Below are 57,265 nucleotides of genomic sequence, written 5' to 3'. Positions count from 1 at the left end.
CGCACCGCGTACTGGGTCGCCCAGTTCACACCCTCCGGCTGATCCTGACCTGACAAACGGGGCCCGCCCGCAACGGCGGGCCCCTGACCGGTCATGGTGCGAGCTGAACGACCGCCTGCGCGACGCCCGCCCGGCTGGTACCGGCCACCGCACCCGCGACTGCCCGGAAAGTCCACGGTCGGCGCCTCAACGTCCAAGAATGCCGCCCGTAGCCATACGAGCTGGATACCCTGCGCGGACGGCTTCATCTCACCTGCCCCTAGAGGCGCCGGATCCGGCGCCGCCGTTGGCCGCCCCGAGCTGATCCGCGACGCCGCCTATGCCGTGTTCGCCATGCGCCGCATCGGCTTCGGTGGAGAGGCCGATGTCTTCCTCGGCTGGTTCCTGGACGCCTTCGACCAGAGCCGGCCGCCGCGCGGTGGATGATCATGTTCTGGATCAGGCCGGGCCGTTGGTGGCTGAAACCGTTGTGATCCTGTCGCCAGGGTCGAGGTCAGCAGGATGTTCAGACTCGGCATCGGCGCCCGCCACGCCAGGTCGTGCGCCTCCTGCAACCACTTCGCATGCTGCACGACACCATGGCGAACGCCTCGTAGGTGGCGAACCAGCCGTGCCGGCCGGTCAACGTGTACCCCTCAAGCCAGCCGTGGCAGGCGTGCTCCGAGAGCACCTCCATCACCCGGCCATCCCGCGATATCGCGACATCTCCTCGGTCACGCGCTCGGCGAACGCCCGGCCGGACGCCTCGAACACCGCCCCGAGCCGGTTGCTGATGGTCTCGTCGGGATCGCCGGTAAGGGCTCGTCACCGCGCTCCACCTGGCTGCTCACGGACGGGCCGCAACCCGAGCGCACCCTGCTGGCCGAGACGACCCTTGACGGGATGCCATTGACCGTGGGGTCCTACCACGCCCCGCCGGGGGTTACCTATGGCCTGGTGAAACCGCGCCAGGCCGTCGCATTCGCCGCATGGCTGGCCACTCAGTCAGGGCCGTTGCTGTTCGGGGCGGACGCCAACACCCCTTTGGTGGATGCGCTTCAGTTCGCCGATACACGAACGCACTGGCATACCGGGGACTGGCACCTGCATGGGGAGCCGGGGGACGATCGCCTGTTCGGGCCGGGCAAGGTGCACCCCCTCGACGATGCGCTGCGGCGTTGGCTTCGCGGCTGCCCGGAGGATGTCTCCGCGCTCCAGATGGCCCGCCCACAGGGCCCGCTCGCGGTCACCCACCGCACTGGGCGCAGAAAGACATCCCCCGGAACCGCGCGCCGCTTCGACTCCGTCTGGATCAGCCACCACTGGACGGTACGCCGAATCCAGCACCTCTACGACGAGGGCATCGCCGCGGGCAGTGATCACGCCCCTGTTGTCGTCGATCTCGACTTGACGCCCGAACCACCGCCAGGCTGACAGACCGCCCATAGCGACATGACCATGCACGGACCAGTTGTCCATACTCCGCCCGAAGGGCGGCTACCGATCGCCCTGACGGATCCACATCCACGTGGGGCGCTATCAGACGATCACGTTGCCGACCGGCGGATGTGGCGCCGTTGCGGCGATCCTCCCGGAGAAGGCGCCTATTCCCCGGTGGACACCTGGGCCTTGACCTCGTCGTAGCCGACTTTGGTGGGTGCCTCGGTCGGCGAGTAGATCACGCGGATCACGCCCGTCGGAAACGTCTCCGTCGCCGTCACGCTCAGGTGGTACGGCGCGTCGCCGTCGTCGAACAGCCTGCGGCCCTTACGCGCCGCCACCGGGTGCACCAGCAGGCGCAACTCGTCGACCAGCCCCGCGGCGAGCAACTGCTGCACCACGGAGATCGAACCGGGGATGAGGATGCCCCTGATGCCGGCATCGGCCTTGAGCGAGGTGACGGCATCGAGGAGATCGCCCGTGATCAGTTCGCAGTTGCGCCAGGAGAACTCCAGCGGCTGGCGGGAGACGACCACCTTGCGCATGTCCCCGAGTTGCTTGGCGAACGGTGCGTCGTCCCCACCCGCCGCCTCGCGGTCGGGCCACGCTCCGGCGAAGCTGTCGAAGGTCTCGCGACCGATCAACAGCACGTCAGCGGTGTCATAGTCCTCGCCGACGGCGCGGCCCATGTTCTCGTCGAAGTACGGGAAGTGCCAATCGGGGTCGATCTCGGCCACACCGTCAGCAGAGATGAACAACGTAGAGATGACCTTCGCCATCGCGGTGATCCCCTTCCAGTCAGGTGGTATCGGCAGGCAGACCTGCGCAGCATCCCAAACTCATCGACCAGCCACAAATCCACCCCGACGCAGACTCGGTATTCCGAGCTCGTCGTGATGCATCGGCACGCCTCACCGCGACGGCCGGTCGCGGGACATCGCATCGGTCGTGGCGTCGAACATTTGCCCCGGCTCGATGGTGCCATCCAGATGTCGGGCATCAGCTCCTTGATGTAGGCCGAACCGGCGCGCCGTCACCCGGCCGCGTTCCTCACAGAAGCGGACGAAACTCATCACGTACCGGCCCTGGGTAGTGAGTTTGAACCCCAGCGCGCGGCGCATGGCCAGGTACTCCTCCGCCCTGACCCGCAGCGCATGCTGGTCGACCTTGGCATAGGCCGTCGTGGACAACCGCCCACGCCCTTGACCGCATGGTCCCGCTGCTCAACGAGCACACGGCCCTGGAGGAGCGGGAAATCCTTCCTCTCGTCGAGAAATGCGTCACCGCCGAGGAGTGGGGCCTTATGGTCAGGAGGGGGCAAAATCGGCTTCCCGAGCGCCGTGAAACGCCACCTGACGGGGCCCGCCAGAGGGCGCGTCATGGATGAGTCCGTCCAATGCGCTGCTCAGCTCTGACGACGCGTCTTCGTTCTGCAGGAACTCCGTGGTGTGGCCCGCCCTGCCGGGCGTCGGGTCGTGAAGCTGACCACAAGAGGCTGGTCCAAGGATGTTGAACTGCTGGTGCTCCGTCACGAGAACCAGATCCTCCGCCGTCAACTCGGTGGCCGGTCGCGGTGGGATCACCGCGACCGGCTCTGGCTCGCGGCGTTGTAGCGGCTGATCCACCGCCGTCGGTGGCCGGAGGTGTTCCCGGTCACCCCGGCGACGATCTTGCGCTGGCACAACAACCTCGTAGCACGTGAGTGGACCTTCACTGACAGGCGGCGCCCGGGACGGCCCGGCACCCGCCGGCCGGTCAAGGCACTGATCGTGCGGATGGCGCGGGAGAATCCGACCTGGGGCATCGGCGGATCCAAGGCGAGTCGGCCCGCCTGGGCTACAGGATCGCGGCCTTCACGGTGTGGGAGATTCGGCACCCCGGCGGGAACAGCCCCGGACGGGCTGACCCCCTCCGGGGCTGTTCCCGCGTACGATGTCTCGCCGGGCCCGATGGGGCACGGACATCGGCAGGGAGGCGCCTGCCGGCTCAGCCGGTGCGCCAGCCGTGCTTGATCAAGAGGTTGCGCGCGTCGTCGGCGATGGCCACGTCGGCCACGACAGCGTAGCGGGCGGCTACCAGCGACTGGTTGGTCACCAGGTCGCCTCGGCCGCGCGCGGTCCAGTACGCGGTCACGCCGAAGGCGGCGCCGAGCAGCGCGCCGAAGGCCATCCCCGCCAGCAGCGCCGCCCATGGGCCCGCGACCAGTAGGACCATCAGGCTGGAAGGCAGGCCAAACCAGGCGCCGAGCGCAGCGCCCATGCCCGCCGCACGGGGAGTGGTCATCCGGCCCAGGACGTCCTCCATCAGGCGCAGGTTCTCCCCGACGATGCCGACTCGGTGCGCCGGAATACCGTTGTCGGCCAGGAAGGCGACCGCCTCACGGGCCTGTTCGCGGGTGTCGTAGGAGCCGACCATCGGCCGGTCGCCGCCCGCGGCCGCAGATGCGATTGCCGGAGCGGTCTCGATCATGGTAAGTGCCTCCTTCCTTGGTGGGCCTTCAGGGCCGCACGCAGTTCGCGGACTTCCTGCTCCAGCTCGAGGATGCGGCGGATGGCGTTGAGCGTCATTCCCTGGCCGGTCATCGTGGTGACGTGCTGCAGCAGCCCGATGTCGTGGCGGGAGTAGCGGCGCTGCCCGCCGGGGGAGCGGTGCGGGCTGACCACGTCGTGCTGGTCGAGCCGGCGTAGGAAGGCCTGCTGCACCTGCAGCATCTCCGCGACCTGACCCAGGGAGTACAGCGGGGCGTGCTCATCGTCGAACGGCATGCCGACCATCCGGACCTCCTCTCGAATGGCAAGGGCGGGCCCGTCGGCACCCGCCCTTGCCATGGACGTGCGTATCAGGCCCGGATGGCTTTGACGTCGCCCTGCTGGATCTCGACCTTGCGGGGCTTGGCCCGCTCCAGCACAGGGATACGAACCTTCAGCACGCCGTTGGCGTACCCAGCGTCGATCTTGTCGCTGTCGAGGTACTCCGACAGGTAGACGCGGCGGGTGAAGGTGCCCATGGGGCGTTCGCGGACGAAGACCCGCTCGCCCTCGGGGATCTCCTCCTCACGGCGAGCGCTGACGCTCAGCACTCCGCGGTCGACGGTGACCTCGATGGACTCGGGGTCGATGCCGGGCAGGTCGAACGTCAGCAGCACGTCGTCGTCGCGGCGCAGGCCGTCCATCGGCATGAGGGCGCCCGTGCCGGTGCCGAAGGTCCGGCGCGTCTGCTGGCCGAACTGGCGCTCGAACTCCTGGATGAACGGGTCGAGGGACGTGAGCAGCATGTCCAGCTCCCTTCGCGAGCTCTCCGAGAAGAACCTCCAATTTGATTTGCATGTTATCTACATCTATTACTGGATGCAAGCTACCGAAGGACGTTGAGGTACCTCGGATGAACCGGGCACCCAGGAGCCGTGCCCGTCGTGGTCCTGGTCATGCTGGCCCATCGCCATCACCTCACCCCCGGCTCTGCCCGCTTTCGCATCGATCACGTGGCATGGCGGCGGGTCCTTGCCTCAAATGCGAAAGAAAATCTGCAGTCGCCACGGTAGACATTCGCGCTGTGGGCAGCTAGAGTTCCTGCTATCAAAAGGGACGGATCCACGAGGGCAGCGCAGCACGAGCACCACGATGGGGCTGCCCGGACGGACGTGGACAGCAGTACAGAACACAGCAGTACAGAACGAAGTAGAGGGCAGAAGGTCGGACTGCCGCGGCCAGTGTGGTTGAGCAAGAGGGCCGGGGCGGTGGACGCGCTGCCGCTTGCAGGAAGTCGGCGCCAGCAATCGGGGCGCCGAGGTACGGATAACTGGAAGGGAGTGTTGAACGCCATCAGGATCGCCCGTCGCCGGCCGCATGTCGCCGCACGGGTACCGCAGCTCCACGAAGAGGACGGTGGTCTACGGTCACGCTTACGCGATCCCCGCACCCCCGCATCGGGCGGCTGGTGCGGCATAAGTGAACCGCCCCTGCAGCACGCAGGCAGGGCCGGTCGATGGTGTTAAACCTCTGGGCCCCGGCGCATCATGACGCCGGGGCCCCTGTCCGCGTTCAGGAAGGTTGAATGGATCAAACACCTCAGGCAACGGTCGCCGCCTCCAGGCAGGACCAGCCCCGCCCCACCGGCGCTCACCCAGCCGATCACCCGGTCCAGGCGGTCGAAGCGGCCGGCAGTCTCGGGCAGCGGCTCGATGACGAGGACTATCCCGCCTACAGCATGGGCCGGGCTGCCGAGATCCTCGGCGTCACCCCGGCGTTCCTGCGCAGCCTCGGCGCCGCCAAGCTGATCGAGCCGCTACGCAGCGAGGGCGGGCACCGTCGCTTCTCCCGCTACCAGCTGCGCCTGGCCGCGCGCGCCCGCGAACTCGTAGACGCCGGCACCCAGCTGGAAGCGGCCTGCCGCATCATCATCTTGGAAGACCAGCTCGCCGAGGCGCTGCGCATCAACGAAGAACTCCGCCAGCGCCACTGACCGCTTCCGGCCCCCGGCCACACCCGGGGGCATCAGGACCGGCCGCGCCCGAAACGCCGGACACCCCCACGACAGCGAGGCCCGCGCGGCGTCGGCCGTTGAAGCTGACCACCCTTCTCCGAGAAGGACGTCCCGTGACCGAGGACCACGGCTCCCCCGAGCGCTTCACCGTCTCCATCGCCGTGCACGAGGACTACATCGTGGCGCGCGCGGCCGGCGAACTCGACTACCAATTCGCCGACCTGCTGCACCATCAGGTCAAAGATTCCTGGCAGCGCGTCTGCCGATAATTCCATCCGCCCAGGTCTTGGCCCGGTTGTAGTGTTCTGCGCAATATCCGGGATCTTCAGCCGCCGCAGGGAAGCCATGCGGCATGATGATCGGCCTGCGAGGAGTCCACCGCCGCCTGGGAGAGGTCGAGCGCGTCCGCCGCGCGCAGACGATCGAGCAGGACCTCGTGCAAACGCTGCCAGACGCCGGAGGCGTTCCACTCGGCCAGCCGCCGCCAGCACGTCATGCCCGAGCCGTAGCCCAGCTCTTGGGGCAGGTACTCCCCCGCGCTCCCGGTGTGCAACACGAACATGATGCCCTGCAACGCCAGCCGGTCATCCAGCCGCTTACGTCCCGGATGTCGGAACCTCCGCTGACGCTGAGGTAGAAGCGGCTCGATCATCGCCCAAAGCTCGTCGCTGACCTCCCACGGCTTCGGCTTGGCCACCCGTGCTCCAGCCAGTGGTGCGCCGTACCACATGCTGAAGAGCATCCAACGAGCAACGACAGGGTGGGCGCCGTCCCTTGACCGTTCTCATTTTGCCGTTCCTTCATCTCCGCGGGAGCTGGTATCTGGATCCACGGCCGAAGACGGGACGTGAGGCTCGACGACGAACCCAGGCTCGCCCCCCACCGTCGTCACACGAAGCCCCACGGGCACCGCGACGCCGACAGCAAACGTCCATCCGGATCTCCTTCTCGGTCTGAGCTGCGGTCAGGCATCGTCCTTGGTGTTGGGAAGCACATACTCCACGGCCTTCTTCGCTAGGTGAAGAGGGAAGGGAAGGGCCAGGGGCGCGTCGATGTCGGGTGCGTGGCGCAACTGGTGGACGCAGGCGGCCCACTCGCCGGGCTCTTCTCCGCGTTGGCAGGCGAGGACCGCGATCTCCAGCAGATTGGGGTTGAAGGCGTTCTTGTCGGTGTCCCGGACTTCCTTGCCCGTCCGGTCAATCCGCACACCCTCCTTCCGTGCCTTGATGGACGCCTTCTTCGCGGTGCTGGGTCTATCCGTGGAGCTGTAGAAGACCCGTTCGCCATGCGCCTCGGTGAGGGGCCAGAGGCCGGCCGGGATGCCGTGGTTGCCGTCCGTGGCGTACCACTGAGGGGTCTCGTCGCGGCTGCTGTCCCTCACCCGCAGGAGGCGCAGCCGGTTGCCCCAAAGGGCGACGGGCACGGGGTCACCGTCGTCGACCCAGATGTGGTCCCGCATGACCATGCCGTTGTTCAGCCACGGCCAGCCCCCACGGAGATTCTGCGCATGCACCATGAAGAGCGTCGGCCGATCGCGTAGCTGCGCCAGCAGCGGCCGGAGAAAGGCCGCCGTTCTCCTCTGCAAGTTCTTCTGCTCTTTGTCCCACTGGGAGAAGGAGCTCTGGGTGCCGTCCTCAGCAGCTTCGTCGTCCGCCGCGATCTCGTCTGCGGAGGCGTGGGAGTCGACGCCTTTGGCCAGCCACAGCAGATACTCGGGGTAGGGCGCCCAGCGGCGTTCGTCCTCGATCCAGCCCGACACTCCACGTACGCCGTCGGCCGGACGCACTCTGATGGCGAGCAGTTGCCGGATGGCCTGGCGGGTGGGGCCGTCCTTCCTGCGTTTCGCCATCCATACCGCGACGTACTGCAGGTCCCCTGGGAATGTGTCCACGAAGGTGTGCCGCGGGACGCGTGAGGCTCCGAGCTGTCGGAACGCGTCGATCCACGCCATCTTCGCGCGGTGGGGACGGTTCTTTATCAGAGCCTTGTCTACGGCGGTTTGGAGGAACTGCGTGATCACTCCGGCATCGGCGTAGCCCAGCCGGGCGGCGAACTTCGAGTCGGAACGCTTGATCTTGAAATCTTTCTCGATCTCTACCAGCGCGACCAGCGGCCTGGGTCCGGCTTCGTCGTTCATGGCGTCCGCGATCTCGCTCCGCCGCTTGGCGATGGCCTCGCCCAACTGTTCGCTGCTGGGTGTCTTGGTAGCGCTGACCTCCAGCGCGGCGCCGATGTCCCCGGTGGGCCGTACTTGCAGGATCACGTCGAGCTCTGGCGTTCGCCATGTGAGGGTTTCTTTCGCGCTGTCCGGCGCGGGCAGGCCGAGCAATCCGCTCAGGGACGAGACCAGGGCGTCGCGGGTCCCTTCCTCCTGCCAATGGACGCGGGCGACCAGCGGTGCGCCATCGAGTGCCTCCCGGAGCAGTCGGCGTCGTTCGACGGCCTCCTTGGCCGCCTGCTCTACCTTCTTGTGCTCCAGGATCCGCACGCGATCGGCCTCGTTTACCTTTCTGGGTGCCAGGAGCTTCGTCGGCGCGTTGGACGGCTTGGCGGGCCAAAGAGCGCGATGGCAAACGGGGGTACGGGTGAACTCGGGGGAGATTGCCTCGTCGATCCACGCCATGAGCGGTACTCTGTCCGCGGACATGAGCCCGGCGCCCACTCCGTGGGTTCCCATGGTCGTGTGGTGGGGAATTCCAGCCCTGATGCCCGCGAGTCCCTCAAGGTATTTTCTGGGGTTCCTCCCCAGATCCGCCGCGTCCACCGCGGAGCGCACCAGGCTGGCTGCTGGGAGCAGGTCCGGCCTGTCGATGGCCCGCCACGTGTGCTCGGCTCTCCTGGAGTCGTAGCGAAGCTGGTGGATCGCGATCCGGGTGCTGTCTCCCGATACTCCGGGCCACTGCGTGTCAGTGATCACGTGCACGGACGCCGACCGGCCTGCTGTGTAGACGGTGCCCTGGGCGTTCACTTCGGTCACCCAGCGCCGGACGCCCGTCCGCACGTGCAGCCGGAACTGCGAGGTGAACGGCACGGTCTGCACCGTGATGGTAATGACGTAGGAGAACAGCGCCCCTGGCGTTTCCGACAGATCGCCACGCGGGGGCCATGAAACGAGTTGCGCTCGCCGGTCGGTGATCGGGGTCTCGAGAAACGACCAGGAACGTCCGTTCGCTCCCCTGAACTCGCCATGCCGCTGGATGAGGCGGGCCAAGTAGTCGGGAAGCAGGTGGTACAAGGGTGGCTCGGGCTGGGCGGTCTCCCCGTCGCTCAAGACGTGCCCGGCCAGATCGACGAACTTGGTCCGCCATGGCAGGGCGGTCCTCCTGAGCAGGCTGTAGGCGTGCTTACGGAGGTCCTCGTCGCCGCGCATGCCGAGGAGCCAGACTCCCAGCAGCCCTCGGACGATCCGGTCGTCCACGGGGTGATGCGCGTAGAGCCAAGGGACGTCGTCCTCCATGGAGACCCGCCGGCCCACCGAGATCACATCCGGTGCGGCCAGGGGAAGGAGCGCATTGAGTGACCTGATAGGAAAGGTCTTCACCTTGTCGGCAGGGGTGTCGCCGAGCCCGGACCGATGGGCCTTCTCGAACGCCGCCCGTAGCTCTTTCGGGACATGCAGAACCTGGAAGGGCTTGACCAGTGAGTTCTCTGAGGGCTGGTAGGCGGTCAGGGTGATCGATTCGTACTTCATCGCCATCTCCTCTCGTCGCCATGGAGGGGGGCGGCCTCGGGAGACCCCAGCAGAAGCTCTTTCAGGCCGTCGTAGAGCGGCCGGTAGAGGGCACCCGCGAGATAGATGTTCGCCTCGGTCGCTGGGAGCCGGTGTGGAGGAGCGGGACGGCGCTGCCAATCCGGCGCGTCCCCGAAGTACGGGGCCAGGACGTCGCGCATGCTGACCAGCAGACTGGAGCGCGGGCTATCCCCGCGAAGTCCGGCGGCGCGCTGGGGAGCGAAGGCCGCGTCCACGAAATGCACGCGAGCACCCACGCCACCCCGGGTCAACCGGCCGATCACCTGCCACATCACCACGAGCAGATCCCACGTGAGGTACTCGCGGTCGCTGTCGCTCAGTCGCTTCCACATCAGATGCCGGTTGGCCAGCCAGTGCAGTTCCCTGCGCGCCTGCTTCCGCCATTCCAGGCCGGCGGCGTCCAGCGACATGGCGCTCTGGACGAGCTCGTCGAAGGTACCGCCGGGACGGGTACGGCGGACGGTCAGGTCGTTGAGCGCGTGGATGAGTACGCTGACGTCGCTAGGCGTGGGAAGGGGACGGGCCAGGAAGTAGACCGATCCGAAGAGCGCCTTCTCCTGATCGTTGAGAATGTTGTGTCCTCGTTCGACCGACTGGAGCGGTGCGACGAGGATGGTGTACTTGGTCGCGCCGAAGGTGGCGAGGTCGCCGCGACGGAGCGTGGGAGCGTCTCGGCTCCTGTCCTGGTCGTGGCGCGGGACGTCGGCGGCCTCTTCGTCATCTGAGATGAGGACGCAGATCCTGTCCCTCCACTCTCTGAAGCTCTGGAGAGCCCGGCCCGCTTCTTTGGCGTCCTTATAGCTGCCGGTGAGTATGAGCAGGTGCTGACGGCCGGGCGGTAGGTTTCCGAGTTCTTGCGTGAACCTGGAACGCCCACCTTGGTCCGCCGGATCCGGATCGGCGAGGCCGCGAAGCATCTTCCATAACACGTCGTTCCGATCGGACGACGTGCCGGAGAGCTGCAGCGGTCTCATGGGGTCGCGTGATGAGGCACCCTCGACGGCGTCATAGACGAAGGACGTGAACATGGCGATCTCCGGGTTGGAGGGCTTCTTCGGCTCCTCTACGCGTGCCTTGGCATGCAGCACCGCCTTCACCGGCTCGGCCAGGTGATAGCGGGTGGATGCGCCTGCCCAGCTCGTCCCGGACATCAGCACCACGTTGGGTCCATGGCTGCCGTCCACGGTGTGCAGGGTGGGAAGGACGGACAGAAGCTCGCGGCCCACCCCTGTGCACCGGATGAACCTCAGCTCGCCCGTCTTGGTATATACGTCCCTGGCGTCGGGGACGAACTGGAACGCCAGGATGTTGCCCATGGGGGACTCGGGGATCACCGGAGCGTAGTCGGTCGGGGAGCTGTGGTAGAGCGCGTTGGCGGAGGGATCGAGATTGAGCGCGATCTCCACTCTGGGCCAGAGCGTCGTCAGTAGGTTCAGCCGGTCATGCAGGATTGCCACAAGCAGCGTGAACTCGAACCTGCGACGTTCCCGACGGAGCTCCTCTTTGACGTTTTCCCTCACCTCGGCGTTCAGATCGTTGCCGGAAAGCTCCTCAGGGTCACGCAAGCCCGCGAGCTGGGCAAGAAGGCCATTGAGCTCCTCGGCTACCCTCGGGCTGCCCGGCCTGCTGGTGACCAGGCGTCGGGCGAGCTCCGCGAGCTGGAGTGTCTCCCTGGCCGGCGCGTCGTCGGAGAGCTCGGTCTCGTCATTGTCGCCAACCGGATCGTCTCGGAAGCCGTCGAGTATCTTCAGGATCGCTTCGCGCCGCTTGTCGCGGGACTCCTGAGCGACGCCAGGGTCCTGGCTCAGGTAGGCCAGCAGCTTCGCGCTCGCCTCCTGCCTCGTTTCGTGCTTGGGGTTCACCCACTCGGCTGCTGACGGAACCCGGTCGGGCAGCCGGGTCGCGGGCCACTGGCCGACGAGCTCGAGCTGGAGCGACCAGACGGTGAAGAGATCCGACCCCAGCCACTCGCGAAGTTCGTCATCACTCACGATCATGGCGTAGATGCGATTGGCCGCGGTCGATACGGTGTCCAGCGCGGCGGTCCATTGCTGGACCATCTCGTTTGAGAGCTGGATGCGCCCCTCGCGTGCCAACTCGGCGACATTGTGCCGGTTGATCTCGTCCAGCCAGGAGTCGTCGCCCCGCTTGTACAACGTCGCGGTCGGGGCGAACAGGTGATCCAACCTGATCTGGACCTGGTCGGCTTCATCGACGATCAGTAGGTCTGCGGTCCTACAGGCCAGCTCCAGGTAGCGGATGCGTTCAGGGTTCTGCTGAACGGGCACCGACGAGACCGTGAGCGCCTCCGGAGTGGCGACCCAGATGGTCGCCTCACGGAGCCCTCGTGCGGCATCATGCCTCGGACAGTGGCTCCAGATCGGACATCCCCGCCGGGGCTTCCGCTTCTCCTCCGCGAGGTCGGCCGCGGACTCGCCCCCTTGGGGGGGTTGGTCCAGTGGGATCAGTGACTGGCATGGAGCCTCAAGGTACGGCAGAGGCCCGTCCGCCTCCGCACCCCGCAGCGCGCTGAGCGGGCAGGCGGTGCTCAGGTAGGCGAACGCGGCATCCTGATGCAGGAGGGGCAGCGGAGAGACCTGCCGGAGCCGCCGGTGCAGCCGTCTGGTGTGCTGGTCACGGGTGGATGCTCCGATGAGGGGAATCGCGTGCAGCCTGTCCCATCCGGCGTACGTCTTGTCGCCTTCCTCGATCTTTCGGTCGGCCGCCTCACGCAACTTGTTGAAGACCTGTGCCACACGGAGCGCCTCGGCGACGTCGCCGACGACGAGGACGACGCGCTGTCCCAGTTCAGCCACTGCGTGCGTGGCGAGGATGTCGCGCAGTGTGCTCTTGCCCACTCCTGGAATCCCGATGAGGTTGAGCAGACCGTCGACGACCAGCCGATCGGCTTTGGCAAAGCGCCCGCTCTCCTCGTCCAGCGTGGAGAGCTCCATGCCGAGATACCGTGATTCCCAGTCGGTGAGTGCCTTGGACTGGCCCTGATTCGGCTGGTCGAGCTTCGCCATCTTCTTGGCGGTCTGCCGGAGCGATTCCACGGGTTGGTTGAAGGGCTCCCGGAGGTGCTGGGCCTCCATAGGAAGACGGGAGTCCACCTGCGGCGGCAAGTCTTCGGGGATGGTGATGTGCTGAGCACCGATGGTGCGCCCGTGGAAGAGATGCGGACCCGGATCCGCAATGGTGATTCGGCTCGTGGTGAAGGGCGGCGCAGAGCTCAGAAGGGCGTCGTACAGCTCCAGGCGATGCGCTGCGAGCGAGGGTTGTCTCTGAACCGCTGGCCAGGCCAGGCTTTCTGCGAAGTCGTACATGCGGTGCCGCTCCGGCAGGTGCCGGTACCTCAGCAGGGCGGAACGCCAGACCTCCCGCCGGTGCATGGACTCCAGGTGGTACCGGGCCGCGCGCAGGATACGGCGAAGCCTGTCGTCCGGGCGGCTCGCGACAAGGCCTCGAGCGCGGGAGAAGGGATACCCGCCGAACAAGGCCCATCCGTCGATGGGAGCGAGCTGCGGGCTGACCAGCTCGATGACATGGAGCCCGAGCTCGACGGTGTAGTCGAGCCTCTTGCGTAGATCGTCGTATTCGGAGGCTTCCGCAGCAGGGATGACCGACAACGCCTCACGGAGGTGGTCGCGAAGGTTACGCATGCGAGTCTTTCAGCATTCGACGTCCCTGAGTGGGCTTGGGGCTTGGCGGCTGGAGTCTTCCGAGGCGCGGAGCCGGGGGCCTGCGATAACAAACTCGCGGATCGGCCGGGCAGCGTGGTGGAGGTTCTCGGCAACATGGCGCACGGCGCCGACCAGTACGTTGCGCCGACTGCGGCACTGCGTGGTCTCGCACTGCCAGCCTTCTCCGGAGCCGCCTCTGACGGGCACCAGGACCAGGCCGCAGTGGCCACAGACGGCTATCTCGTCTGTGAGGCTGAAGTATCGCTCGTGAACACGGAGGTAGAGGATGTTGATCAGTTCGTCGGTCACCTGGACGCCGCCGATTCGCTCCAGCTTCAGGAAGGCGATCTCCTGGCTGGACAAGACGGGATGGGCGATCAACCATTCGCGCAACTCCGGGAAGCCGCCGGGGTAGCCGGACTCTTCGTAGAGTGAACGCGCCTCCAGCAGGGCGAGCCGTTCCAGGCTTCTGTCGTGGGCGTCCGGGTGGGCAAACTTCAGGGCGAGCCTGAGGCAGAGCTTCGACGGCCGGATCGGATCGAGCTCGACGAGCAGCCCGGTCAGGTCTTCGCCGTCGGGAAGACTGAGAAACGGCCACGCGTCGATGGGGCTGCTCCAGCAGAGGGCCATGAGATCGGCGAGGGTCCGGGGGCAGCTCAGGTGCTCGCGGTAGGGGGTCAGGTGAAATCCACCGGGGTGTCTCAGGACGCCGATGAGGGCGATGCGGTCGAGCACGCGCTGGGCCAGCGGCGGGTAAGGAACGCTGAAAGCCTCCTCCTTCGGCCAGTCCGCCAGCTGCGCCACCGTCGCGGCCACCATGCCGATGATGCGCCGGGACTCAGCCTCGTCGTACGCCTCGCCTGTGGCGTGGTCGAAGGCGGTGGGCGCGGACGAGGGGAATGGATCGTCCGTCATGGAGCGCTCCGGTCCGGTGTGTTCCTCGGCGAGACCGGGCACCATCGCTGGTAGGAGCAACGGCCGCAGGCCTTCTCGCTGGGCGTCGGGAGATATTCCTCGTCCGCGTGCCAGCGCCGGGTGAGGCCGTGGATCGTATCTCTGGCCCGTTCCTGAACCGACGTCGAGTTTGGGTCAATCACCCGGATGTCGGGTCCGACAGGGGTGAGCAGCTCCAGCTCGACGGCGGAGCGTGGGCCCGCGGGAATCGCCCCGGCCTTGAACAGAAGCACGGCGAGCGCGAGCTGCTGGTACCGGGTCAGCAGGTCGGCGCCGTCGGCCACGAAATCGCCTGCCGTGGTCTTCAGCTCGCGGTACACCCACGAACCGTCGCGCCGATAGAGTAGATCGGCGTCCGCCACGATGAGGACGTCCGCATGCCGGTCGTCGGCGGCTACTGTCTGCTCGGGGTAGGCGATGCTGTCGGGCGCCGTGTCCAGGAAGGGGCACACCTCCAAGTGGGCCGCGAGCATCGCCGCTCCATGCCGCGCGTGCTCGCCTTCCAAAGTCCACTCGCCCGCCGACCAGGAGTCAGGGCTCTCCGGGAGGTCGTCTGGAGCGCATGGCCTTCTGGGTTTCCTGCTGTGCAGCCGCTTCAGCCACGCGTGGACGGCATCACCCCGGCGTACGAACGCGGTCTTCTCGGACTCCTCGTCGGGTGGGAGGCTTAGCGCGCGGAAATGCGCCTTGGCGGGACAGTCGTCGAAGTATCTCCCGGTCGTCGCCGACCAGATCCGTCTCGGGTGGGACGAGTCTCGGATGTCCAAGAACCCGGGAGCGCTGTGGAGCCGACGGCACTCCGACCGGATTTTGCAGTCAAGGCAGTCTCGTCCCGCAATCTCCGTGACCGGACGGTGGAGCGCGCTCAGAGTGTCGGCGGCCTTCGAAATGAAGAAGGATTCGGCGGCTTCGGTCGTATCGTCGTAGAGCACCTGCGGTAGCCCGTCCACGCATCCGATCTCCACGAGGCGGACCCGGCTCGGGAGCGCGGCGGCAGGGGACGAAGCGGTAAACGGAAGGAGCGGGAACGGCTTGCCGCCGCGGTATGGGCCCCGTTTCCTGTCCACGACATCCCGGTCGACACACGATCCCGTCGCCAGCACGTGGGCGGCGGTGGCCAGCTCCGCGTCGGCTCGTCGCTTGGCGCCCGCCTTGCCCATGGCCGGGATGCGGAGCTCGCGGACGGTGTCGTTTCCGTGGCGATAGATGTAGCCGCGTCCCCACGCGCAGAGCTCACGGGTACGGGAGTTGACGACGGCGTCGCTGGATGGATACTGCCGCACCCAGGGCCCGGCTGGCCGGAGACCGACCGCGGCCTGGAGGTGCCGGTCCTCTTCGAGCGCGCGAAGGTAGTTGCGCACCGCGTCATGTGTCCACGCCAGCAGCCCCTCGTGTAGCGGGGCAATCAGCTCGCCAGCGATGTCACGCGCCGCGTCGCCGCGGAGGGGAAGATGCGAGAAGGCTTCATCCAGCGGGACCTGGTAGTTTTCGACGAGTTCGAGGACGGCACTGAAGGGCGAGAAAGCCATGCTGGCGAAACGTGAAGACTTTTTTCTTTCCGACCGTTTCACGGAGTAGTCAGTTTTGGCGGCCAGGTAGGTCGGACAACTCTTCGGAGAAGTTGTGGCCGAGCTGCTGTAAATACGGATGACGGCGTTGTCGCGCTCGTGGTTCGACGGGCTCATTTGACCTCCGGGGACGTCAGGTTAGCATAGCTTTCGCTGCACATAAGAGCCGATTAATTTACCGGCCAAAAGGCTTTCTGGCTGCTTGGGGCAGCCGCACAGGAGGTGTGGTGGACGTCGGGGACACAATCCACGACCGTTTCGAACTCAAACGCAGGCTGGGGCGCGGAGGGATGGGCGACGTCTGGCTCGCATGGGACGAGGACTTCGAGCGGAAGGTCGCGATCAAGTTCATGATCGAGAAGTCCGTCATCGGCGAGACTGATGTGATCTCGACGGAGGACTACCACGACCTGCGCCGACGATTCGAACGGGAGGGCCTGGCGACGGCTGCTCTCGATCACCCGGCGATCCCGGCCGTTCACCACCGGGGCGTCTGGCGCGGCTCCTCGGGAGGGGAGATGCCCTACCTCGTGATGCAGTACATCGAGGGCAAGACCGTCGAGGACCTGCAGGAGGAGCGGGGTGGCTTCCTTGAACCGGAGGAGGCGGCGTGTCTGGCCGTGCAGTTGTGTTCGGCGCTCGCAGTGGCGCATGACGCGAACGTCGTGCACCGCGATCTCAAGCCGGCGAACCTCATGGTCGGTCCCTCGGGAATGATCAAAATCATCGATTTCGGTGTGGCGTTCATCGTCGACTCCGAGAAGTCGAGGATTACCAGGAGTAGGTACTCCAGCCCGGGAACGAGTGGATACGTGGCGCCGGAGGTTCTGAAGGGAGCTAGCCCGGGAGGCACGGCGGCCGATCTATACGCGCTGGGAATCGTCGTATACGAGCTGCTGGGGGGACCTGTGTTCCGCGCGGCCACAGCTACGGACCTCGACGCCGCGCATCTGTACAAGGACCCGCAGCCCTTGTGCGAACGGAGGCCGACGGTTCCGCGAGATCTGGGTGAGGCGGTCGACCGGTTGCTGATCAAGGATCCGGCGGAGCGCCTCGTCGGCGCCCGTGAGGTGTCGGCCCTGATGAGGAGGCATGTCCCCGCGGCAGGTTCTCCGGGTATCGGCCATCCCGCGAAGTTCGATGTCACGCTGCCGTTCAGGACGCCGTTCGCTCCGCTCGCGCGACCGGACGATAGCTTCCGGCCGCCGATGGTCGCGGTGGCGGGGGTCGCCATGTCGGTGGGAGATGCACAGCTGGGACGCGCGCGCGAGCTCTGGGACTTGGGTGACCGTGACGCGGCACTCCGTCTTGTTGAGCACGTGATGGAGGAGGCCAGGCGGGAGCAGGGCGATGTGGGGAAAGGGGCCGTACGGGCCTGGCTGCTTTACGCGGAGTGGCTCCACGCCGCGGGGCGCGTGGGCGCGGCGGTCGGCGAGCTCAGGGACATGCTCCGGGTTTTCGACCTCAAACTGGGCAGACGGGACAAACGGGCATTGGAAGTGCGTGAGCTGCTCAGGAGATACGAGTCGGGGAAAGAATGACGGGCGAGGAAGTCTGCTCGCCCGTCTGTATACTATCGAATCGGCCGCTTCGGATTCGTGGGTCGCTTTTTCTTCGCCATGGCGCCTCCCGATTCTCGGAGTTTCCGCGGGAAACCGCGGAGCGTTCGGCCAGCTGAGCTACTGCGCCAGTATATCGCTTCCGCTTGCCCGGCGACGGCTATTTCTGGAACAATGCCGCCGCCTCCTTGGCGCGTATCTCGCGGACCTGGTCGGTGTCCCCGAGACCAATGTCCTCAAGAATGGCGATGGCGAGGAGCCAGTGCTCGACGGCGCTGTTCCGGTCGCCTGTCGCCAGCGCGCTGTTACCCATGCTGTCCAGCGTACGGACCTCGTTGGCGCGGTAGCCGATCTCCCTGTACAGGCGAAGGCATTGCTCGAAATAGCCGAGCGCGGCCTTGTGATCGCCGAGGAACTGGTAGATGCAAGCGATGCTGTCGAGATCGGCTGCCCGGCTGTTGGGGACGTTCAGCTCGCCGTGCAGGTCGGCGGCCCGCGTACAGTACATCAGGGCCTCCTGGTGTTCTCCCCGCATGGCCAGGCTCCAGCCGATGCCGTTCAGGGCGTCCGCGAGCGCGCTATGGGCTCCAGCCTCCCGGAATCCGTTGGCGGCGAGGCCGTACTGCTTCAGGGCCGCCTCGTGATCCTCCGCGTAGGAGTGACTGACCGCCAAGACATAGCGGCAGTCGGCTTCCGCGCGTGCCGAACGTCCCGGCCCCAGCGTCGTCAAGGCTTGCCGGCCGTACTCGACGCTCTCGGCGTGGGCTCCCAGCCGGCGCAGGGTGATGGCCAACTGGCGGAGGAAGTAGGACCGGATCTCTGGGTCCTCGGGCTTCGATGGATCGTCCGTGATCGAGCGCAACATCGTCGCGCAGTCGTTCCATCGCCCGTGGTACCACATGTTCTCGATGAGAGAGTCCACGATTGCCTGGGCCTTGCCCTCCAAACCATGTTCCTCGGCGTACCGCACGGCGGCGAGGAAACGCGGCGAGTCCTGGCTAGCGAGACGGGTGCCGGGGCTTGTGGCGGCGGCCAGGTCGGCGTAGTGCTTGATGAGCCTTTCGCAGGCACGGTCGTGGACGTCTTGGAGGCGCCGATCCCCACGGCAGAGGGAGAGGGCGTAGTCACGGAGGAGCTCGTGCATCTGGAAGCCGCCGTGCGCGTTCTCTTGGAGCAGGTGGAAATGGCGTAACCGGCGGAGCAGGGCCAACCCTGTTCGAGCGTCCTCGAGGCTGGCGAGCGCGGCGGCTCCCGTGCTGTCGATGTCAGGGCCCGGGGCCGCGCCGACCAGGACGAAGAAATCCCGCAGCTCGGCAGGAAGTGCGAGATACGTCCAGGAGAAGACGGTGCGGAGCGCGGAGTTCGGCTCGTGCAGGTCGAGGAAGTCCAGTCGGCTGTCGGCGTCGGTCAGAACGGACACGATCTGGTCCAGTGACAGCCCGGGTAGGTGCCGGATGTGGGATCCGGCGATTGCCAGGGCTAGAGGATTGCCACCGCAGGCGGCCAGAACGGTGGCGATCGCGGCGGGCTCGGCGGCTGCTCGGTCGGCGCCTATGTGCCGGATCAGCAGATCCTGGGATTCGTGGGTCGGTAGTGGAGTCAGGTGGAGGTGCGTGACGTCGGTTCCCCGCAGGAGGGTCCCCAACCTGGTGCGGCTGGTAGCGATGATGGCGGAAGGCCCGTGGCGCGGGAGCAGGTGGAGGACGCTCTCGCTGTCCCGGACGTTGTCCATGACGATGACGAACCGCCTCGCCCCCACCGCGTCTAGGTAGTGCAGTCGGCGGCCTTCCGGGTCCTTTCCTGCGGCCGCATCGGCCTCGCCCATCTGTTCCAGGAGCACCTCGACCGCCTCGGCGGACGACATGGGGGCGGTCGGACCGAAGCCTCGGAAGTCGACGAACAACTGCCCGTCGGGGAAGTCCTGGGCAGCCTCGTTGGCCATGTTGATGGCGAGAGTGGTTTTTCCCAAGCCGGGGCCGCCGGTGACAGCAATGCAGCGACGCTCCGCCGTCGGTCCGGCGTCGAGCAGATCGTAGTCGCCGCGGCGCACGTACGGCTGAGGGAGGACAGGAAGGCAGTTGCGTCGCGGACCGGCCGCGGGCTGCATCGGCGCTTCCTCGCGAAGCACGGCCTGGACCAGTTCCTGCCGCCGCCACCACCGCTGGGCCGCCGCTGCTTCGCCGCCGCGCCCGGCGAGCTTGCTGAAGGGTTCGTCGATGAGCGAGTCACCCAGAGCCGCGCGCAGAGCCTGCTCGCTGCGGAAGAGGTCGATTCCGTCGGGCTTCTTGAGATCCAGCCGGATGACCTCGGCGCACCGCAGGAACGCTCGCAAGTCGGAATCGGAGGGCTTGCGACCGATGATGGCCGTCCAACGGGTTACGACGACCTCGACGAAGGTTTCGAGCGCCCTCCGCTGGGCGATCGTCGACGCCGCTGCCCGGAGGGGGAGGTCGGCCGGGTGTCCACGGAGGCGCAGGAGCACGATGCCCAGCTGGTCGAAGGCGCGGCTCCCATCATGGTTCGTGGCGATCACGAGCCGGTCTCGCGAGAGGTCGACAGGGCGGACGCCCGAACTCGTGTGGATACCGCCGACGAAGGCGCGCACTATCTGGTCGATGGCCTTCACCAGATCTTCGGTCTGCGCGTCCAGCCGTCTCATCCCGGCCTTCGCCTGTATGAGGATGAACCCGCCGCCGGACACGGTGACGCCCACATCGTCGACGGGGAGTCCGGTCTCGCACCCCACCGCTTCTATCCGGACGGCGGCGCCGAGCCCGAGCTCGGTCAGCGGCATCTCCACGATGGCGCGCACGGCCCACCAGGCGAAAACCTGAGCCTGGAAGGTGAGGCCACGCGCAGCTCTCGCCCCACCGGCTGATGATCTGGCCGCGGCCTGGTGATGGGACTCGTCCATGGCCTCCCCGCCGCCTCGCAGATCCACTGATCGGAGCATCTCACAATCGGTCCCGGCCGGGTTCGTCGTCATCCTCGGGCAGGGGCGTTCCATCTGGGACGGCAAGGAGTCTTACCGCGAAGACGATGTCGCCGGGAAACTCGTCACCTCGACGCGCCCGTGCGCTCGGTGACCGCCGTGACGATGGAGAGTCCCACGTCCGTGCTGTCAGCTTGGCAGGAACGCCAGGCCTCGCCGCAGGTGAGCGGCCGAAGATCGAGGACGCCGCCGATGGGGAGATGCCGGGCCCGTTGTCATGGACTCGGAGGACGAGCTCGCGTGCTCGCGGAGCTGTGATCAAGACCGACGGCAGCGGCAACACTCAGAACTCCCTTTTTGCCGGGCTTCACCCGTCCCTGCGGACTTGCGGATAAAGAAGCGGGTCGCGTACACGTCGTGGTGGCCGACGAACATCGCTTTGAACAACGCCAGCTTCTCGGCCGGAGACGATGATGCGTCCATATACGGCAAGCCATCCTGTGGCCAATCGACGGGAATGGAGGGGGCTGGACAGGATTTACGTGCCGCGATCGCCGAGGCCGTGGTTAGCGGCAGGAGCAGCTGCTTGAGCTAGTCGTTCTCCTCACGTAGCTCTGTGATCTCGACCAATGTGGCGTCCAACTGCATCCGTAGTTCGACCGCGTCGTCCCAATCGGCCCACAGGTCCACGGACCTATCCTGCGTGATTCTCTCATGCAGCCAAGCAGACGCTGAACGTGGCAGTGCTTGACAGGTACTCTCACGAAGAGGCGTGGACGAATTCACGTGAGGCCTTTGGATCTGGCGGCAGGGAGTTCCGTCATTCGTGATCGATTCTTGGATTGTTGAACAAGATTTCTGCTGCCTTGATGACAGGGTGGACGGAGTTGAGGACGAGTGCGCGTTGGGCAGGGGTATGTCGGCCGGAGTATCCGGCGGTTGTCTGGTAGGACTCGTGTCCGGCGATGAGTTGCATGACGCCTCGTGCTACGCCGCCGTCGCGGAGCATGGTGATCATGGTGTGGCGAAGTGCGTGCGGGGTGATGTGTTTGGCCAGCCCGCGTTGGCGGGCGAGTTCGAGGGCGGGTTGGAGCACGTTGTTGCGCTGGTTGGCGTAGTCGATGTAGCCGCCGCTGTTTCTCTGAAAGAGAGGCTGGCCAGGGTTTTTACCGTTCGCGTGGTGCGCCAGGAGTATGGCCAACTCATGGCAGATGGGTATGTCGCGCTGCTTCTTGCCCTTCGGGTAGAGCCTGAGCTGCCATTGCCGGCGGCTGGTCGTCTCGTTCAGCAGGTAGGCGTACGCCTGAGTCACATGGATCACGCATCCGGCCGGGTCCAGGCCGGACACATGGAGCCCGGCGATCTCGCCCCAGCGCAGGCCGGTGGCCATCTCGGTCACGATGAACAGACCGGTGTCGGGGTCGACGTCGTGGACTGCCTGGAGGTAGATGCCGACCTCGGCTCCGTACAGGATAGCCCGGGAAGTCACTGGGCCGGTCGGCAGGCGAAAGCCGTCACAAGGAGATGAGCTGAGAAACGGTGGTTCACCGTTCTCTCCCTGCTGCATTGCCGCCTTGAAGACCGGCTTGATCGCGCCCCGATAAACCTTCGCCGCTGTGGCCGGAGAGAGCGTCCCGGGGGTCGATGGTGCGGGTCGGGGAGAGCCTGCGTCCCGCCACTGCCGCAGCACGCCGGGCGGCACGCGTCCGGTCTTCTTGACCGCAATGTCATTGGCTCGTGCCCATCGTCGTGCCGCCTGCTCATCCGACATGGGAGGGGTGGGCTGGTGTTCGTTGCGTGCGGATGGTTTGGCGAGCATCCATTCCGCCCATTCGCGCAGCACTCGACGGGTGACCCGGTCCAGGGGCAGGTGGCCGAAGAAGGGGAAGACATGCCGTTCGGCCTCGGTCAGGTAGACGAAGCGCTGGGTGGGAGCGGCGCCGAGTCGGGTGGCATAGTCGTGGCGGGCGTACTTCTCGAAGGTCGGCATTTCGGCGTCGAGGGTGCCGTCGAAGTGCGGGTCCTCGATGCCGTGGCAGCCTTTAGGGTAGCCGTGCGGACGATTCTCGCCGCTGAGCTCGACCAAGGTCGCGAAGTCTTCGGCGGTCTGCCGCTCGTAGCAGGTCTCGAAGTCTTCCTTTCCGCCTCTTCCCCCACCGATACGCCGCTTCACCAGCCACGATCTCGCGCCGTTCTTGGCCATGCGTTCGATGATCCGCGCCACAACTCCCCCTAACTGTCCGAAGACGCATGGTGGAGGAAAGAGCTGGCACAGACGGCCACGACTCGCATCAACAAACGGACTTTCACCATCGCGTGGTGATATGCGGGAACATCGGGGGAACATGATCTTCGTGACGGTCCCGCCAGGCCGTGTTGCCACCTCGAGAAAGCGCTTTCGACATGGGTTATGAGTGGTAGGGCGCCCGGGGCTCGAACCCGGAACCTACGGATTAAAAGTCCGCAGCTCTGCCAATTGAGCTAACGCCCCTCGCAACAGCAAGGGTACAGAGATTACCGCGCCGCCCGCGACGCCTCCATCACCGGTACGCGCTCAGGCCGGTCAGCGCCTCCCCCAGCACCAGCGTGTGGATCTCCTGCGTCCCCTCGTATGTCAGGACACTTTCGAGGTTGTTCATGTGCCTGATCACAGGGTACTCCAGCGTGATCCCGTTCCCACCCAGAATAGTGCGGGCCTGGCGGGCGATGTCGAGTGCGGCTCGTACGTTCGCCAGCTTGCCGAAGCTGATCTGCCGGGGATCCAGCTGGCCGGCGTCCTTCAACTGGCCCAGGTGGAGGGCGGTGAGGCCGGCCTGGGCGGTGCCGACGTACATCCAGGCGAGTTTCTCCTGGGTCAGCTGGAAGGCGCCGATCGGCTTGTCGAACTGGACCCGGGTCTTCGCGTACGAGACGGCGGCCTCCAGGCAGGCGCGGGCCGCGCCCACGACGCCCCAGACGATGCCGTAGCGGGCTTCCGAGAGGCAGGAAAGCGGGCCGCGCAGGCCGGTGACGCCGGGGAGGACGGCGGAGGCGGGCAGGCGTACGTCGTCGAAATAGAGGGATGAGGTCACCGAGGCCCTGAGGGACAGCTTCTTGTGGATCTCAGGGGCGGAGAAGCCGGGGGTGGAGGTGGGGACGACGAAGCCGCGGATGCCTTCGTCGGTCTGGGCCCAGACCACGGCGACGTCGGCGATCGAGCCGTTGGTGATCCACATCTTGGCGCCGTTCAGGATCCAGTCGGATCCGTCTTTCTTGGCGTAAGTCCGCATGTTGGCGGGGTCGGAACCGTGGTCCGGCTCCGTCAGGCCGAAGCAGCCGATCGCCGAGCCGGCCGCCATCCGGGGCAGCCATTCTTCCTTCTGCTCGTCCGAGCCGTATCGCCAGATAGGGAACATGGCCAGCGACCCTTGGACGGACACGAAGGACCTGACGCCCGAATCGCCCGCCTCCAGCTCCCGGCACGCCACCCCGTACGACACCGCGTCCGTCCCGGCGCAGCCGTACCCCTCCAGATGCATCCCGAGCACCCCGAGAGCACCGAGAGCCGGCGCGAGCTCGCGCGCCGGGAAACGTGCCTCCTCGAACCAGTCCCCCACCTGCGGCAGGACGTGGTCGGCGACGAAGGATCTGACCGTGTCGCGGATCAGCCGCTGGTCGGCGTTGAGCCGGTCGTCCAGGCGCATCAGATCGTCCATCACGGGTCCTTCCGGTTAGTAAGGGACTACCAGGGTTCTACCAGGGGGAATCCTGATGTGCGAACACCCGGGCCAAGGGCAGTCTTGAGGCATGAGCGAATACAACGTCAAGAAGCTGCGCCGGACGCACAAGGGTCGGATCATCGCGGGTGTCTGCTCCGGCATCGGTGAATACGTCGGGATCGACGCCAACCTGGTGCGGATCGCGCTGGCCATCGCGACGCTGTTCGGCGGGGCGGGCGTCGGCGTGTACGCGATCGGCTGGCTCCTCATGCCCGACGAGAACAGCGACACCTCGATCGTTCAGGACCTGATCGCCAAGCAGCGGAGCCGGACGGACTGGGGCAGCGAGCACAAGCCCCACGCGTGATCAGGCAGTGGCGGGCACCGGCTTCCGGGGCCCGGCCCAGATCATGGCGAGCACGGCCGCGCTGATCACTCCCGAGATCCCGGCCAGCGCGACCACCGGCTCCGGGCCGAGCCTCTCCGCCGCGAACCCGCCGATCAGGATCCCGATCCCCTGTACGGCCATCAACCCCGACTGTACGAGGCCGAACGCCTGGGCACGCTGCTCCGGCGGCACCCACTGGACGAAAGCCGCATTGGCCGCGAGCTGGTAGGCACCCCCGACCCCCGACAAGAACCACGCCCCCAGCACCACGGCCAGCGGCGGCCGCAACGCGGTCACGATCAGCGGTGCGCAGCTCAGTATGGCCAGCCACCCCATCAGCCGCATCCGCCGCTGCGGCGACACGAACCTGCTGAACAGGAACGCCCCCACCACCGTCCCGGCCGGCATCGCCGCCATCAGCAACCCGGTGATCACCGGCACCGGCAGCGAACCCGTGTAGAGCTTGGCCGCGTACGGCACGGCGATTCCCTCGGGCAGGATGTAGAACCCACACAACCACGCGAACAGGACAAGCGTCCGCAATCTCCGCGACCGGAAGACGAGCCGCGCCCCGGCCCTGGTCATCGTCCACATGGACGGTTTCGAGCCGTCACGGTTCGCGGGTGGACGGCGGCGCACGCCGGAGACAAGGATCAGCGCGGACGCCAGGAACGTCGCGGCGTCCAGCGCGAGCGCGCGGTACGGGCCCAGGGTCGCGATCACGGCTCCGCCCGCCGCGAAACCGAGCATCTGCACCGCCTGGTTCGTCATGTTCTGGAGGGCAGAGCCCAGTACGTAGAGGTCGCCTTCGAGGACCTCGGGCAGCAACGCCGCCCGGGCGGCCGAGAACGGCGCGCTCAGCAGCACCACCAGGAACACCAGCGAGCAGAGCGCCCAGAACGGCATGCCCGGCAGCGCCATCACGCCCACCAGCGCGGCCCGGATCAGGTCGCAGGTCAGCATGACGCCCCTGCGCGCGAACCGGTCCGCCAGCCCCGCCAGCAGCGGCCCGCCGACGATCGACGGCAGGTAGGTCAGCGCGTAGACGGCAGCGGTGGCCAGCGGCGAACGCGTGCGATCGTAGACGAGGACGGCAAGCGCCACCTGCGCGAGTTGGTCACCAAGGAGCGAGAGGCCCTGGCCGTACCAGAGCGCCCTGAACTCCCTGATGGCGATGACTTCACGATATGTCGCTTGTGCTGCGTCGGCACGGCGATGCCGTCCGTGCGGCCGTCGCGCCCGCATGGCCCCCATTGCACTCCGCTGCGCCTCACTTAATGTGCTCGGTATGTCACCTAAGGTGCCCGATCACGATAGCAAGCCGCAACCCAAAGCAGTTAACCAAAAGCAAAGGGTTACCAGCCCAGCTCGTGAAGGCGCTCGTCATCGATGCCGAAATGGTGGCCGACCTCATGCACGACCGTGATCCGCACCTCGGCGACCACGTCCTCCTCCGTATCGCAAATCTGACATATCGGATTGCGGTAGATCTCGATGCGGTCGGGCAGAACTGCGGAGTACCAGTCGCCGCGTTCCGTGAGGGGGACACCGGTGTACAGGCCGAGCAGGTGGGGCTCCGGCGGATCATCGACGACAGTGACGACGACGTTGCTCATGGCTCGGGTGAGCTCCGGAGGAATCGTGTCCAATGCCTCGGCCACGAGTTCCTCGAACTTCTCCCGCGAAACCTCGATCACCCTTGCCATTCTGCCCCCTTGTTCAGGTAGGCAAGAGACTGTATGAAGCTCGTTCAGAGATCGAAGGCAGTCGTCCACTCGCGTCCCACGAGGGCCGTGGCGATCTTGGCGTTGGTGCTGCTCGTGGCCGGGGTCGGCGCCTGGCTGGGCATCTTCCTCAGCGGCACCGTACGCGCCCAGATCGGTCCGGTGGAGACCGGCATGTCCCTGCGCCCGTCGTGGCACGGCGAGACGGTCGTGGACGCCAGCCCGCTGGGCACCCTCACCTTCCGCACGCACGACGCGCCGCTCCAGCTCCGCATCACTCTCGACAACATCGACCAGGACCGTGCCAAGGCCCTCATCGAGGACCCGCGCCTGGCCGACCGCCTGCCGGGGCTCATCGAGAGCGACCTGCTCGACGGCGTACGCGCGCTCGCCATCCGCTCGCTGCTGTGCGCGGGGGCGGGGGCCCTGGTCGCCGTCCTGCTGGTGTTCAGACGGCCGCGGGTGGCCCTCCTGGGCCTGCTGGCGGCCTCCGTGGCCCTGGCCGGCACGGGCGTCCTGGCCGCCGCCACCTTCCGCCCCAGCTCGCTCATCGAGCCGCGCTACTCCGGGCTGGTCGCCGCCGCGCCGTCCCTAGTCGGCAGCGCGGAGTCGATCGTGACGCGCTTCGAGTCGTACCGGTCGCAGCTCACCAAACTCGTCACGAACGTGTCGAAGCTCTACGACACCCTCTCCACCCTGCCGCTGTACGACGCCGACCCCAAATCCATCCGGGTGCTCCATGTCTCCGACATCCACATCAACCCCATCGCCTGGAACGTCATCCGTTCCCTGAAAGACCAGTTCGCGGTGGATTTCATCATCGACACGGGTGACATTTCAGACCATGGCACCAAGGCGGAGAACAAGTTCGTCGACGAAATCGGCACCCTCGGCGTCCCGTACGTCTACGTTCGCGGCAACCACGACTCCATGACCACCCAAAAGGCGGTCGAAAAACAGAAAAACGCCATAGTTCTGGACAAAAAGGCACAAACCGTAGAAGGTCTTACTATTTACGGACTCGGAGACCCGCGCTTCACGCCCGACAAGTCCGTCACGGTCGACTCGGACCCGGCCGCGCTGGCGGACTTCGCCCGCGCCCACCTGCCCCAGGGCGACCAGCCGGACGTGATCGCCGTCCACGACCCCGACGTCGGCAAGGGCTTCAGCGGTGCCACCCCGCTGGTCCTGGCGGGCCACACCCATGAGCGCAAGACCACCATGCTCCCCACCCGCACCCGCATGCTCGTCCAGGGCTCGACGGGCGGAGCCGGCCTGCGCGCCCTGGAACACGCCCAGCCCACCCCCGTACAGGCCTCCGTCCTGTACTTCGACAAGGAGTCGAAGCGCCTGCGCGCCTGGGACAACGTCACCCTGGGAGGACTCGGGGAGCAGTCGGTGTACATCCAACGTCACGTGGAGCCCAACCCGCAACGTATGATTTCACCGGAGCCAACGACCGCCCCGTCGCCAACGGGATCGGTCACTGAGACTTCGACGCCGTCCGCCGGTCCGCCGCTTTGGCATCAGGGGCAATCGTCCCCTATGCTTCAGAGGTCTCCAACGGACGGCGACAGGGAATCCTGAGCCCCCATCGTCTAGCGGCCTAGGACACCGCCCTTTCAAGGCGGCGGCACGGGTTCGAATCCCGTTGGGGGCACCGCGAGCGCCTAGCGCGTCAGCGAAATGGCTGGTCGAAGACCACCGAAGAGCTGATAAGCTAAGCGAGCGCAAAACAGCAAGAACGCAAGGTCCTGTAGAGCAGTTTGGAGTGCTCGCCACCCTGTCAAGGTGGAGGTCGCGGGTTCAAGTCCCGTCAGGACCGCTCTGGGTCAGGTAGCTCAGTTGGTACGAGCGTCCGCCTGAAAAGCGGAAGGTCGGCAGTTCGACCCTGCCCCTGACCACCAGCATTGAACAGCCAAGATGCCCCGTAGCGACCATCGCTCCGGGGCGTTTTCATGTCCGTAACAGCAACGCTGGCAGCAACGTCGCGATGGGGTATCGGGTTGGATCACGGCACACTGTGGCGCTGGCGATCATTGACCGGCTGAAGATGCGTAGCTACCTTCCGGGATTTGTGACCCCTCAGTGGATCGGTGTGATCGGGACTGCTCTTGGCGCCGCGATCGGAAGCCTGGTAGCGATCGGGTCCGTCTTTCTCCGGGCTCGTCAGGAGGCCGCTGCCGAGGCGCGCCAGCACAAGAGGGAGCAAGCCCGTAGGGCTCGTGATCGACAATGGGACATCACTGTTCAGGGGTTGGACGCGAGGCGACAGAACTACGCCACCTTGTTACGGCGGGCCGCGGCATACGGCCGGCAACTCGAAGTGATCGTCGATCAAGCTCCGACTCCGGCTGACGCAAAGCAGCCTCCACGTTTCCTCGGGGAGGAACTCAATACAGCCAGGGCAGAGCTTGAAGATCTCGTCTTCGAGGTTGATGTTCACGCGCAGCATCCCCTCGTTGGCGATGGGCTGCGGCAATTGCTACGAGAGGGCCAAGCGGTTCAGGATGCCCTGGAAGCAGGAGACTGGGGTAGGGCGAGGGAGTTGGTTTCGCTCGTAGGATCCTTAATGGCGAAGCTTCGGGATATGTGCCGTTGGGATCTCGGGTTGTACGCGCCCGATCCGTACGAGGACTCGAATGGCGCGCCAGAGTTGGCCTCTGCTGAGATGGCGGTCGAGCAGAAGGAAGCGCCTCAGCCTAAACGAGCTGAGGCGCAATAGGTAGGGACAGATCAGCCGAGAGCATCACTGAGCTTGCCCAGGGCTGTCCGCTTGTCATCGAGTGACGCGTGAGCGTAGATCGTCATGGTCACCTCGATATCACTGTGGCCGACGATATCGCGGACGACCTGGGGCGGGACGCCGAGGTTCAGGAGAAGCGTCACACAGGTGTGGCGCAGATCATGGAACCGCATCTCTCCGAGAGCGGCGGTCTTGCGAATGTCTCCCCAGCTTCGCCGTAGGTTGTCCGGCTCCATCGGCGTTCCGCAGCGCGAGGGGAAGACCAGGCCATGTTCTTTCCACTCCTCCCAGCGGTCAGAGCGTTCGGCGAACAGCTTCCTTCGATGCTCCCGCAGGGCCTCCACACAGATGGGCGGCAGCGGGACGGTTCGCTCCGAGTCCGAGGTCTTGGGACGGACGAACTGGAGTCGGCCTGCGACCCGCTGGAGGCTTCGAGTCACTTCCAGCTTGGCGGCCTCAAGGTCGACGTCCGTCCAGCGAAGCCCGAGAAGTTCTCCACGGCGCAGGCCGAGGCAGAGCGCCAAGACGTACAGAGCATACAGGCGGTGGCTCCGAGCGGCCTTGAGGACGGCGCGGGCCTGTGGAACGGTCAGGCCGCGATTGACCTTGTACTTGGGCACTAGGACCTTGACGAGCTTGGCGACGTTGCGAGCGATGATCTCCTCGCGTACGGCGCACTCCAGGGCGTTCCGGAGGACTGCATGGATGGACTGCACCATGCGTGTGGACAGGGGGGAGTCGCAGCACTGACCGCCCTTGAGGGTGCAGCACACCGGCTTGTCCCGCGAAGCGTCCCAGCCGTTCCGGCAGCATTGGCATTCGGAGCGGACGCGGTTGATGAAGAGGCGGACGTCTTGGGCGTTGAGCTTGCCCAGGCGCTACTTGCCCAGGCCGGGAATGAGGTGGAGGCGAACGACGCCCTCGTATCCCTGGTAGGTCTTGGGGCGGCGTTCCTGGCTGACGATGTTCTTCAGCCAGGGTTCAGGAAGTCGGCCACCGTCCAGTTCTCCGAGGAGACGGGGATGCCCTCGTCGGCCTGGCGGAGAAGTTCGGTCAGCTTCTTGCGGGCGTCCTCTTGCGTACGTGCGGAACCTTGAACGCGCTTCACGGTTCCGGCGGTGGTCTGGACGAAGGCGGCGTACCCGTAGCGGCCATCCTTCCGTAGCCAAATGCTTCCCTCGCCGTTGGAGCGCTTGCGGATGCGACGGCCGGTCCGGCGCTTGGGCTCTTCCTCCGGGGTGCCAAGCATGGTCTTGGTCATCACGCCACCTCCACGAGGGTCCTGATGCACTCGGTCAGGGCGTCGGCCGGAACGAGGCGGCGACGGCCGATCTTGATGGTTCGGAGCTGGTTGGAGCGGATCAGGTGTAGAGCGTCCGCCGGCTGACACGGAGGCGGTTGGCGGCCTCGTCGACGGTGAGTACGAGGTCACTCATGCGGGGCCTCCCCGCGCGTCAACTGGGCGAGGGGCGTGCCGGTGATGGCGGCGGCGAGGAGCGCCTCCCCAAGAGAGTGGCCCTTGCCTGCGTACTCCCATTGGCTAATCACGAGGACGGTGTCTTCGTCGAAGAGGGGAAGACGGCCGGTGGTGATGTCGGTCTCGCGGGCGTGTTGTTCGCGGTCGGCACGGAGTTCGCCGAGGGTGGTGGAGTAGTGGCGGGATCGGGTGGAGAAGTGGCCGCGGAAGCCGAGCATGTGCGCCCAGTTGGTGAGGCGGAGTCCGGTCAGTTCCGGTTCGGTGCCAAGGCGCATGCAGGTGGTGATGAGGCGGCGGGCGTGATCGCGCAGGTTGTACAGCTCCAGGTCGTCGAGGGGATTAATGCGGCGGTCAAGGGTGCCGACGCATTCGGCGGCCTTGGTGGCGTACTTGGCGATGTAGCCGGCGACAGCTTGGTCGGTGAGGTCGCCGTTCAGGGTGATGGGGCGGATGTCGAGTTGGTCGCCCCAGCGCAGTGCGCGCTCGGGCTGGTCGGCGTAGGCCGGGGCGCTGGCGGAAACGGCCTTGGCGGCGTGCTGGATGGCTTGCGTCAGGGCATCGGCCGTGGCCCAGAGCGGTGGCGGTGCCTCAGGTCCGCCGGGGCCGTCGAGGCGGATGACGGCGTGAAAGTGGATGACGCCGCGGCGCTGGTATTCGGCGACCTTGGCGAAGGACAGGGTGAGGTGCTCGCGGAGGTCTTTGAGGAACAGGCCGCCGAGTTTGGCCAGGTGACGGCGTACGGAGGCTGGCTCAAGGGCCGCACCCCACACCCCCGCCACCGCTGGGCCGTCGCCGACCTCCTCCACGTAGATGAAGCCGATCTCTGGCCCCATCTCCGTGGACAGAGCCACACAATCCCCGACGAGGTCCAGGCGATCTACCCACATCGTTGGGCCGTCCCACAGACTGCGTGGCACCAACTCTTCCGGTCAGCGCTGCAAAGGATCGACATCCTCACTTACAGCGGTCTCTTCCTCGCTGAAGACACCGGCATCCTCCACCTGATCGCCGACCGAGCCCGCGCAGGCGTCAGGACGCGAATCCTCCTCAGCGACTCTGAGGCGTCCCAAGTAGCCAGCCGGGGCATCGACGAGGGCCTTGGACCTGAGGTCATGGCCGCCCGCACCAAGAACGCCCTCGTTCTGTATGGCCAACTCGCCAGCGTCAACAACGTCGAGATCCGCACCCACCAGACCGTGCTATACAACTCCATCTACCGAGCAGACGACGACCTACTGATCAACACTCACGCCTACGGCACCCCCGCAGCCCAAGCCCCAGTCATCCACCTGCGAGCCCATGGCCCATCGGCAGCAGCAGCAACCTACTTGGGCAGCCTCGAAGACATCTGGGCATGTGCCAAGCTGACCGGCAATCACGCTCAAGATCACTAGTACGGCAGCCGCCATTTGTTAGCTGACCTGGATATATGCGGTAGTCAGGCGAGCTCGGTGATGGAACCAGCGGGCACGTGCTTGATGACGGCGTCTCCAGGCTGACCAATGCGCGGCGTGTTCCAGCGACGATATGCGGATGTCCGCGGCGTTGAACAGGTGCTTGATCTCGGCGACCGTCAGCGGGATCAGGCCGGGATCCTCGGGCGGCCTTTCATCGGGGTGGCTGGGCTCCACGGCCTGGCTGTCGGTGCGGTGCCGGGCCGCCGCGGCGCTGGTCACGCAGACGGCCAGGGCGGCCATGACCAGGACGAGGTGCCGTAGGAGAGCCTCATAGAGGCGGACCTGGGATTCGGCCAGGCCGAACAGGCTCTTGCCGGCCTCGAAACTCTCCTCCACCGGCCACCTCAGCCCTGCGGCAGCGATGAGGCGAGGCAGCGTGACCGGCTGGCCATCGGGGACAAAGCAGTAGCAGAAGGCCAGTTCACCGGTGGTGCGGTGCTTGCGGACCAGCAGGAAGTGGTCGGGGCTGGCGGTGGCGATCCACGCCCAGGCGTAGGTGCGCTCGCCCTTGGAGCCGTCACCGGCCGAGCGGATGGTCCACGTGCGCTTCTGCCTCAGGTACTTGGCCACGGCCTGCTCGCAGGTCAAGCAGCTGCCGCCGCCGAGCGTGAGGGCGAAGGTGGCGCGGATGCGCAGGACGTAGGCCTGACCGCGTTCTTCCAGGAAGGCACGCAACCGCGTGCAGGCGCCGTACACCTCGTCACCGGCCACGAAGTCCAGGCGCACGTCGTCGGCGTAGGCCTCGCGCAGCAGGTCGATGGCCAGTTCGCCCTTGGTGGCGAAGGTCAGGTCCAGCGGCAGGCCGGTGGTGATCGCGGTGACGGGGTCGCTGATCTGCTCAGTGGGGATCCATTGCCGTGCGCCGATCAGCGCGTGCCCCACGCCGGCGCGGACATAGGCCAGGTAGACCGTGTTGATGCCGTTGCTGATGCCGCCGGCGCAGCCCATGTGCTGACGCTTGACGCCCGCTGTGGCCACGCCTTTCTTCTCCTGACCGGACTCGTCCAGCACGCCGACGGTCAGGTTGCCCGGCCGGGCGGCGGCATCGAGCCGGGTGGCGGCGAACCGGCGGATCGTGCTCATTGCGCCCGCGGTGTCCCACCGGGCCCGGTTCAAGAGGCGCTGGGTGGCATCCAGGCGGCGATCGCCGATCCATTCGGCGATCGTCCAGCCGTTGCGTCTGGGCAGCTCGGACATCACGGCTCGGATGTACTTGGCGGCCTGCAGTCGGGGCTCGATCCGGGTGAACATCGGTGCCAGCGCGGTCATCAGGTCATCCAGGTTCCGTTGCACACGCGTGGCCTCTACGATGAGGGCAGCAGCCGCTTTGGATCTTGTTCTCGTCACACAGACATGATCACGAGCGGCTGCTCTCGTTGTCCGGGAATCCCATCAGAAGATCGCAGCAACCAGTCGCGCGTCATCCCAGCTCACACAGCAAATGGCGGCTGCCGTACTAGGGCGACCGCGGTCAGAAAGCTAAATATCTGTACGTCATCAAGGCCGTACCGCCGTTGGCGGCATGGGCGCCGGGCCCTCACGGTCTGCGCTGCGGCTCTTCGGCCGGTCGCAGCCCGCGAGGCCCGCGCAGAATCGCGCGCTCAAGACGATCACTGCTAACTCGAGGCACGTTCTTGACCCATCTTCCTAAATTGTACTGACCTTAATATCTTTTCAAGTGGTGCCGAATCATCGCCACAGCCTAAACTCTCGATCACACCCGAAAGGTATGGAAGGCGCATCTCGTACCAAACTTCACATGCCGAACCGCACGAAAGGGTGAATACACGGCATATCAGTGTTGACTAGACGCTTTTGGTCTAAGATGCCGCACAGCAGGGATCAACGGCAAGGAGCACTTGTTGACCAGAAAGATAGCGCTGGTGGCTGGCGTCGGCTCGTACAAGGGACGATGGGAACAGCTAGATAGCTGCGCGCATGACGCTGACCAAGTTGCAGCAGTTCTGTCTGAGCCGGAATATGACTTCGATGTAACCACGATTGTGGATCAACAGGTCACAAGACAGGCGATACTGCGCTGGCTTGTTGATGCGAAGACCTCAGGGGCAGATCTAATCCTTTTCTACTTCGCTGGCCATGGAGCAGTCAACGACCTCGGAACTTTTCTTGTCACGTTCGACAATGAAGAGTTCGACGAAGGAATTTCACTGGCAACGCTGATGCAGTTGCTTCAGCCAGCTCCCGGATCGAGTACCAGCACTGTTGTGATTCTGGATTGCTGCCATTCAGGGGAAGCAGCTAGCACGCCAGTAGCTGGAAGGTCGACGCGACGAGTAGCTAATACAGACATTAATAACGTTCTAAGACAATCAGATCCCTCCGCTGTAGTCATCGCGGCATGTGCGTCTGATCAACGTGCATGGGAAACCACTAACCTCGGACATGGCATTTTCACATTCCACCTTCTCGAAGCACTTCTGGGCTATGCAGCCGACCACACCGGGGACGTCACCGTCCATAGCTTGTATGAAGTTGTCTCCCGCGAGATGGCCAGCCTTGACACTTGGTATCAAGATCCTGTCTTCGGAGGGCGGGTTACAGGTCGAGTAATACTCGGTAGCAGACTAACACCAGTTTTGTCGCCACCACGTCCTGAGCAAGAATATGAGCGGATAGAGCTGGAAGCTCAAGTACATCTCGAAGAGTATAACAGGCTCCGTAGTGCCAATATCGATACATGGCGTGCCTCCGGCTACGCTGACGCATGCAGAAGGCTTGAATCAATTAGCGATTGGTTCGCCCGTAAAGAGCAGATACAAGGGCTTTCTCAGAGGGAAGGATTCAGGAGTGCGAAGAACACTTTAATCCGCTATCAGACCGAACTAGGTCTAGTTGAACCGGGTATCCGAACCCCTTGGGGTGTGCTCGAGAAGGAAATTGGCGGCGGCGGATTTGGTAAAGTTTGGCTTATAGCCGATGGGAAAGACAGGCGGCAGGCGTACAAGCTGTATCACGTGAACGAACTGTCAGACCGTGAGAAAGTGAAGAGGTTCAAAAACGGCTACGACGCCATGCGTATGCTGAATCATGACCGTATCGTCAAAGTTCATGATTACAGTAGCTGCCCGCCAGGCTTCGTGATGGACTATATCGAGGGCGACAACTTACGTGATCTCGCACCGGGTACCTTCATGGACCCCGTCTCTATCCTATACATCTTGCAGGCATCCGCAGACGCTATTGCCGACGCGCATAAGCATCTAGTCATTCATCGCGATATAAAGCCCGAGAATATCATCTGTTCCCTCCGAGAAGATGGCGTTTATGAGCCCTTTCTAACTGACTTCGATCTCGCATGGTTCAGTACACAAACGCAGAAAGCAACCAAAACGGCAATGGGTGTAGTCTATTACGCTGCACCGGAGCAGTATGTGGCTTTTAATCCCAAAGCGGCACGCAGCAGAACGCCTGCACTTGACGTTTATTCTTTCGGCCAATTGCTGTACTTCTGCTTCATGAACGCCGATCCTGAGCCTTTGAACATTGGCACGAATGTCGAGAAGCTTCATAGGCGACTCCTCAGCTCGTGCACTGCAAAGGCCACCCGGCTCATTGTCGACCTTTATAAGGGTTGTGTTCAGTTCGCTCCAGAGGATCGCGTCAGCGACTTCAAGTCTATTCTTGCTTACCTAAACGAAGTAATGCAAGAGCTCACTTACACAGACAACGACAAAAAGCTTGAGCCCGATGAATACGTAAATGAAGTAGCGTTCCAGATCACAGGTAGAGTGCCAGAAGAGCATTTCAGCTCATTCTTTAACGCAACTGGTAATTGGGAGATAACCCCCGAGTGGCGGGATGCGCCAAGATTGCGCGCCGGGGTAGGGCAGCTCCTGTCTCTCCACTTCCTACCATCGACTCGTATGGCGATGGAGAACATGTCGAATGAGAGAATGCGACTGATTCTAAATCGCAGGGTTGATGCGTCGTTGGCTCCTTTTAGAGATCAGGCGACCCGACATCCTGGGAGGCAAGGCGCATTCACCTTCTTTCTCGAATGGCGCCCTAAGAATATGAGTCGAACTGACGCGCTGCGGCTGTGTGAGGCAATTCGGAGTGTTATCGATACCCTCCAGGCATCGTAGGTAAGTGGTACGTTGCCTGAACATGCCTCAGCAATACAGAGCGATGCGGTGATTGATAGAAGTGGTTTCGAGGGATAGTTCGTGGACTTGAGTTCTGATCTTACAACGCCCGACGAGTTCGAGGAATTCGTTCAACGCACCTTTCAATCGATGATCCCCGCCATCGAGGACCTAAGAGTCACCTTGCACGAAATCATAAGGGGCGTGGATGGAACTTATGATTTCGACGTCACAGTGCGGTATCAACTGTTCGGCCTTTCCTTCTTGGTCCTCGCAGAGGCAAAGCGCCATCTTAACCCAATCAAGCGTGAGCTTGTGCAGATACTCCATCAAAAACAGCAGAGCGTCGGCGCTCATAAAGCAGTTATGTTTTCGACCGCGCCTTATCAAAGTGGTGCTGTAAGTTTTGCCCAGACTCACGGCATCGCTCTGATTTTGGTATCCAAGACGTCTCTCGTGTTCAAATCCAGATCTCAACACGATTATGTATTTCCATATCTCCCACAACCCTCATGCATAGATGCATGCTTATGGGATGGATATATCCTTGATGAGGCGGAACGGACTAATACTCCCAGCGGAGTATATATTTCGCAATTGGACGCGCTGCAACTGTCCGAGAAACTGCTTGGACTCACTCGCAATCAGAGCTAAACATAAAACGCATCGAGGTGATGATGCCCAAAAGATGAATGATCTGAGAACAATTTGCCCATGTTGTTCGAACGCATCACATTGTCCTACGGTTCGGATTCATTGGTTCTCTGTGCGACGATATCGAAGTAGCTCTCGTCGGCACGAAAGCGGCCATATGATTAGCGTCCTCATGACCCAGCGCATCAGTGAGTCTATGCCGTTACGAGCGCGGGCTTCGGTACTCGCAGTGCTTGACGGGGGCGATCGCCGCCAAGCCCCTCCTCCGTCGGGCCTTAGCACCCGATGGCCATAGCTGGAGGTGACGGCCACGCTGGCGGGATCGTCCTTCGCTGAGCGGATCTCGCTAACGAGGTTGCTAACAACGAATCTGGACAACCTCGAAGTTGTGCGGCCTCGACTGCGAGTCCATAGGCAGGCGACCAGCATGTTGAGGTAGCCATGGACGATCGTAGAGGAACTCGAGTTAGCTACGGATCAGGAGGTGGCGCAGTGGCTGAGGCCGTGACGATCGCGGACTTCGGTGCCCGTCGTACGGGCTGGGGCGATCGCCGGCAAGGCCCTCCTCCGTCGGACCTCGCCACCGGGTGATCAGTGCTGAGGTGACAGCAGCGCTGACAGCAACGTCCCCATACGCCGACGCATTCGCGCCACCGTACGGACGCGCCCGACCACGGTCTCGATCAAGCGAGCAGGGTGATTGCTCCGCCTGAAAAGCGGAAGGTCGGCAGTTCGACCCTGCCCCTGACCACCAGCATTGAACACCCAAGATGCCCCGTAGCGATCATCGCTTCGGGGCGTTTTCGCGTCTGCGACAGCAACGTCGCCGGGCGATGGAGCATCCATGGACCAGGACATGAGTCCCGCGCATCTCGCCGTCGAGCTGGAGGATGCGGAGAGACTTCAGGCGCTGCTCGATGATGGCGCGAGTGTTCATGAGGAACATTCCGGGCTCACACTCCTTCACCACGCGATCGATGTGGAAGCGGACGGCCACGTGCAGACAGGTGATCGGCTTCATGTCGACATGACGGCGCTCCTCCTCGCCAACGGAGCAGATCCACGTCGGCGCTCCCACGGTGGCACAGGCGTTTCGGCGGAGCACTTCGCCTTCGTCCGCGGTCATTGGCTGGCTACGCGGCTGATCAACGCCTGGCTGCGGGATCACCCCGAGCAGGCCCCGACAGCAACATCGACCACTGGCACCTCAGCGATCATTGACAGCCCGCGGGGGGCATGATCGCACTTGGGACATCACGCTTCAGGGCTCGACGCGAGGCGCCAGACCTACGCCACCTTGCTACGACGATCAGCAGCACACGACCGGCAGCTCAAATCGATAGCCGAACTCCCCATAGCTTCGGCAGCCAGTGGCAGCAACGCCATGCGCCTAGCCGCGGAGCAGTTGAACACGGTCACTGTCGATCTTGAAGGCCTGGTCTTCGAGATCGATGTGAACGCTCAAGACCCCGTCGTTGGCGATGTCTTGCGGCAACTCCTCCTACAAGGGCAAGCGGTGCGGGAAGCTTTGAAAGAGTCCCGCTGGGATGAGGCCAAGGCTACGCCACATGGCACGCCCTACTCCCAGGACTTGTACGCTGACGCTCGGCGCCCACAGTCCCATAATGGTTCCAGCCCGGAGGCGCCACGCCCACGGACGGGTTAGCGTGCAGACACGGCGAGTATCGCCCGATACTTTCAGCTGTTATGACCCCGCAGCAGGCCCCACCTGCGTGGCGGCCCCGCGTAGTTCATGACCGCTGGCTGGCCAACGATCAGGACGGCGCAGACACAGGCACTGAATGATGGCCCGCGGGAAGCATTGGTTGGGCCCTGGTCAGCCTGTCATCGATAGTTGTGTCAGCCGGACGGAGGCTCAGCGCCAGCTTCACCAAGATGAGCCATGACCACCTGCACGTTATGGGCGATCGGTGCGGTGGAGTCGAGTGCGAGACGGTCCTCGTCCCATGCCTCGAAGCCTGCCCGGCGTGCTTGCACCGATGCCCACGTCGGCTCCGGGAAGCCATCGATCCCGCGCCGGCGATTCTCAAGCCGTCGCTGGTGTAGGACGGGGTCCGAACAGGCGACTTCGATGAAGCGCAGTTCCACGCCACGCCGGAGGGCCAGTCCGCGCCACTGCTCGCGCGCCTCTGCCACATCGTTCACCGCGTCAACGATGACCGTCTGGTCGAGAGCCAGCATCTCGGATGCGAGTGCCTCCACCACGACATATGCAGCCAATCCGGTGGGCTGGTCACGGTCGATTCCGGCGCGCCACATCGCCGCCTCCACTGGATCGACGGACAAGACCGGTGTTCCGAGCTGCCGACCGAGGGCCTCGGCGATGGAGCTCTTGCCGGCACCGGGGAGCCCGCTAATCACGATCAACATGGTGACGACCCTGTCACACCTGGACGCCCTCTCCCGCGTTGGACGGAAGTCCCTGGGCAGGCGTGCTCTTGATCACAGGCTCACTACCGACACACCTAACGACCAAGGATCCCTAGAAGGGCGGCATCACCTTGTCCAGCCACGAACGCGAGCCTGTCCGGTGAACCATCGAGGCGGGTGACGCGCGAGCGTGGCAGGCAGCCGGGTGTGTTCGTCCACGACCGCCTGGGCGAGTTGTCGGCGTGTCAGGCCTCGCGCGGTGCGAAGGTTGGCTCCCTTGAGATTGGCGTTCTTCAAGATCGTCCCGGTCATGTCGGCGCGGCTGAAGTCCGCCCCCTCCAGGTCGGCGTAGCTCAGGTCGGCGCGCTCGAGACGGGAGCCGTCGAAAGACGCCTCCCGCAGCCGGGCGCTGACCAGCCAGGCATCGCGCAGGTCGGCGTACCTTATCCAGGCTTGCGGAAGGTGAGCGGCCTCGAGGTAGGCATACCGCAGGGAGGTGCCGTCCAGGGCCGGCTCGGGACAGCTCGCCCCGCTGAGGTAGATGCCGTCCAGGCGGCTGGAATTGAGCTGCAGCGACAGCGGGCCGAGGCCTTCGGCCAACTCCACGGCCAAACCGAACGCGGTCGCGATGTCCGCGCGCAGCTTGGGACCGCGTAACCCCGAGGCCGGGTCGATGAGGCCGCGGAGCCGGCTTCGCCTGGACATTGCAGAGGCACGGCGGCTCTCGTCCTTGACGAATTGGCACAGGATCGACATGATCGCTTTCGCATCGCGCGGGGAGTCGGTGGTGATCCGGCCAAGGGCGCTTAGCGCACCGAGCCGCACCGCCAGGGACGTGCTGCCCAGTTGAGTGATCGTCTGGGTGAAGCGGTCGGTGATGCGCGATTGCCTGCTCAACAGGTAGGTGCGCGCGGTGAACGTCAGGGAGCCGCCCGCGCCCAGCGCGAGCAGCAGGGTGATGAGCGCTGTCCGGGCGTCGTTGCGCACCTCGGCGAGCGGCTGACCGGTCAGTTTCAGGCTGGGGTCCACCAGCGTGCCGGGCAGCAGCCACAAGATCAGCGCGCACAGCAGCAGGGTGCCGGCACCGACAGCGACATATGCGAGGATCGCTCGGCGGCGGGGCGCGTCGACTTCCTTCCTGAACCTGACGGCTCGCTGCTGGAGGTGCAGTTGCGTTACCCGGAAACCCGTCGAGGCCCATGGGCGCCGTCGCCCCTTCCACCAGTCCTCGTCCTTGAGCGCACGGTCGGGCAGACGGCCGTCGATGATGTCTTCGATCTGGTCGAACTTGAAGTCGATCCGAACTAGCCCGCTGGTCCGGAGATACGAACGCAGTTTGCGGTATTTACGCGTCACGCCTGAACATGGTGAGGCTGCGCCCAGCGTCGATCAATGGGCACCAGGCCCCAGGCCAGGCAGAGCGTCCAGGAGAGGCAGCGACGAACCTGCGTCGCCGCTCTACCGACCGAGGGAGCTTACCTAGCGACCGAAGATCGATAGACGACATCAGGCCAGCTCAGAGGCATGAGGGATCGGTGAAAGATCGATTTCAACCTTCAGTTGATGCTTGACGGTTCGGCATCGGCTGATGCTTTACACCGTGCCTAGACCTCGTAGTCGATATGGCCGCTGGCTCGCAGCCGGTTCACCTCCTTGACCGTGGTACGCGGGTGCACCGACAGCAGCTCGCCCTGATACCTGGCGGCATTCAAGTGGCTCGGCGAGGTCGAAAGACCCTTCCGCCGGACAACCACGTTCGGCCGGTCAGATTGAGGTCAGATTCACAGGAGATCAGAGCCATACCAAGCGATCAGGACTCGCCATCGAGGCTAGCCCTTCATGAGTTGGGCCAAGCGGTCCCAGGCTGGGGATGAGGCTCCGGGGTGGGGTTGGGCGGCCAAGCGGGCCATGGCCGGGTTCTGGGAGGGGTGGGTTTCGGATCGGCTGTGGTGCTGGGTGAACCAGGTTCGGGTGCGGTCGGCGAGGGCGGGGAGGCGGGGGTCGTCCGGCGACCAGTCGTAGGCGGCGTCATGTTCGAGGTAGAGGGCGCAGAACTCGGGATCGGCCATGAGCTCGCGTTTTTCGGCGATCCACACGTCGGCGTCCTCGGGTGAGGCGGTTTGCATGAGGATCCAGCCGTCGCGCTCCAGGTGGATGTGGCGCTCGCTGACGCCGAGTTCGCGTAGAACGTCGAGATAGTCGGCGACGTCCGGGGAGACGAAAAGCCGGTCGCCGCCGCGCAGCTGGGCGAGTTGATCGCGGGTCCGCCGCAGCTGCGCGATGCGGGCTTCGAGGTCCTGGTCGATCCCGGCGATGGCCGACCTGAGCGTGTCCGGGTCGGCGTCGAGAAGGTCCTTGATGCGGGCCAGTGGCACGCCCGCATGGGCCAGGGTCCTGATCTTGACGAGGTCGACGGCGTCTTTGGCGGTGTAGCGCCGGTAGCCGGAGGAGTCGCGGTCGGGCTCGGCCAGCAGACCGCGCTCGTGGTAATGGCGGATGGCTTTGATGGTCACTCCGGCGTAGTCCGCAAGTTGGCCGATCGTGAGCATGCTGGACATCCTTCCACCCGGCGGGGAACGGTCAGGCCCGACGGCTCAGGCGGCCGCCGCCATTGCGGAAACGCGCCTGGCCGTCGCGAACATCGTGGTAGGAGACGAGCAGCAGGCGCATGTATCCGTTGAACGTCTCCAGCGGGTATCCGGCGGGCGCGAAGAGTCCGGGCCGGATCGGCACGTAGCGCTGCGGCGGGGCAGAGGTCATACCGCCGACGAACTCGCTGAAGATCCGCTCCTGCGATTCGTCCGCCAGCTCATAGGTCGCCCGCTCCTCGAGCTGACCATCGACGATGCTGACGTCGATGCGGAGCTGATCGGAACGATAGGTGCCCACGTAGGGGGTGAGGTCGACGTCCTGCTGCACTTCGGTGACCACAGGAGGGACCTGGACACCGAGATGCTCGCTCAGCAGCCACTGCAGGATCTGGTCCTGCAGCATGATCGCCCCCGATTCATTGCCGAAGGCGGTGAAGACCAGGTCATGTTCGGGCAGCACGCACAAGATGGACACGCCGCCGGGCGACGCGCCCGACATGGCCAGGACGGTCGTGTCGCCGAACGGGTACAACACCCAGCCCAGGCCCATCGGCGGGACGTTCGGAGTCGCCATGTCATGCGCGACCTGCTGCATCAGCGCGGTCGAGGCGGCCGACAGGACGCGTGTGCCGGCGGGGGACACACCGCCGGCGAGGTGGGTACGTCCGCAGGCCAGCAGGTCGGCGACGGTGCCGATCGGCGTGGCGCCGGCCGGCCCCCAGGTGTCGGGCAGCATGAACATGCCGGCGGGCTTGGCCGCCATGGTCTCGGGGTCCAGGAAGTGGCCGACGGCCGTGCTGCGCAGGATGGCCTGCTCGGCTGAGGTGCTGGAGTCCTTCATGCCGATGGGTGCATAGACGTCGCGCTTGAGCAGCTCGGGGTAGGACATGCCGGTCACCGCTTCCAGCAGGCGGCCCGCGACGATCATGCCGCCGTTGGAGTAGCTGAGCTGCTCGCCGGGTTCGAACAGGGAGCCGCAGCTGCTCGCGAGAGCGGTGACGTAGGACTTCAGGGCGTCGCGGCCCTTGGCGTCGGGAACGAACAGGTCCGCGTCGATGCCGTTGGTGTGGGAGAGCAGGTGCCGGACCAGGATCTTGTCCGCCGCGCCCGGCTCGGTCAGGGCGAACTCGGGAAGGTACTTCACCACTGGCGTGTCGAGGTCCAGCAGTCCACGCTCGACCTGCTGCAGGACCAGCGTGGTGGTCAGGACCTTGGTGACGGAGCCGAAGAGGAATCCAGTGTCTTCGCGCATCGGTGCGCCGGTGGCCACGTTCGCGGTGCCGTGAGCGACGACGATCTGCTCGCCGGCGTGGTAGACGCCGGCGACGAACCCGGGGACGTTGTTGGACTCGCAGTAGGCGGCGGCCTGCTCGCGGATCTGGGCTTCGACGGTGTGCAGTGCGTTGTTGTTCATGCAGAGAATCGTCGAACCTTGACCTAGGGGCAAGGTCAAGCCCACAACTCTAAGGACAGCGCCTGTGATCCGAGCCGGCGCCCCTGCCGCCGGCTCGGATCAGTCCGCCCGGTCGCGGCGGAGGGCGGGCAGGTCCGCCCGGGAGGCGATGCCGAGCTTGGGCAGTAGTTGCGCCAGGTGTGCGCCGACCGTCCGGCGGGACAGGTAGACCTGCTCGCCGATCTCCTCGTCCGACAGGCCCTCGGCTGCGAGCCTGGCGATGTGCAGCTCCACCGGAGTGAGCTTGTCGCGGGCCGCCAGGACGCGGTCGGCGCTGGCCTCCCCGCAGGCGCTCAACCCGCGCCGGGCCCGGTCGCTCCACGGCACGACGCCCAGTGCGTCGAACGTGTCGCGGGCGGTGCGCAGCAGCGGCCGGGCCGAGCCGGGATCGCCCTGATCCAGCAGCCACTCACCGTAGGCCACCTGCGCGTACGCCCGGGCGAACGGCCAGCGGGCGTGGTCGGCGGCGAGCGCGTCGGCGAACCGGGCCCGTGCGTCCGCCGGCTCGGCGAGCAGCGCCCGGGCGAGCGGCAGGCCCACGTGCAGCGCGGGCGCGGGCGTCGTACGCGCCACCTCCTCCAGCCCGCGCAGCACCGCCCGCGCCGCGCCCGCGTTACCGCTCCCGGCGGCGGCGTCGGCGAACGCGGCCGCCACATAGCAGCGCAGCGCGAGCTGGTACGACGGATCGGCGGGGTCGTGCAGCCGGCGCAGGTGCTCGTACGCCTCCGCGTGCCGGCCTTCGCTCAGCGCTGCCAGGCCGCGGGCCATCTGGACGGTGGCGAGCACCGGCCGCACCCCGGCGGCGACGCTCATCGCCTCCGCCTGCGCCGCGAGCTCCCGAGCGCGGTCCGGTTCGCCGCGCAGCGCCGCGAGCATCGCCTGGGTGGACACGGCGGTGCCGTACATCTGCGGCTGGCCCGTCTCCAGGGCGAGCCGGGCCGCCTCCTCGGCCGCCGGGATCGCCACGTTCAGGTTGGGCCGGTGTACCGCGCTCCACGCCTGCTGGGCGAGGGAGCGGGTGAGCAGGTAGAGCCGTCCCTGGGCGCGCAGCCCGGGCAGCGCCGCCGCGGAGAAGCTCTCCACCTGTTCGAACGCCCCGACGATCACCGCCGCGGAGCCCAGCAGCCGGGCCGCCTGCGGGTCGATGACGGGCTGCGTGGCCAGCTCCCGCAACCAGTCGATGACCACGGCGCCGCGGTCGAGCGGCGCGGCGTACGCGAGGATCGCCAGCAGCAGCGGGTTCGCGGCCGGCACCGGCAGGCTTTCGGCGACCGCGACGATCCGGCGGCGCGCCTCGGCGCCCGGCTCGATCCAGAAGCACTGCAGCGCGGCGCTCCACAGGATGCGCAGCGCCTCCTCGGGCCGGCCGTCGGCGGCGACCGACTCGGCGAGGGCGGCGAGCACCTGCGGGCCGGTCGCCCGGCCGTCCGAGCCGTCGTCGAGGGTGCCCCGGATCCATCGCAGCCGGGCCTGCTGCTGGGAGGTGAGCGGCAGCAGCTCGGTCTGGCGCAGCAGCCGCACGACGACGTCGCGGCCGCCCAGTTCGACGGCCTGGTCCGCCGCCCGGAGCAGCCGGTCGGCCCGCCGGCGCGCGTCCTCGGTGAGCTTGGCCGCCTGCTCCAGCGCGGTCACCGCCTCGCTCGGGGCGCCGCGCTGCGCGACGCGGGCGGCCATGGTGTCCAGCTCGGCCGCGATCTCCTCGTCGGGCCGGGCGGCGGCGGACGCCCGGTGCCAGATCCGGCGGTCGGCGGCGCGTTCGCCACTCTGCCGGGCGAGCGCCTCGGCGAGCGCGGCATGGCCCGCGCGGCGCTGCGGCAGCGTCGCGGCCTGGTAGATCGCTGAGCGCATGAGCGGGTGCCGGAACCGGATCTGGGCGGCGTCCGGCTCGATCAGCCCGGCGCGGATCCCCGGCGCCAGGTCGTGGTGCGCGACGGGCCCGGCGGTGAGGACGGCGGCGGCCGCGATCACCTCCTCCACCGCGGTGCCGTCGTCGAGGGCCGCGACGAGCAGGAGAGACCGCGTGGCGTCGGGCAGGTCGCCCAGCCGGGCGCCGAAGGCCCTCTCCAGCCGCTCGGTCAGCGGCAGCCACGGCGAGGAGAGCAGGCCGGCCCCCTGGTCGCGCCATTCGCCGGTCAGTTCCACCAGCGCGAGCGGGTTGCCGGCGCCCTCGTCGAGCAGCCGCCGCCGGGTCCGCGGATCCATGCCGGGGGCACGCGCGTCGAGCAGGCGCGCCGCGTCCGCGTCCGGCAGCGGCAGCAGCACGAGCTCGGGCAGCCCGGCCTCGGCCAGCGCGGAGGGCACGCCGTCACGCAGCGTGGCCAGCAGCGCCACCGGCTCGGCCTCCAGCCGCCGGGCGACGAACGACAGCACCCCGGCGGTGGGCGGGTCGAGCCACTGGCCGTCGTCGGCGAGCACCAGCAGCGGAGTCCGGCTCGCCGCCTCCACCAGCAGGTTGAGCGTGGCGAGCGCGACCAGGTAGAGATCGGGGACGGGAGCGTCGATGAGACCCAGCGCGGCCGCCAGCGCTCGTCGCTGCGGATCGGGCAGCGCCGCGTCGTCCAGCCGGGCGGGGTGCAGCAGGCGGTGCAGCCCCGCGTACGGGAGATGGAATTCGGCCTGCGTGCCGGCCGTGGACAGCACCCGCAGCCCGGCGTCCCGACCGGCGTCCGCAGCCGCGGTGAGCAGGGCGGACTTGCCGATGCCGGGCTCACCGCGCACGACCAGTGAACTGCCTCCGTCGCGAAGCCCGCGTACGAGGCCGGACAGCCGGGCGACCTCCGGCTCTCGCCCGAAAAGTGATGGTTTGGCGGATTCACTGGACACAGTGACATAGTCTCCCTGGTGTCCCGGTCGCACCGAATTCGGCCCCGGCACCTGCGCACGCATCGTCGAGGGGGAACCGTGTCCGACGACGTCACCGCTCAGAGAGCCCGGCCCGCGCTCGCGGCGCTGCACGGCCGGGACGCGGAACGGCACGCGATCGACGAGATGATCCGGCGGCTCGGCGCGCGGCTCAGCGACACGCTCGTTCTCGCCGGCGAGCCGGGCTTCGGCAAGACCCGGCTGCTCCAGGCGGCGGCCTCGGCGGCCTCGGCCGCGGGGCTGCGGGTGCTCACCATCTCCGGCGTCGAGTCGGAGCTTCCCCTCGGCTTCGCCGCGCTGCATCACCTGCTCGCGCCGTTCCTCGATCGGCTCGAACGGATCCCCGGCCCCCAGGGCGACGCCCTGCGGCGGGCGTTCGGGCTGATGCACGGCCCCCCGCCGGACCAGTTCCTGATCGGTCTGGCCACCCTCAGCCTGCTCGCCGAGATCGCGTCCGACCGGCCACTGCTCTGCCTGGTCGACGACGCGCACTGGCTCGACCGCGACTCCGCCCAGGCGCTCGCGTTCGTCGGCCGGCGGCTGCACGCGGAGGGGGTCGGGGTGATCGTCGCGCTCCGCGAATCCGGGGCCGCGCTCTTCGAGGGCCTGCCGGTGCGCCCCGTCCGCGGGCTGCGTGACGCGGCCGCCCGCCGGCTGCTCGCGGAGTGCGTCGCCGGGCCGCTCGACGACGCGGTGGCCGAGCAGGTGGTGGAGCAGACCGGCGGCAACCCGCTCGCGCTCATCACCCTCGCCACCGCCCTCTCGCCGGAGCAGCTCGCGGGCCACACCGAGCTGCCGGTACGGCTCCCGCTGGGCGCGCACCTGGAGACGTACTTCCTGGGCCAGGTACGGGCGCTGCCCCCGGCCACCAGGGAGCTGCTGCTCGTCGCCTCGATCGCGCCCGCGCACGACCAGGCGCTGCTCTGGCGGGCCGGGGCGCTGCTGGGCCTGTCCCCGGTGGACGCCGACCCGGCGCTCGCCAAGGGCGTCCTGCTGCTCGGTGACCTGGCCGGCGGCAGCGTCACCTTCCGGCACCCGCTCATCCGGGCCGCGGTCTACAACGCCTCCACGCCGGCCGATCGCCGCCGCGCGCACCGCGCGCTGGCGGACTCCAGCGATCCCGTGCTCGACCCCGACACCCGGGCCTGGCACCTCGCCGCCGCCACCGCGGGCACCGACGAGGGCGTCGCCCGGGACCTGGAAGCCTCCGCCGAGCGGGCCGGAGCGCGCGGCGGCTACACCACCCAGGCCGCCTTCCTGGCCCGCGCGGCCGAGCTCAGCCCGGACGCACCGGCACGCGGCGGCCGGCTGCTCGCCGCGGCCGGGGCGTACCTGGTCGCCGGGGACATCGCCGCGGTCCGCCGGCTGCTCGACCAGGCGCGGCCGATGCTGCACACCCCGATCGCCCGGGCGATGGGCGAGCGGCTGCGCGCCGCCGTCGCCAACTTCGACGACCGAATAGCGCACGCGCCCGCGATCCTGATGGACGCCGCCGCCGCGCTCGGCGGCCGGGACGAGCGGCTGACCCGGGTGATTCTCCGGGAGGCGATGGAGACCGCCATGGTCGCGCTGGAGCACACGGCCGGAACCACGCCGCTCGAGGTGGCCCGCGCCGTGCTCGCCGTACCGGCCGATCCGGCGGGGACGGCGGCCGACCTGCTGGCCCGGGCGTTCGCCACCCGGGTCACGGCCGGGTACCGGGTAGCGGTGCCGCTGATGCGGGCCGCGGTCGCCGAGCTGTGCACGGCGGAGCGGCTCAGCGAGGACGGCATGCCGCTCGCGCTGCTCGGCGGGCTGGCCGCCGACGAACTCTGGGACGAGCAGGGCCGGTCGGCGCTGCTGCGCCGGCTGACGGCGTCCGCCCGCGAAAGCGGGGCGCTGCACGCCCTCCGGGTGACGCTCACGCTGCTCGCCGGCAGCGAGCTGCGCGCGGGCCGGATCGCCGTCGCCGACGGGCACTACGCCGAGAACTTCGACCTGTACGCGATGAGCGGGGTGATGCCGCGGGGCGGCCCGCAGTGGCAGATCGAGCAGCTGGTCTGGCAGGGCCGCGAGCAGGAGGCCCGCGCCGCCGCCGACCAGATCGCCGTCGTCGCGGTCCAGAACGTCCCGGCCCTGGTCAACCAGGCGGCCCTGGCCATGACGGTGCTGGAGGTGAGCCTCGGCAACTACCGTGAGGCGCTCGACCGGGCCCGCCCGCTGTTCGACCGTGACCCGCCCGGCAACGGCAACCGCGTGCTGCCCGACCTGGTCGAGGCGGCGGTACGGGCAGGCGACCCCGACACGGCACGGCAGGCGCTGGCGCGGCTGGAGGAGCGGGCGCCGATCAGCGGCATGCCCTGGGGACTCGGCCTGCTCGCGCGCAGCCGTGCGCTGCTCGGCGAGCAGACCGGCGGCGCCGCGGAGCCGCTCTACCGGCAGGCGCTGGAGCTGCTCGGGCGTACCCGGATGCGCACCGACCTGGCCCGCACCCACCTGCTGTACGGAGAATGGCTCAGGCGGCACCGGCGCCGCGGCGAGGCCGGGGCGCAACTGCGTACCGCGCACGAGATGTTCGCCGGGATGGGCGCCGGGATCTTCACCGAGCGCGTCCGGGTGGAGCTGGCCGCGACCGGCGAGCGGGTCGCGCCCCCGGCCACGCCGGTCGGCCCCGCGCTCACCCCGCAGGAAACCAAGATCGCCGCCCTGGCCGCCGAGGGCGCGACGAACACGGAGATCGCCCGGCGGCTGTACGTCAGCACCTCGACCGTCGAATACCACCTCACCAAGATCTTCCGGAAGCTGCGGCTCACCTCCCGGCGGCAGCTGCGCGAGCTGTTCAAGGACGGCTGACCCCCGGCTTCTGGACACACTGGGGTGTTTCCCTGATTCGGCGGCCCGCCCCGGTGGGGTTCCATGAGGACGACCGGTCAAAGCGACGCAGGGAGGAGGAAACGGTGCTCGCTCATGATCCGCACACCGCCGGGCCCGGCCGGCACCGGGCTCTGCGTTCCTTGAGGTACGCCGCAAGGCGAAGGGGCCCGTCGCCGTTCTCGACGCCCACACCATGTTCGTGAACAGCGCCGCCGCGGGCCTGCTGTCGTCCGCGGACCGCACGCTGTTGTGGGAGTGGGCCGGGCGGCTGCTGAGCACCGCGTCGCGGCACGGGCGGCTGACCCTGCCGTCGGTGACGCTGACCGGGCGATGCGAAGGCGTCTACGACGACCATGTCCTGACCGGCGCGGTGATCTGGCTGGACACCCGGCCGGCCGATCCCGGACCGGCCTGGTCCCGGCTCACCGATTCGGAGCGGACCGTCGCCGAGCACGTCGCCCGGGGGCTCACCAACAGGGAGACGGCCGCCCTGCTGTTCATCTCGCCGCACACGGTCGACTACCACCTGCGGCAGGTGTTCCGGAAGTTCCAGGTGCGGTCCCGGGTGGAGCTGGCCCGGCTGATGGCGATCCAGGCGGGTTGAGCCGAACACGGCGTGCGTGGGCCCCGGATGGTCGAGGACTACGTGTTCACGTGGGGTGGCTCGCCGGCCGGGTCCCTAGCGTGATGGGCGCGTCCGCGCTCGGCACGGCGTCCCGATCCTCCGGGCGCGGAACCGCGAATCACCCGTACCGTAGGGAAAGGCAGCGCCCACTTGACCGACATAGGGCTCTCCGGCGAACCGTTCTGGTTCCTCGGCGGCCGTACCCGGATCCTCGTCCCCGGCGAGGCGACCGGCCGCTCGATGAGCGTGCTGATGTTCGACGACGCCCAGGGGCAGGCGCCTCCGCTGCACGTGCACGACGGCGAGGACGAGCTGTGGATCGTCCTCGACGGTGAGATCAGCTTCTTCGTCGGCGACGCCCGGCACGACCTGGCGGCCGGTCAGGTCGCGCACGGTCCGCGCGGCGTCCCGCACAGCTACCTGGTGCGGTCGCCGCGATCACGGATGGCCGTCGTCTACGCCCCGTCCGGGATCGAGGAGTGGTTCCGGACGAACGGCTCGCCCGTCTCCTCGATGGACGAGGCCCCGCCCGCGTTCGACCTCGGCGCGATCGTCGCCTCGGCCGAGACGTTCCGGCTCCACGTCGCGGGTCCCCCGCCTTCGGCTTGATCACCTGCTGAGAGGTCACCATGAGCACTCCCGTCATCTTCATTCACGGACTGTGGCTGCACGCCACCTCCTGGACTCCCTGGATCGGCCTGTTCCAGGAGGCCGGCTACGCGCCGAGCGCGCCCGGCTGGCCCGGCGACGGCGCGACCGTCGAGGAGTCCAGGGCGAACCCTGAGGCCATCGCCGGTCACGGCATCGACGACGTCGTCGAGCACTACGCGAAGATCATCAATGGTCTGCCCGAACGGCCGATCCTGGTCGGCCACTCCTTCGGCGGCATGATCGCCCAGAAACTGCTCGGGCTGGACCTCGCGGTCGCCGCCGTCGCGATCGACGCCGCGCAGATCAAGGGCGTGCTGCCGGTGCCACTGACCGCGCTGCGCTCGGCGCTGCCGGTGTTCCGCAACCCCGCCAACCGCAACCGGGCCGTGTCGCTCACCGAGGATCAGTTCCGGTACGCCTTCGGCAACGCCGTCTCCGAGCAGGAGTCCGCCGAGCTGTACCGGCGCTGGAGCATCCCGGCCCCCGGAAAGCCGCTGTTCGAGGCCGCGGCGGCCAACTTCGACCCGCACTCGCCCGCCAAGGTGGCGACCGGGAACGAGGCGCGCGGCCCGCTGCTGCTGATCACCGGCGGGCGGGACCACACCGTGCCCGAGGCCGTCACCCTGGCCACCCTGAAGCAGTACAGGCACTCCGCCGCGGTCACCGACTTCCACGAATTCCCTGACCGGGCGCACTCGCTCACCATCGACAGCGGCTGGCGCGAGGTCGCCGACGTCACGCTGGCCTGGCTCGCCCGCCAATCGCTCTGAACCCGATCACCGAACGGACGAGAATGTCGAACCTATCCGTGGCCGCCCGAGCGAAATGGCGATCACTATCCTCCCGGCGCTGGCCAAGCACTACACCGTGATCGCCCCTGACCTGCGCGGGGCGGGCCGGAGCGACGCACCCGCCGGCGGCTACGACAAGAAGACGATGGCCGCCGACATCCATGGCCTGCTCGACCGGCTCGGCCTCGACCGCGACATCCGCCTGGTGGGCCACGACATCGGCACCATGGTCGCGTACGCCTACGCCGCCGCGCACCCTCGCGACGTGCGCAGGCTGGTGCTGAGCGAGGCGCCCATCCCGGACAAGAGCCTCTACGGCTTCGCGTCGCTCACCGCGCAGGGCCCCGGAGCGTGGCACTTCGGCTTCTTCAGCCTGACGAACGGGCTGCCCGAGCAGCTCATCGACGGGAACGAGGAGGTCTGGGTGGACCGCTTCACCGACTCCCTCGAAGTCCGCAAGGGCGCCATCGGGCCGGCACAGGTCCGGGAGTTCGCCGGCTACCTGCGCGACGACGCCCACCTGCGGGCGAGCCTCGAATGGTTCCGTGCCTTCCCTGCCGACATCGCCGACAACGCCCGCTACCGCAGGACGAAGCTCACCATGCCGGTGCTCGCCATCGGCGCGAGCGGCAGCCTTGGCGATCTCGTCCCCACTCAGGTGCGGTCGTACGCCACCCACGTGACCGGACTCGTGATCGCGGACTCCGGCCACTGGATCTACGAAGAACATCCGGCCGAACTCACCCGGCGCCTACTCGCCTTCCTCGACTGAGAGCTGAATCCCTCATGATGAACCATCCCCTCCGCCGGCACGCCGCGGTGATCGCGCTGGCCGCCCTCGCCCTGTTCACGCTCAGCGTCCCGGCCTCGGCCGCCGGCCGTGCCGATCGCCCGAAGCCGACCATCGTTCTCGTGCACGGCGCGTGGGCCGACGCGTCGAGCTGGTCGGACGTGACCGGCCGGCTGCAACGGCTCGGGTACACCGTGCTCGCCGCGCCCAACCCGCTGCGCGGGCTCGGCGACGACGCCGCGTACCTGTCGGCGTTCCTGGCCCAGCGGACCAGCGGCCCGGTCGTCCTGGTCGGCCACTCCTACGGCGGCGCGGTCGTGACCAACGCGGCCGGCACCGACCCCGACGTGAAGGCGCTCGTCTACGTCAACGCGTTCGCGCCCGACAAGGGCGAGACGGTCCTCGGGCTGCAGGGCGACGGCGACCCGAGCGCGCTGTTCGACAGCGTGGCCTACCCTGGGGCGCCGACCGGAGACGTCGATCTCTACATCAAGCCGGCGGTGTTCCCGCAGGCGTTCGCCGGTGATCTGCCGGCCGCCACGGCCGCCCGGCTGGCAGCCGGGCAGCGCCCGATCACGCTGAGCGCGCTGCAGGAGCAGTCCGGGGCGCCCGCCTGGAAGACGCTGCCGAGCTGGTATCTGGTAGGCACCAAGGACGGCATCCTGCCGCCGTCGCTGCAGGTCACCATGGCCAACCGGGCGCACAGCCACGTCACCAAGGTCGCCGCGTCGCACCTGTCGATGTTGTCCCGGCCGCAGGCCGTGGTGGACGTCATCGTCGCCGCCGCCAAGTCCGTCCGCTGAACCCGTACGCGGCCTCGCCCCCGGGGGCGAGGCCGCGTCCAGCAGAAAGGTCCGTCATGGAGTTGCACCTGTCAGGCAAGACCGCCGTGGTCACCGGCGCGAGCAAGGGCATCGGGCTGGCGATCACCCGGGCGCTCGCCGCGGAGGGCGTCAGCGTGACCGCCGGAGCGCGGCACATCAGCGCCGAGCTGTCCGAGCTCGCGGCGGGGGGCCGCGTCCGCCCGGTCGCGGTGGACCTCGCCACCCTGGACGGCCCGGCCGAACTGGTCGAGGCCGCCGGTGCTGCCTTCGGCGGCCTGGACATCCTGGTCAACAACGTCGGCGCGGTACGCCCGCGCACCGGCGGCTTCGCGTCCGTCACCGACGTGGACTGGCTCGCCACCCTGACCGTCAACTTCCTGTCCGCGGTGCGCGCCACCCGCGAGGCGCTGCCGCTCATGCTCGGCCGCGGTGCCGGCACGATCGTGTCCGTCAACTCGGTCAACGCGTCGCTGCCGGACCCGCTGGTGATCGACTACAGCGCAGCGAAGGCGGCCCTGGCCAGTTTCAGCAAGTCCCTGTCGAAGGAGCTGGGGCCGCACGGGATCCGGGTCAACACCGTCAGCCCCGGGCCGGTCGCCACCGACCTGTGGCTCGGCGCGGACGGCGTCGCCGCCACGCTCGCCCGCCACAACGGCGGCGAGTCGCACGCGTTGGCGGAGCAGGCCGCCGCCGACTCGGTCACCGGCCGGTTCACCCGCCCGGACGAGGTCGCCGACCTCGTCGTCCTGCTCGCCAGCGAGCGCGCCGGCAACGTCACCGGCGCGGACTTCGTGATCGACGGCGGCCTGATCAGCACCCTGTGACCCGGGTGGCCGGCGATACGGGCGTGCGAGCGGTTGACGTCCCGCCGCGCGTGCCACATCCTCGCCCTCGTACGAAACGCCGGACTTACCGGCGATGCACTTTGGCGAGCTCGGCGAACAAGGCGATCGTGCGGTGCTGGTCCTCGGGAGATCCGACGGGGAAGATGATCAGCTCGGTGGCCCCGGCGTCGGCGAAGCGGCCCACCGTTTCTCCCACGAGGGCCTCGTCACCGACGACCAGGGTGTCGTCCGGTCCCGTGGAGCCCTGCCGATCGAGCAAGGCGCGGAAGGTGGGAAGCGTCGCGGCTTGGCGGAAGTCGGTGTTGACGCGCTGACGTGTGCCCTCCACGTCCGAGGTCACTGCCGCGAGCAGCCCGACGGCGATGCGTGGCGCCGCTCGTCCCGCCGCGGCGGTGGTGACGGTGGGAACCACGACGTCACCGAGGAAGCGGGGCGTCGTCCACATCGTGAGCGCGCCGTCGGCTCGTTCGCCGGCCAGGGTGAGCATGCGAGGCCCGTTCGCGGCGAGCAGGAGGGATGGCGGGTCCACCTCTGGGGCGGCGACGCCGCCGACCGCCGTGATCGACGTACCGCGGACCTCTACCTCCTCGCCCCGCAGGACGGGGCGGAGGACGTCCAGTATCTCCCGCGTGTGCCGTACGGGGGGCTGCCAGGTCAGCCCGTACCTGCTTTCGACGACCGGGGCGTGGCTCGGACCTATGCCGAGCGTCAGTCGCCCACCGGTCGCGGCGTGCGCGGTCAGCGCCTGGGCGGCCAGGGCGAGAGGATGTCGCGGATAGGTGCCCACGACGGACGTGGCCAGTTCGATGCCCGGTGCGCGGTCGCCCAGTGCGGCGAACACCGTCAGCGGGTCCCATCCGCCGTGCTCACCGAGCCAGAAACGCGAGAAGCCGCTCGCCGCCGCCCGCTCGATCTCCGTCAGAAGCTCCGGGAGGGGCGCGGCGCCGTAGCTCGACAGTCCGATTTCCATGTGGTCGGCTCCTCAGGCTCGCGCGGCGTTCCGGGGCAGGTCGGGGTCTGGTCCATGGCGTCGAGGCATGGTCCCTCCAATTGATTCGGGGCGCTCGTTCCGGTTATGACTGTACCGGAACGCGCGCCCCGATTAATCCACGGACCTGTGCTCCGGCGCTGCCAGCCCGGCCCTGATCACCGGGTAGACGCGGCGCATCAACTCGCTGTCACCACGGAAGCGCCGCATCGCCTGCAGGCCGACGATCAGAGTCTTGATGTCGGCCGCGTCCAGGTCGGACCGTACGGTCCCCGCGCGCTGGGCCTGGGCGAGGATCTCGGCCATCAGCCCCGTGAACTCCTTCTCGGCCTCGGGCAGGGCCGCCGCCAGGTCGAAGCCGATTCCCGCGAAGGCCTCCGTGAGCCCCAGGTCGGTCGCGCCCTGTTCGGCCATCTGGAAAAGGAACGCGTACAGCCCTTCTCCCGGGTCGGCGGCCGCCTGTTCGCGCGTCCGCTCGACGACCTGCCGCAACCGCTCGGCCACGATCGCCTGGAACAGCGACTCCTTGGTGGGGAAGTGCCGGTACACCGTGCCCGCGCCCACTCCCGCGCGGCGGGCGATCTCGTCGATCGGGACGCCCGCGCCCTCTTCGGCGAACGTCTCGTAGGCGACCTGCAAGACGCGAGCGCGGTTGCGGGCGGCGTCCGCGCGCAGTGGCCGGGATTTCTCAGTCACAACGGTCTCCTTGACAAGCGGGGCGCTCGTTCCGGTATGTTCCAAAACGGAACGAGCGCCCCGATTATATCTGGAGGAACCATGCCCCGACAGCGGTGGACCACCGCCGACGTGCCCGATCAGCGGGGCCGCGTCGCCGTGATCACCGGAGGCAACACCGGCATCGGTTTCGAAACCGCCAAGGCGCTCGCCGCGCGCGGAGCCTCCGTGGTCCTCGCCGTACGGGACACGACCAAGGGCAAGCGGGCGGCGGCCGAGATCGCCGCGATCGCCCCGGACGCCGACGTCACGGTGCAACGCCTGGACCTCGCCTCGCTGGCCTCCATTCGGGCGGCGGCCGACGAACTGCGGGCCACCCGTGACCGCATCGACCTGCTGATCAACAACGCCGGCATCATGTACGTCCCGCGAAAGACCACGGCGGACGGCTTCGAGCTGCAGTTCGGCACGAACCATCTGGGCCACTTCGCTCTCACCGGGCTACTGCTCGACAGGATGCTGCGCGTTCCCGGCTCTCGCGTGGTCACCGTCAGCAGTGCGGGGCACCGGCAGGGCGGACCGATCGACTTCGACGACATCAACTGGAACACCCGTGAGTACAGCCGGGTCGCCGCGTACGGGAACTCCAAACTGGCCAATCTGATGTTCACCTACGAACTCCAGCGCAGGCTGTCAGGAACGGCGGAGACCACCGCCGTCGCGGCTCATCCCGGGGGATCTGACACCGGAGGGTCCAGGACATCGGTGTCGCTTCAGCCGCTGTACTTCCGGGCACTGTTCGCCCTGGTCCGGCCCTTGCTGATCCAGCCCGCCGCGATGGGGGCGCTGCCCTCCCTACGTGCCGCGACCGACCCGGCCGTGCGGGGCGGCCAGTACCTGGGTCCGGACGGATTCCAGGAGAGCAGGGGACACCCGAAGGTCGTGACGTCGAGCGCACGGTCCTACGACGTGGCCGCCCAGCGCCGGCTGTGGACGCTCTCCGAGGAACTGACCCAGGTGACGTTTCCGGTATGACAGGCCGCGTGGGGACTCTGCGGGATGGGGTGGCGGGGTGGGGTCGGCCTGGGGGGTCTGCGGGTTGTCAGGCGGGGAGTCCCGCCTTCACCGCCGCCGTGATCAGGGCGCGTACCGGGAGCGGTGGCGTGTCCAGGAGGGCGGGCAGGTCGCTGTGGGTGGCCTCCAGCAGGCCCGCGTTCACGTTCGCGAACGTCGAGATCGTGTGTCCTGCCTGGTACGCCTCCAACCCCGCCAGCAGCGGCCGGAGCTCGCCCAGTGGCGCCGTCCGGTAGTCGACGGGCCGGTCGAGGGCGTCCGCCAGTGCCCGCGCGAGGTCGTGACCGCCGACCGCGTCGACCCCTTCCAGCTCGTACGTGCGCCCCGCGTGCCGCCGGGGTGCGCCCGTGGTCACGTCGGACCAGGCCTCGGCCGCCACGCGAACGGCGACGGCGGCCAGGTCCGCACGGGCCACCACGGAGAGCCGCCCGTCCCCGAGCGGCGCCGTGAACACCCCGCTCCGCGCTGCCGAGGCCGCGCCCGCCAGCGCCATCCCGGCCGCCAATTCGGCGTACAGCCCGTTGCGCAGCACGGTCACGTCGAAGGGCGCCTCCGCCAGGCGGGCCTCGGTCCAGCGGTGCGCGAGCGCGATGCTCAGCCGCTCCCCCGAGCCCGCCAGGCTGGTGTAGATCACGTGCTCCACGCCGGCCGCTGCCGCCGCCCGCATCACGGCGCCGTGGCGGGCCAGGACGACGTCGTCCTCGGCGTACCCGGCCGAGACGAACACCAGCACCCGCACCCCCGTGAACGCCTCCGCCAGCGTCTCGGGCCGGTCGAAGTCGGCGCGGCGGACCGGTTGCCCGTCACCCTTGCTACTGGCCCCGAGCAGCGCCTCGCCCGCGACCGGCCGCAGCCCGTCGAGGATCGCGCCGCCGAGCGCTCCGGAGACTCCCGTCACCATGATCATTTAAGACACCGCCTACTGTGAAACTCCAGATGGACCGCGCCCCAGCATGGGCCCCGGCCCGTGCTCGCCATAAGGAGGCACTTTCATGTCCGCCACGCACACGGAGGTAAGCGCCCAGGTCAACGGCCCCTGCGGGGACGACGACTGCGGGATCAGGGACGTGCTCGACCGCATCGGCGACAAGTGGACGGTGCTGGTCATCGTGGAGCTGAGCAAGGGGGTCAGGCGGTTCAGGGAGCTGCATCGGGCGATCCCCGGCATCTCACAGCGCATGCTGACATTGACCACCCGGCGGCTGTGGCGGGACGGGCTGGTCGAACGTACGGCGCACCCGACGATTCCGCCGC

48 protein-coding genes, 5 tRNA genes and 2 pseudogenes (2 of these 55 cut by a window edge) are annotated in these 57,265 nt (G+C 67.1%); 25 read left to right on the top strand and 30 right to left on the bottom strand.

What is annotated here, in order from left to right; translation table 11 throughout:
* Positions 1–42, top strand: partial view of a ThuA domain-containing protein gene (locus tag BLS95_RS56960; RefSeq protein WP_090934454.1) — the end only. The gene continues 2,565 nt to the left of window position 1, outside the view; only the last 42 of its 2,607 coding nucleotides appear in the window; the start codon falls outside the window, past its left edge; the stop codon is at positions 40–42.
* A gap of 433 nt (positions 43–475) precedes the next feature.
* Here the strand turns inward: BLS95_RS56960 and BLS95_RS22650 are convergent.
* Positions 476–753, bottom strand: a pseudogene (locus BLS95_RS22650) (phosphoketolase); the annotation flags it as partial.
* Positions 754–882: 129 nt separating this feature from the next.
* Here BLS95_RS22650 and BLS95_RS55815 point away from each other — a divergent pair.
* On the top strand, positions 883–1,413 hold the full coding sequence (locus BLS95_RS55815; RefSeq protein ID WP_090934448.1) for an endonuclease/exonuclease/phosphatase family protein: 531 nt from the start codon (positions 883–885) through the stop codon (positions 1,411–1,413).
* A 170-nt stretch (positions 1,414–1,583) separates the two neighbouring features.
* On the opposite strand, the gene BLS95_RS22640 is transcribed toward BLS95_RS55815, so the two are convergent.
* From BLS95_RS22640 to BLS95_RS22615, 6 genes are all read right to left on the bottom strand, one after another.
* Positions 1,584–2,198, bottom strand: coding sequence for a dihydrofolate reductase family protein (locus BLS95_RS22640; RefSeq protein WP_090934444.1), 615 nt, complete (start codon positions 2,196–2,198; stop codon positions 1,584–1,586).
* A 132-nt stretch (positions 2,199–2,330) separates the two neighbouring features.
* Positions 2,331–2,609, bottom strand: a complete 279-nt coding sequence (locus tag BLS95_RS22635) for a hypothetical protein (RefSeq protein WP_090934441.1) — start codon at positions 2,607–2,609, stop codon at positions 2,331–2,333.
* A 389-nt stretch (positions 2,610–2,998) separates the two neighbouring features.
* A complete protein-coding gene (locus BLS95_RS54350; RefSeq protein ID WP_143043839.1) occupies positions 2,999–3,223 on the bottom strand; it encodes a hypothetical protein in 225 nt (74 codons plus the stop codon).
* 182 nt (positions 3,224–3,405) lie between these two features.
* Positions 3,406–3,888: a YflT domain-containing protein gene (locus BLS95_RS22625; protein ID WP_090934435.1), complete on the bottom strand. Its 483-nt coding sequence runs from the start codon at positions 3,886–3,888 to the stop codon at positions 3,406–3,408.
* Positions 3,885–4,193 (bottom strand): MerR family transcriptional regulator, encoded by a 309-nt coding sequence (locus tag BLS95_RS22620; protein WP_090935000.1) that lies wholly within the window; start codon positions 4,191–4,193, stop codon positions 3,885–3,887. The genes BLS95_RS22625 and BLS95_RS22620 overlap by 4 nt, the downstream gene beginning before the upstream one ends.
* Before the next feature lie 65 nt (positions 4,194–4,258).
* Positions 4,259–4,693, bottom strand: a complete 435-nt coding sequence (locus tag BLS95_RS22615; RefSeq protein WP_090934432.1) for an Hsp20/alpha crystallin family protein — start codon at positions 4,691–4,693, stop codon at positions 4,259–4,261.
* 932 nt (positions 4,694–5,625) lie between these two features.
* Here BLS95_RS22615 and BLS95_RS58035 point away from each other — a divergent pair.
* Together BLS95_RS58035 and BLS95_RS55810 are read left to right on the top strand one after the other, a co-directional pair.
* On the top strand, positions 5,626–5,880 hold the full coding sequence (locus tag BLS95_RS58035; protein WP_225966405.1) for a MerR family transcriptional regulator: 255 nt from the start codon (positions 5,626–5,628) through the stop codon (positions 5,878–5,880).
* Between the two features lie 134 nt (positions 5,881–6,014).
* Positions 6,015–6,170, top strand: a complete 156-nt coding sequence (locus BLS95_RS55810; protein WP_176993335.1) for a hypothetical protein — start codon at positions 6,015–6,017, stop codon at positions 6,168–6,170.
* Positions 6,171–6,268: 98 nt separating this feature from the next.
* Here the strand turns inward: BLS95_RS55810 and BLS95_RS22605 are convergent.
* The 5 genes and pseudogenes from BLS95_RS22605 to BLS95_RS22585 form a co-directional block, all read right to left on the bottom strand.
* A pseudogene (locus BLS95_RS22605) lies at positions 6,269–6,631 on the bottom strand (transposase); the annotation flags it as partial.
* Between the two features lie 234 nt (positions 6,632–6,865).
* On the bottom strand, positions 6,866–9,592 hold the full coding sequence (locus BLS95_RS22600; RefSeq protein WP_176993334.1) for a pPIWI_RE module domain-containing protein: 2,727 nt from the start codon (positions 9,590–9,592) through the stop codon (positions 6,866–6,868).
* Positions 9,589–13,314, bottom strand: a complete 3,726-nt coding sequence (locus BLS95_RS22595; protein WP_090934422.1) for a pPIWI_RE_Z domain-containing protein — start codon at positions 13,312–13,314, stop codon at positions 9,589–9,591. The genes BLS95_RS22600 and BLS95_RS22595 overlap by 4 nt, the downstream gene beginning before the upstream one ends.
* A 9-nt stretch (positions 13,315–13,323) precedes the next feature.
* A complete protein-coding gene (locus BLS95_RS22590; protein WP_090934419.1) occupies positions 13,324–14,250 on the bottom strand; it encodes a pPIWI_RE_Y domain-containing protein in 927 nt (308 codons plus the stop codon).
* A complete protein-coding gene (locus BLS95_RS22585; protein ID WP_090934416.1) occupies positions 14,247–15,974 on the bottom strand; it encodes a PD-(D/E)XK nuclease family protein in 1,728 nt (575 codons plus the stop codon). The genes BLS95_RS22590 and BLS95_RS22585 overlap by 4 nt, the downstream gene beginning before the upstream one ends.
* 110 nt (positions 15,975–16,084) lie before the next feature.
* On the opposite strand from BLS95_RS22585, the gene BLS95_RS22580 reads away from it, so the two are divergent.
* Positions 16,085–17,398 (top strand): serine/threonine-protein kinase, encoded by a 1,314-nt coding sequence (locus BLS95_RS22580; RefSeq protein WP_090934414.1) that lies wholly within the window; start codon positions 16,085–16,087, stop codon positions 17,396–17,398.
* A gap of 178 nt (positions 17,399–17,576) precedes the next feature.
* On the opposite strand, the gene BLS95_RS22575 is transcribed toward BLS95_RS22580, so the two are convergent.
* The 4 genes from BLS95_RS22575 to BLS95_RS22560 all read right to left on the bottom strand — a co-directional run bounded on the left by BLS95_RS22575 (position 17,577) and on the right by BLS95_RS22560 (position 24,043).
* On the bottom strand, positions 17,577–20,330 hold the full coding sequence (locus BLS95_RS22575) for a tetratricopeptide repeat protein (protein WP_176993333.1): 2,754 nt from the start codon (positions 20,328–20,330) through the stop codon (positions 17,577–17,579).
* Between the two features lie 838 nt (positions 20,331–21,168).
* Positions 21,169–22,572: a tyrosine-type recombinase/integrase gene (locus tag BLS95_RS22570; RefSeq protein WP_176993332.1), complete on the bottom strand. Its 1,404-nt coding sequence runs from the start codon at positions 22,570–22,572 to the stop codon at positions 21,169–21,171.
* 191 nt (positions 22,573–22,763) lie between these two features.
* Positions 22,764–22,839: transfer RNA gene (locus BLS95_RS22565), tRNA-Lys, on the bottom strand.
* 49 nt (positions 22,840–22,888) lie between these two features.
* Positions 22,889–24,043 carry an acyl-CoA dehydrogenase family protein gene (locus BLS95_RS22560; protein ID WP_090934403.1) on the bottom strand — a complete coding sequence of 385 codons (1,155 nt, stop codon included), beginning with the start codon at positions 24,041–24,043 and terminating at the stop codon, positions 22,889–22,891.
* Between the two features lie 91 nt (positions 24,044–24,134).
* Between BLS95_RS22560 and BLS95_RS22555 the strand changes: the two genes are divergently transcribed.
* Positions 24,135–24,413, top strand: a complete 279-nt coding sequence (locus BLS95_RS22555) for a PspC domain-containing protein (RefSeq protein ID WP_090934401.1) — start codon at positions 24,135–24,137, stop codon at positions 24,411–24,413.
* Here the strand turns inward: BLS95_RS22555 and BLS95_RS22550 are convergent, their stop codons facing one another.
* Positions 24,414–25,679 (bottom strand): MFS transporter, encoded by a 1,266-nt coding sequence (locus tag BLS95_RS22550; RefSeq protein WP_245765211.1) that lies wholly within the window; start codon positions 25,677–25,679, stop codon positions 24,414–24,416.
* Positions 25,680–25,789: 110 nt separating this feature from the next.
* Positions 25,790–26,140, bottom strand: coding sequence for a metallopeptidase family protein (locus BLS95_RS22545; RefSeq protein WP_176993331.1), 351 nt, complete (start codon positions 26,138–26,140; stop codon positions 25,790–25,792).
* An 87-nt stretch (positions 26,141–26,227) separates the two neighbouring features.
* On the opposite strand from BLS95_RS22545, the gene BLS95_RS22540 reads away from it, so the two are divergent.
* The 5 genes from BLS95_RS22540 to BLS95_RS54345 all read left to right on the top strand — a co-directional run bounded on the left by BLS95_RS22540 (position 26,228) and on the right by BLS95_RS54345 (position 28,883).
* On the top strand, positions 26,228–27,745 hold the full coding sequence (locus BLS95_RS22540) for a metallophosphoesterase family protein (protein WP_245765210.1): 1,518 nt from the start codon (positions 26,228–26,230) through the stop codon (positions 27,743–27,745).
* Positions 27,746–27,818 (top strand) — tRNA-Glu (locus BLS95_RS22535).
* 90 nt (positions 27,819–27,908) lie between these two features.
* Positions 27,909–27,983: transfer RNA gene (locus tag BLS95_RS22530), tRNA-Asp, on the top strand.
* Between the two features lie 5 nt (positions 27,984–27,988).
* Positions 27,989–28,065, top strand: a tRNA-Phe gene (locus tag BLS95_RS22525).
* Between the two features lie 116 nt (positions 28,066–28,181).
* Entirely contained in the window at positions 28,182–28,883 is a 702-nt protein-coding gene (locus tag BLS95_RS54345; protein ID WP_143043838.1) for a hypothetical protein, read from the top strand.
* Between the two features lie 11 nt (positions 28,884–28,894).
* Here the strand turns inward: BLS95_RS54345 and BLS95_RS58030 are convergent, their stop codons facing one another.
* The 3 genes from BLS95_RS58030 to BLS95_RS22505 form a co-directional block, all read right to left on the bottom strand.
* A complete protein-coding gene (locus BLS95_RS58030) occupies positions 28,895–29,623 on the bottom strand; it encodes a tyrosine-type recombinase/integrase (protein ID WP_245765209.1) in 729 nt (242 codons plus the stop codon).
* Positions 29,624–29,874: 251 nt separating this feature from the next.
* Entirely contained in the window at positions 29,875–30,165 is a 291-nt protein-coding gene (locus BLS95_RS58025) for a hypothetical protein (RefSeq protein ID WP_245765208.1), read from the bottom strand.
* Positions 30,166–30,332: 167 nt separating this feature from the next.
* Entirely contained in the window at positions 30,333–31,298 is a 966-nt protein-coding gene (locus tag BLS95_RS22505) for a replication initiator (RefSeq protein WP_218135929.1), read from the bottom strand.
* Positions 31,299–31,493: 195 nt separating this feature from the next.
* Between BLS95_RS22505 and BLS95_RS54340 the strand changes: the two genes are divergently transcribed.
* Positions 31,494–31,775, top strand: coding sequence for a hypothetical protein (locus BLS95_RS54340; protein WP_143043837.1), 282 nt, complete (start codon positions 31,494–31,496; stop codon positions 31,773–31,775).
* 18 nt (positions 31,776–31,793) lie between these two features.
* Here the strand turns inward: BLS95_RS54340 and BLS95_RS22495 are convergent, their stop codons facing one another.
* Entirely contained in the window at positions 31,794–33,131 is a 1,338-nt protein-coding gene (locus BLS95_RS22495) for an IS701 family transposase (RefSeq protein ID WP_425434746.1), read from the bottom strand.
* A 569-nt stretch (positions 33,132–33,700) separates the two neighbouring features.
* Between BLS95_RS22495 and BLS95_RS22490 the strand changes: the two genes are divergently transcribed.
* The 4 genes from BLS95_RS22490 to BLS95_RS22475 all read left to right on the top strand — a co-directional run bounded on the left by BLS95_RS22490 (position 33,701) and on the right by BLS95_RS22475 (position 37,838).
* Positions 33,701–35,944: a protein kinase domain-containing protein gene (locus tag BLS95_RS22490; protein WP_143043836.1), complete on the top strand. Its 2,244-nt coding sequence runs from the start codon at positions 33,701–33,703 to the stop codon at positions 35,942–35,944.
* Between the two features lie 81 nt (positions 35,945–36,025).
* Positions 36,026–36,598 (top strand): restriction endonuclease, encoded by a 573-nt coding sequence (locus BLS95_RS22485; RefSeq protein ID WP_090934389.1) that lies wholly within the window; start codon positions 36,026–36,028, stop codon positions 36,596–36,598.
* Between the two features lie 687 nt (positions 36,599–37,285).
* Positions 37,286–37,352: transfer RNA gene (locus BLS95_RS22480), tRNA-Phe, on the top strand.
* Positions 37,353–37,442: 90 nt separating this feature from the next.
* Positions 37,443–37,838: an ankyrin repeat domain-containing protein gene (locus BLS95_RS22475; protein WP_218135927.1), complete on the top strand. Its 396-nt coding sequence runs from the start codon at positions 37,443–37,445 to the stop codon at positions 37,836–37,838.
* 620 nt (positions 37,839–38,458) lie between these two features.
* Here the strand turns inward: BLS95_RS22475 and BLS95_RS22470 are convergent.
* From BLS95_RS22470 to BLS95_RS22450, 5 genes are all read right to left on the bottom strand, one after another.
* The gene (locus tag BLS95_RS22470; RefSeq protein WP_090934386.1) at positions 38,459–38,989 is read right to left on the bottom strand and encodes a P-loop nucleotide/nucleoside kinase family protein; all 531 of its coding nucleotides are present in this window, start codon (positions 38,987–38,989) and stop codon (positions 38,459–38,461) included.
* A gap of 126 nt (positions 38,990–39,115) precedes the next feature.
* Positions 39,116–40,345, bottom strand: a complete 1,230-nt coding sequence (locus tag BLS95_RS22465; protein ID WP_090934384.1) for a pentapeptide repeat-containing protein — start codon at positions 40,343–40,345, stop codon at positions 39,116–39,118.
* Positions 40,346–40,818: 473 nt separating this feature from the next.
* Positions 40,819–41,538: a MerR family transcriptional regulator gene (locus BLS95_RS22460; RefSeq protein ID WP_176993329.1), complete on the bottom strand. Its 720-nt coding sequence runs from the start codon at positions 41,536–41,538 to the stop codon at positions 40,819–40,821.
* 31 nt (positions 41,539–41,569) lie between these two features.
* Entirely contained in the window at positions 41,570–42,994 is a 1,425-nt protein-coding gene (locus tag BLS95_RS22455; RefSeq protein ID WP_090934379.1) for a serine hydrolase domain-containing protein, read from the bottom strand.
* A 99-nt stretch (positions 42,995–43,093) separates the two neighbouring features.
* The gene (locus BLS95_RS22450) at positions 43,094–45,856 is read right to left on the bottom strand and encodes an ATP-binding protein (protein ID WP_218135926.1); all 2,763 of its coding nucleotides are present in this window, start codon (positions 45,854–45,856) and stop codon (positions 43,094–43,096) included.
* Positions 45,857–45,934: 78 nt separating this feature from the next.
* Here BLS95_RS22450 and BLS95_RS22445 point away from each other — a divergent pair, with 78 nt between their 5' ends.
* From BLS95_RS22445 to BLS95_RS22415, 7 genes are all read left to right on the top strand, one after another.
* Entirely contained in the window at positions 45,935–48,727 is a 2,793-nt protein-coding gene (locus tag BLS95_RS22445) for a helix-turn-helix transcriptional regulator (RefSeq protein WP_218135925.1), read from the top strand.
* Between the two features lie 214 nt (positions 48,728–48,941).
* Complete coding sequence (locus tag BLS95_RS22440; protein ID WP_090934373.1) at positions 48,942–49,352, top strand: helix-turn-helix transcriptional regulator; 411 nt, start codon at positions 48,942–48,944, stop codon at positions 49,350–49,352.
* Positions 49,353–49,523: 171 nt separating this feature from the next.
* Positions 49,524–49,982 carry a cupin domain-containing protein gene (locus tag BLS95_RS22435; RefSeq protein ID WP_218135924.1) on the top strand — a complete coding sequence of 153 codons (459 nt, stop codon included), beginning with the start codon at positions 49,524–49,526 and terminating at the stop codon, positions 49,980–49,982.
* A 20-nt stretch (positions 49,983–50,002) separates the two neighbouring features.
* A complete protein-coding gene (locus BLS95_RS22430; RefSeq protein ID WP_090934370.1) occupies positions 50,003–50,794 on the top strand; it encodes an alpha/beta hydrolase in 792 nt (263 codons plus the stop codon).
* Between the two features lie 55 nt (positions 50,795–50,849).
* Positions 50,850–51,587 carry an alpha/beta fold hydrolase gene (locus BLS95_RS22425; RefSeq protein WP_090934367.1) on the top strand — a complete coding sequence of 246 codons (738 nt, stop codon included), beginning with the start codon at positions 50,850–50,852 and terminating at the stop codon, positions 51,585–51,587.
* Between the two features lie 14 nt (positions 51,588–51,601).
* Complete coding sequence (locus BLS95_RS22420) at positions 51,602–52,408, top strand: alpha/beta fold hydrolase (protein ID WP_218135923.1); 807 nt, start codon at positions 51,602–51,604, stop codon at positions 52,406–52,408.
* A 56-nt stretch (positions 52,409–52,464) separates the two neighbouring features.
* Complete coding sequence (locus BLS95_RS22415; protein WP_090934364.1) at positions 52,465–53,253, top strand: oxidoreductase; 789 nt, start codon at positions 52,465–52,467, stop codon at positions 53,251–53,253.
* Positions 53,254–53,338: 85 nt separating this feature from the next.
* Here the strand turns inward: BLS95_RS22415 and BLS95_RS22410 are convergent, their stop codons facing one another.
* Together BLS95_RS22410 and BLS95_RS22405 are read right to left on the bottom strand one after the other, a co-directional pair.
* Positions 53,339–54,244, bottom strand: coding sequence for a TIGR03564 family F420-dependent LLM class oxidoreductase (locus BLS95_RS22410; RefSeq protein WP_218135922.1), 906 nt, complete (start codon positions 54,242–54,244; stop codon positions 53,339–53,341).
* A gap of 132 nt (positions 54,245–54,376) precedes the next feature.
* Positions 54,377–54,958 (bottom strand): TetR/AcrR family transcriptional regulator, encoded by a 582-nt coding sequence (locus BLS95_RS22405; RefSeq protein WP_090934362.1) that lies wholly within the window; start codon positions 54,956–54,958, stop codon positions 54,377–54,379.
* A gap of 81 nt (positions 54,959–55,039) precedes the next feature.
* Between BLS95_RS22405 and BLS95_RS22400 the strand changes: the two genes are divergently transcribed.
* Complete coding sequence (locus tag BLS95_RS22400; RefSeq protein ID WP_090934359.1) at positions 55,040–55,972, top strand: SDR family NAD(P)-dependent oxidoreductase; 933 nt, start codon at positions 55,040–55,042, stop codon at positions 55,970–55,972.
* A gap of 67 nt (positions 55,973–56,039) precedes the next feature.
* On the opposite strand, the gene BLS95_RS22395 is transcribed toward BLS95_RS22400, so the two are convergent.
* A complete protein-coding gene (locus BLS95_RS22395) occupies positions 56,040–56,918 on the bottom strand; it encodes a Rossmann-fold NAD(P)-binding domain-containing protein (RefSeq protein WP_090934356.1) in 879 nt (292 codons plus the stop codon).
* Between the two features lie 85 nt (positions 56,919–57,003).
* On the opposite strand from BLS95_RS22395, the gene BLS95_RS22390 reads away from it, so the two are divergent.
* Positions 57,004–57,265 carry the 5' portion of a winged helix-turn-helix transcriptional regulator gene (locus BLS95_RS22390; RefSeq protein WP_090934353.1) on the top strand. The gene runs 140 nt beyond the window's last position, so the window shows 262 of its 402 coding nt (coding positions 1–262); it begins with the start codon at positions 57,004–57,006; its stop codon lies off the right edge, out of view.

This window comes from Nonomuraea jiangxiensis (assembly GCF_900099965.1).
GTDB lineage: Bacteria > Actinomycetota > Actinomycetes > Streptosporangiales > Streptosporangiaceae > Nonomuraea > Nonomuraea jiangxiensis.
The sequence above is the reverse complement of the archived record's forward strand: the minus strand, read 5'-3'. Positions and strand labels throughout refer to the sequence as shown.

What these genes read in the sequence shown, in the direction of transcription:
- BLS95_RS54350 (WP_143043839.1), bottom strand. Translation starts at nt 3,223, where the DNA reads ATGCCCCAGGTCGGATTCTCCCGCGCCATCCGCACGATCAGTGCCTTG.
- BLS95_RS22555 (WP_090934401.1), top strand. Translation starts at nt 24,135, where the DNA reads ATGAGCGAATACAACGTCAAGAAGCTGCGCCGGACGCACAAGGGTCGG.
- BLS95_RS22595 (WP_090934422.1), bottom strand. Translation starts at nt 13,314, where the DNA reads ATGCGTAACCTTCGCGACCACCTCCGTGAGGCGTTGTCGGTCATCCCT.
- BLS95_RS22440 (WP_090934373.1), top strand. Translation starts at nt 48,942, where the DNA reads ATGTTCGTGAACAGCGCCGCCGCGGGCCTGCTGTCGTCCGCGGACCGC.
- BLS95_RS22410 (WP_218135922.1), bottom strand. Translation starts at nt 54,244, where the DNA reads ATGGAAATCGGACTGTCGAGCTACGGCGCCGCGCCCCTCCCGGAGCTT.
- BLS95_RS22620 (WP_090935000.1), bottom strand. Translation starts at nt 4,193, where the DNA reads ATGGTCGGCATGCCGTTCGACGATGAGCACGCCCCGCTGTACTCCCTG.
- BLS95_RS22420 (WP_218135923.1), top strand. Translation starts at nt 51,602, where the DNA reads ATGATGAACCATCCCCTCCGCCGGCACGCCGCGGTGATCGCGCTGGCC.
- BLS95_RS22590 (WP_090934419.1), bottom strand. Translation starts at nt 14,250, where the DNA reads ATGACGGACGATCCATTCCCCTCGTCCGCGCCCACCGCCTTCGACCAC.
- BLS95_RS22600 (WP_176993334.1), bottom strand. Translation starts at nt 9,592, where the DNA reads ATGAAGTACGAATCGATCACCCTGACCGCCTACCAGCCCTCAGAGAAC.
- BLS95_RS22455 (WP_090934379.1), bottom strand. Translation starts at nt 42,994, where the DNA reads ATGAACAACAACGCACTGCACACCGTCGAAGCCCAGATCCGCGAGCAG.
- BLS95_RS58030 (WP_245765209.1), bottom strand. Translation starts at nt 29,623, where the DNA reads ATGGTGCAGTCCATCCATGCAGTCCTCCGGAACGCCCTGGAGTGCGCC.
- BLS95_RS22430 (WP_090934370.1), top strand. Translation starts at nt 50,003, where the DNA reads ATGAGCACTCCCGTCATCTTCATTCACGGACTGTGGCTGCACGCCACC.
- BLS95_RS58025 (WP_245765208.1), bottom strand. Translation starts at nt 30,165, where the DNA reads ATGACCAAGACCATGCTTGGCACCCCGGAGGAAGAGCCCAAGCGCCGG.
- BLS95_RS22425 (WP_090934367.1), top strand. Translation starts at nt 50,850, where the DNA reads ATGGCGATCACTATCCTCCCGGCGCTGGCCAAGCACTACACCGTGATC.
- BLS95_RS22415 (WP_090934364.1), top strand. Translation starts at nt 52,465, where the DNA reads ATGGAGTTGCACCTGTCAGGCAAGACCGCCGTGGTCACCGGCGCGAGC.
- BLS95_RS22575 (WP_176993333.1), bottom strand. Translation starts at nt 20,330, where the DNA reads ATGGACGAGTCCCATCACCAGGCCGCGGCCAGATCATCAGCCGGTGGG.
- BLS95_RS22585 (WP_090934416.1), bottom strand. Translation starts at nt 15,974, where the DNA reads ATGAGCCCGTCGAACCACGAGCGCGACAACGCCGTCATCCGTATTTAC.
- BLS95_RS22625 (WP_090934435.1), bottom strand. Translation starts at nt 3,888, where the DNA reads ATGATCGAGACCGCTCCGGCAATCGCATCTGCGGCCGCGGGCGGCGAC.
- BLS95_RS22400 (WP_090934359.1), top strand. Translation starts at nt 55,040, where the DNA reads ATGCCCCGACAGCGGTGGACCACCGCCGACGTGCCCGATCAGCGGGGC.
- BLS95_RS22470 (WP_090934386.1), bottom strand. Translation starts at nt 38,989, where the DNA reads ATGTTGATCGTGATTAGCGGGCTCCCCGGTGCCGGCAAGAGCTCCATC.
- BLS95_RS22460 (WP_176993329.1), bottom strand. Translation starts at nt 41,538, where the DNA reads ATGCTCACGATCGGCCAACTTGCGGACTACGCCGGAGTGACCATCAAA.
- BLS95_RS22615 (WP_090934432.1), bottom strand. Translation starts at nt 4,693, where the DNA reads ATGCTGCTCACGTCCCTCGACCCGTTCATCCAGGAGTTCGAGCGCCAG.
- BLS95_RS54340 (WP_143043837.1), top strand. Translation starts at nt 31,494, where the DNA reads ATGGCCGCCCGCACCAAGAACGCCCTCGTTCTGTATGGCCAACTCGCC.
- BLS95_RS22545 (WP_176993331.1), bottom strand. Translation starts at nt 26,140, where the DNA reads ATGGCAAGGGTGATCGAGGTTTCGCGGGAGAAGTTCGAGGAACTCGTG.
- BLS95_RS22640 (WP_090934444.1), bottom strand. Translation starts at nt 2,198, where the DNA reads ATGGCGAAGGTCATCTCTACGTTGTTCATCTCTGCTGACGGTGTGGCC.
- BLS95_RS58035 (WP_225966405.1), top strand. Translation starts at nt 5,626, where the DNA reads ATGGGCCGGGCTGCCGAGATCCTCGGCGTCACCCCGGCGTTCCTGCGC.
- BLS95_RS22395 (WP_090934356.1), bottom strand. Translation starts at nt 56,918, where the DNA reads ATGATCATGGTGACGGGAGTCTCCGGAGCGCTCGGCGGCGCGATCCTC.
- BLS95_RS55815 (WP_090934448.1), top strand. Translation starts at nt 883, where the DNA reads ATGCCATTGACCGTGGGGTCCTACCACGCCCCGCCGGGGGTTACCTAT.
- BLS95_RS22560 (WP_090934403.1), bottom strand. Translation starts at nt 24,043, where the DNA reads ATGGACGATCTGATGCGCCTGGACGACCGGCTCAACGCCGACCAGCGG.
- BLS95_RS22475 (WP_218135927.1), top strand. Translation starts at nt 37,443, where the DNA reads ATGGACCAGGACATGAGTCCCGCGCATCTCGCCGTCGAGCTGGAGGAT.
- BLS95_RS22550 (WP_245765211.1), bottom strand. Translation starts at nt 25,679, where the DNA reads ATGCGGGCGCGACGGCCGCACGGACGGCATCGCCGTGCCGACGCAGCA.